This is a genomic window from Cupriavidus sp. 01L45 (assembly GCF_056399885.1).
This window is the reverse complement of record NZ_JBFTSG010000001.1, coordinates 53,427-109,263: the sequence shown is the minus strand read 5'-3', so window position 1 is coordinate 109,263 and position 55,837 is coordinate 53,427. Positions and strand designations below refer to the sequence as shown.

Genomic DNA, 55,837 nt, shown 5'->3' with positions numbered 1-55,837 from the left:
TGCCGCGCCAGCGCCGCTACTTGCTGCTCCGCGCCGCCAAGCTGCAGGCCGGTGCTCAGCAACAGGATGCGCATGGGGGCCGTGGCGCCCTGGGAGAGCGATGGCGTGTTCACCGAGCCCCGTATCCCGTCAACAATGTTCGCAGGGTCTTTACCGCGATCAGCAGGTCCAGCGCAAACGAACAGTGCTTCACGTAATACAGGTCGTAACTGAGCTTGGTCACCGTTTCTTCATGCGTGCCGACGTAGCCTTGCTGCACCTGCGCCCAGCCCGACAAGCCAGGCCGCACCAGGTGGCGGTAGGGATAGTAGGGGATGGTATGGGCGAATTCCTTGACCATGGGTACCTGTTCGGGGCGCGGGCCGATCAGGCTCATATCGCCTGCCAGCACGTTCCATAGCTGAGGGATTTCGTCGAGGCGGTATTTGCGGATCACGCGGCCTACGCGGGTGACGCGCGGGTCGCGGCGGGCGGCGAATTGCGCGGGCGCGGCGGCGTCGAATCCCATGCTGCGGAACTTGAACATGGTGAAGGATTTGCCGAAGAGTCCCACCCGCGCCTGGCGGAACAGCGCGGGCCCGGGCGATTCGAGGCGGATCGCGATGGCCACCGCCACGCCCAACGGCAGCGCGAGCGGCGCCAGGCAAACCACCGCGGCGAGATCGATCAGGCGCTTGGCGAAGCTATAGAAATAGTGCGCGGCATAGTCGTCGAGGAAGTTTTCGTCGATGTGTGCCAGGCCGACGCGGCCGGTCAGCATCTCGCCGATCCGGTCCACCGAATACATGCGCACGTGGCTGAGCTTGAACTGGGCGAGCACACGGGTGCGCTCGGGATCGGCGGTGGCGTTGCGGTCCAGCATCAGGCCGTCACAATGCACCGCTTCCTCGAGCGAGCTGATGGCCTGGAAGCGGGTGGGGCTGGCGGGCGCCGCGCCTGGCATGGCGAGGATCTTCTCTAGTTGTGCCAGCGTGGCGGCATCGGTGTAGCCAAATACCGGTACGTAATTGCGCACGAAGTGCCGGTAGCCGAACCAGATCCAGCCAAGCGTGGTGAGGTAGCTGAGCAGCAGCGCGCCGCGCGAGTATTCGAGGTGGAAGGCGGCAAAGGCGAAGAGCAGCGCCGCGAAGGGCAGGGTGGCGGCCAGTCCGACGAGGCTGTTGCCTTCCATGGCGGGCAGGTGCAGCGAGCGGTGCAGCAACACGAAGGAGAACAGGTAGGGTAGTGCCGACCACAGCAGCGTGCGGGTAAAGACGTAGGTGACAAGTCCGGCGTGATGCGCGAATTCGGCCAGTACGATATTGAGGCCGAACAAGAGCAGGCCGAGCAGCGCCCAGGCCAGCATGCGGCTGGCGCGGCGGATGGTTTCCGAGCCTTGGGCGCGGGTCAGCTGGGCGGGGCGGCCGACGATGTGTATCTTGTTCATTGTTCGCTTGCTCCAGTGCAGGCCGCCGCACGGGCGGCGGCGAGCCCGCCCGCCAGCGCTTGCAGGTAGATCGCCCAGGTCGCCTCGGCCATCGGCGCCAGGCCAAACTCCCTCGCCCATCGGGTCCGAGCAGCGCGCCCCAGATTCTCGCGCAAGGCGGTGTCGCCTGCCAGGCGTTCCAGCGCGCCTGACCACGCATGTTCGTCGTTGCCGGCGACCAGCAGGCCGCAGGCGCCGTCGTCGAGCTGCTCGCGGACGCCCGGCAGGTCGCTGGCGATGACCGGCAGCCCGGCCCGCATGGCCTCCAGGATCGACAACGGGAAGCCTTCGTGGTCCGATGCGAGCGCGAAGGCCTGGGCCGAGGCCAGCAGGGCGGGAACGTCTGCGACCGGGCCGGCAAACCGTACGCGCCCCGGTGCCATGGCGTCGGCGAGGGTCCGCAAGGCGGCCATTTGGGGGCCTCCGCCGGCCAGCACCAGTTCGCAATCGGGCAGCGCGGCGCGCGCGAAGGCGCGGATCAGCAGGTCGGCGCGCTTCGGTGCGGCCAGGCGCGCCACCATGACGATGCGCCGCAGCGGCGCCCCGGGCGTGGCGTGCGCGCTGCTGTCGGCAATGCCGTTGCGGATCACGCTGATCCGCGCGGCGGGAATTGGCAGTGCCGCGGCCAGCGACCGTTCAGCCTGGGCTACACAGATCAGGCGGGTCGTCAGCGGTGCCAGCAGCCATTCCATCACGCGCGAGACAAGGCGCTGGCGGATCGGGGCCGCGGCCTTGAAGGCGAAGCCGTGCACCGTATAGACCACCGGGATGCCGAGTAGCCAGCCGGCCACCCGGCCCAGCGCGCCGGCCTTTGCGCTGTGGGCGTGGATCAGGTCGGGCTGCGCGACACGCAGCGCCGCCAGCAGTTGCCTCAGCGTGGCCAGCGCGCGCAACGGCGACAGGGCATTGTCAAGCAGAGGCAGGCGTACGGTGCGGGCGCCGGCGGCCCGTGCGATGTCCAGCAGGGGGCCATCCCCCCCGGCCAGCAGCACGGGCTCGGTCCTGTCGCGCAGCGCCTGAAGCAGATCGGCGACGTGCGTCTGCGCCCCGCCGATCTCGGAGTTCGTGATCAGGTAGGCGATGCGCGGGCGGAGCGGGTGGTGGTGGGGCAGCGGCGAAGGCACTGGGCAAATCGCAAAGGGGGCTAGGGGAATGGGGCTGGGATTGATCGGTAGGGCCGTCGCTCCGGCAGAAGGTTCCATCAGGTGCCCAGGATGAAAAAAGGGCAAAAAATCCGAAAAATGCACTCAAACACGGCCCGGAGGTGCCGGTGGGCCGAAACCTGGACGAGTGACGCGAACCCGCCAACGGCCAACCGAAGCAGTTTGCGGCAGGTCTGGCCGGTCCCCGCGCGGCGGGTGTTCCTGGGGCCATGCAGGCCGGCTGGCCGCACCCTTTCGTGCGTAGCCGAACGATTATAACTGGCGTGCCCTCCGCAATCCGGCAAAATACGGCCTTTGACGCATTTGCCTGCCGCGCTGGCTCAGGCCGGAACGGGTGGCCGGCAAAGTCGACCGGTTCAACCGCAAATATTCAGGATGACCCATGCAAATTGATCCTTCCATTTTCAAGGCCTACGATATCCGCGGCATCGTCGGCAAGACCCTGACGCGCGACGTGGCGCGCGCGATTGGCCTGTCCTTTGGCACGGCCGCCGCCGAGCAAGGCGAGCGCGCAGTGGTGGTGGGGCGCGACGGACGCCTGTCGGGCCCGGACCTGCTGGGCGGGCTGGTCGAAGGCCTGCGCGCCGCTGGCATGGATGTGATCGATCTTGGCATGGTTGCTACGCCGATGGTCTATTTCGGCACCAACGTCGACCTGGCGGGGCGCCGAGCCACTTCCGGCATCATGGTGACGGGCAGCCACAATCCGCCCGACTACAACGGCTTCAAGATGGTGCTGGCCGGCAAGGCGATCTACGGCGAGCAGATCCAGGCGCTGCGCCAGCGGATCGAGGCTGGCCAGTTCGCCAGCGGTGCCGGCGGCTGCCAGCAGGTCGACATCCGCCAGCAGTACCTGGACCGCATCGTCGGCGACGTCAAGCTGGCACGCCCGATGAAGATCGCGCTCGATGCCGGCAATGGTGTGGCGGGTGCCTTTGTCGGGGACCTGTTCCGCGCGCTGGGCTGCGAGGTGACGGAGCTGTTCTGCGAGGTGGACGGCAACTTCCCCAACCACCATCCCGATCCCGCCCATGTGGAAAACCTGCAGGACCTGATGCGCTGCCTGAAGGACACCGACTGCGAACTGGGCCTGGCTTTCGACGGCGACGGCGATCGCCTGGGCGTGGTGACCAAGGACGGACAGGTGATCTTTCCCGACCGCCAGTTGATGCTGTTTGCCGAGGAGATCCTGTCGCGCAATCCCGGCCAGCAGATCATCTATGACGTCAAGTGCACCGGCAAGCTGGCGCCCTGGATCCGCCAGCACGGCGGCGAGCCGCTGATGTGGAAGACCGGCCATTCGCTGGTCAAGGCCAAGCTCAAGGAAACCGGCGCGCCGCTGGCCGGCGAGATGAGTGGCCACGTATTCTTCAAGGATCGCTGGTACGGTTTCGACGATGGCCTGTACACGGGCGCGCGCCTGCTGGAGATCCTGTCGAAGCACGCCGACCCGAGCGCATTGCTCAATGCCTTGCCGAACTCCAACTGCACGCCCGAGCTGCAGCTCAAGTGCGCCGAGGGCGAAGCCTTCACGCTGCTCGACAAGATCCGCGCCAATGCGAAGTTCGATGGCGCGCGCGAGGTCATCACCATCGACGGCGTGCGCGTGGAATACGCCGATGGCTTTGGCCTGGCACGTCCGTCCAACACCACCCCGGTGGTGGTGATGCGTTTCGAGGCCGACAACGACGCTGCGCTGGCACGCATCCAGGCCGAGTTCAAACGCGTGATCCTGGCGGAAAAGCCGGACGCGCAACTCCCGTTCTGAGCGGATGCCGTTGAATGGGCCCCAGGAGGGCAAATCGGGAAAATGGGGCATGCCGGGCCAATCCTTGACGCAGGATGCGCTGCCTGCGCGACCGCGCATCCTGGTGGTCAAGGTCTCGTCGCTGGGTGACGTGGTGCATAACATGCCGTTGATCCACGACCTGCGCGCGCGCTGGCCGGACTGCGAGATCGACTGGGTGGTCGAAGAAGGCTACGTCGATCTCGTGCGCTTGCTGCCGGAAGTGCGGCGGGTGATCCCGTTCGCCTTGCGCCGCTGGCGCAAGCGCTTCTACCAGGCCGCTACCTGGCGGGAGATCGGTGCGTTCAGGCGGGCTCTGCGCGAGGATGCCTACGACGCCGTGATCGAGACCCAGGGCTTGCTCAAGACCGCCGTGGTGGCCCGCGTGGCAAGCCGCCGCGCCGGTGCGCCGGTGATCGGGCTGGCCAATGCCACCCAGGGCTCCGGCTATGAGCCGGCCGCGCGGCTCTTCTATACCGATTCGGTGACGGTGCCGCGCCAGACCCATTCGGTACGGCGCTCGCGCCTGTTGGGCGCGGCCCTGACGGGACTCGCTCCGCCGGAGCCGCCGCGGTTTTTCGGTTCCGGCGCACGCACGCTGCATGTCGGCGATCCGCTATGGGCCGGCCTGCCGGCGCGTTACGCGGTGTGTTTCCATGCCACCGCGGGCGCGAAGAAGAAGTGGCCGCTGGCCAGCTGGCACGAGCTCGGCCGGCGGCTGGCTGACGAAGGCCAGACCATGCTGCTGCCCTGGGGCAACGAAGCGGAGCGCCGCGCGGCGCAAGAGATCGCCGCCGGCGTGCCGCAGGCGCAGGTGCTGCCACGTTTCTCCGTCATGCAGGGATTCGGCCTGATCAACCGCGCGGAAGTGGTGATCGGGGTCGATACGGGCCTGGTCCACATCGCCGCGGCGCTGTGCCGGCCGACCGTGGAGATCTATACCGCCACGTGGCGCTGGAAGACCGAAGGGTACTGGTCCGATTGCATCGCCAATGTGGGCGACGACGGCGTGGTGCCGACGGTCGATGAAGTCCACGCCGCCGCGCGGCGTGTGCGCGGGCAGGGGATCTGATGCTGCGCGTCTTGTATAACCTGCTATGGCTGCTGGCGCTGCCAGTGGCGCTGCTGCGCCTGGTGTGGCGCGCGCGCAAGGAGCCCGGCTATGTGCAGCACGTGGGCGAGCGTCTTGGCGCCTACGGCAAGCTGCCGGCCGCCGGGCCCTGGCTGTGGGTCCACGCGGTGTCGGTGGGCGAGACCCGCGCCGCGCAGCCGCTGATCGACGCGCTGCTGGCGCACTATCCGTCCCATCGCATCCTGCTCACGCATATGACGCCCACCGGGCGCCAGACCGGCGCCCAGTTGTATGGCGGGCAGCCGCGCGTGATGCAATGCTATCTGCCCTATGACTTGCCCTGGCTGGTGCGGCGTTTCTTGCGATATTTCCGTCCAGTGGCGGGCATGCTGATGGAAACCGAGGTGTGGCCCAGCCTTGTGCGAGGCGCCCGCGTGGCGGGCGTGCCGCTGTTGCTGGTCAATGCCAGGCTGTCGCCGCGCAGCTTCCGCCGCACTGCGCGCTTTGGGCGGGCCGCAACGGCGATGTATCGCGACTTCACGGCGGTGCTGGCGCAGACCCAGGGGGATGCCGAACGCTTTCGTGCCCTGGGTTTGCCTTCGGTGCAGGTAACCGGCAACCTCAAGTTCGATATGCGGCCGCCAGAGGATGGCTTGCGCCGTGGCCGCGTGTTGCGCCAGGGATTCGGCGCGCGCGCCGTGTTCGCTGCCACCAGCACCCGCGAAGGCGAGGAGGCGCTCTTGCTCGAAGCGTTCGCGCGCTGGCAGGCGCTGGCGTCGGACGTGCCCGGCGCCGTGCCGCGCCCGGCCTTGCTGCTGGTGCCCCGCCATCCGCAGCGGTTCGACGAAGTGGCTGGGCTGGTGACGCGTGCCGGATTCTCCGTGCAGCGCCGTAGCGCGCTCGGCGATGCCGCCGCATGGGAGCAATCGGGACTGCCGGAGCCGGTCACCGCGGATGTGTTGCTGGGTGATTCGATGGGGGAGATGGCGCTGTATTTTGCCGCAGCGGATATCGCCTTTATCGGCGGCAGCCTGCTGCCCCTGGGCGGCCAGAACCTGATCGAAGCCTGTGCCGCCGGAACGCCGGTGCTGATCGGGCCGCATACCTTCAACTTTGCGCAGGCCACCGAGGACGCGATTGCTGCGGGTGCCTGCGAGCGCGTGGCGGATGCCGGCGGGCTGATGCGTGCGGCCGCAGTGATATTAGGCGATCCGCCAGGGCTTGCCGCCATGCGCGAGAACGCGCGCGAATTCGCGGTACTTCACCGGGGCGCTACCGCGCGGACTGTGGCAGCGCTGGAGAAGGTACTCGGCAAGGCGCGCTAGGCGCCGCCAGCCAGGTGCAGACCCCTTCGCTGCAACCCGGGGCCTTGTAGGCCAGCGCCCGATGGGCTGCAAGCACACAGTTCGCTACACTCTCCGGAGTGAGGGCCAGACTCGCGCCCCCTTCAGGCCCGCAAAACCGCCCCGGAGCGGCGCGGGCCAGCCAGGCCGCGCCCCCTTTGAGGAGCTTTTCAGATGCAGAAAACCATTCGTCTTTCGCCCGGCGCGCTAGCTGCGCGCGCCGCCGCCGCCGCCGTCATGCTTGCCGCGGCCCTGGGCGCTTGCACCACATCGCCCGCGCCGGATTCGCCCGGCGCCGGGGTCAGCCTGAACCAGGCGCAGACCGGCGGCCCCAGCCGCTGGGAGCTGGTGCGCTGGCAGCAGGCCGACGGCACGCTCAAGCCCATCCCGCACGGCGATAACGGCGAGCCGATCATCTTTGAATTCAATAGCGGCATCGATTCGGCGCAAGGCACCGTCAGCGGGTACAGCGGCTGCAATCGCTTTACCGGCGGCTACGGCAAGACGGCAACGGGCATGCGTTTCGACCGGCTGGCTGGCACGCGCATGGCCTGCGTGCCGCCGCGCGGCGATCTGGAGTCCGCGCTGCTCAAGGCCATGCAGTCGCCGTTCACTACCGTGGGCACGCAGCCGTCGGCCGGGTCGACGGGACGCCAGATCATCTGGAAGACCGCCGACGGCGACCTGCTGCAATTCATCGAGCGCGAAGGCGTGGGCAAGCGCGGCGCCAGGCTGGATGCGCAGGCAGCGGCCGGCGGCGTCGAGAAGACGGTGTACGTGGATTCGCAGCGGGTGGAGTGCTCGGGCGTGGGCCGGCAGACGTGCTATCGCGTGCGCGACAACCCCAGTGCGCCGTGGACGCTCTGGTATGGCCCGATCGAGGGACTGGATTTCGAGCCGGGCATCGCATACACCTTGCGCGTGCGCGAGACGCGGGTGGAGAACCCGCCGGCGGACGCTTCGGCTATCCGATGGCAGTTGTTGAGCGTGGAGTCCCGTACGCGGGCCAACTGAGCGGCGCCAGGACGCTGGGCCAGCAAGCAAAACGCCGCGGTCGAAGCCGCGGCGTTTCTGTTTCGAGCGAATACCGGTTGGCCGGCGGCCGTCCACTATTCACATTCAGCTGCGCGGCGCTGGCGCTCCGGCGATGGCTTCCTTGCGCGTGGCAGTGCGCTTTGCCGCTGGCGGTGCACCGGCGGGCGATGCCGTGCCGAGCTTTACCTTGTCCGGCAACTTGTACATCGAGCCCGGCGCCGAGGTCAGCAGCGTGTTGATCTGCACGACATCGTCCTCGGTCAGCGCGCCCGTCGCGGCCTTGAGGCGCAGCCCGTTCATGATGGTGTCGTAGCGCGCCTTGGCCAGGTCGCGGCGGGTGGAGAACAGCTGCGCCTCGGCGTTCAGCACGTCGATATTGATGCGCACGCCCACTTCATAGCCGAGCTGGTTGGATTCCACCGCGCTCTGCGCCGAATGCTCGGCGGCTTCCAGTGCCTTGACCTGCGCCAGGCCGTTGGACACGCCCGAGTAGGTCTGCCGCGCGTTCTGGGCGGCGGTGCGGCGCGCGAACTCGAGGTCGCTGGCAGCCTTGTCGGCCAGTGCCGCGGTCTCGCGCACGCGCGACTGGATCTGGCCGCCGCTGTAAATCGGCACGTTCAGTTGCACGCCGATCTGGGCGCTGTTGTAGCGGCTGGAAATATTGACCTGCTGCGTGGCATTGCCGGTGGAGTTGACGAAGCCATAGGAGGCCACGAGGTCGACCGTGGGCAGGTGGCCGGCGCGCGCCTTGTTGTACTCGCGCTGCGCCGTGTCGAGGTTGTAGCGGGCCAGGCCCACTTGCGGATTGGTGTTCTCGGCCTGGCTGGCCCAGGTGTTCACATCGGCCGGCTGCGGACCGGGAAGGGGGGCGGCCGGGCGCAATCCCAGCAGTTCGTCGACCGGCTTGCTGGTGATCTGCTGCAGGTTGGCGCGCCGGATTTCGAGGTCGCTCTGCGCCGCGATTTCGGTCGAGGTGGCGAGATCGTAGCGGGCCTGCGCATCGTTGGCGTCGGTGATGGTGGCGGTGCCGACCTCGAAGTTGCGCTTGGCCTGCGCCAACTGCTCGCCGATTGCCTTCTTCTGCGCGCCGGCCAGGTAGAGGTTGTCCTGCGCGGCCAGCACGTCGAAGTAGGCTTGCGAAGTGCGGGTGATCAGGTCGAGCTGTGCCTGGCTGAAGGTGACCTCGCCTGCCAGCGCTGCCAGTTCGCCCTGCTTGTAGGTCTCCCAGCGATCCCAGCGGAACAACGGCTGGACCAGTTGCAGCGTCCAGTTATTGTTGTTGATGAAGCGGTCCGCCACGAACGGCACGGTCTGGTCGATGTTGGTGCGCGTGGCGCCGAGCGTGCCGTTGATCTGCGGCAGCAGGCCGGAGCGTCCCTGCGGGAGCTTTTCCAGGGTGGCCGTCAGTTGCGAACGCGCGCTGGCGAATTGCGCATCGTTGGCTTGCGCGTCGCGGTAGACCTGGAGCAGGTCGGCGCCATGCGCGGCCGGCAGTTGCAGCAGCGCAAGCAGGAAACCCGTCAGTGCCAGGCGCGTCTTGGGCACGCCCCGCGCAGGGAAAAGCGCAAACCTCATGACATCTCCAGTCTGCCGGGCACCGGGCGCGCGGCTAACGTTTCTAACGATCAGCGTTCTAGGGAATCGGCGCCGCGGGAAGCCGGCGCCCTGGGATTGATGCTTGTGCTGCTGCTAGTGCTGCTAGTGCTGGTGATGCTCAGTACTTCGGCATCGCCGGGTCGACCTGCTCGGACCAGGCGTGCACGCCGCCGGTCAGGTTGTAGACCTTGGCAAATCCTTGCCGCTCGAGGAAGCTGGCCACCTGCATGCTGCGCGCGCCGTGATGGCAGATGCAGACGATATCGGCATCCTCATCGAGCTCGGCGGCGCGTGCCGGGATCTGGCCCATCGGGATATGGGTGATGCCGGGCATGGCACAGGTCTGCACTTCCCAGCCTTCGCGTACGTCGAGCAGCACCGGCTGTGCGCGGCCGGTGTCGGCCAGCCAATGTGCCAGTTCGGGGGCGTTGATTAACTGCATGTCCTGGGTCCCGCTCAGAAGTGAAAGCGTGAAGGCTGCTCGCCGCCGATCAGCGGCGTGACGGCAGTCTCGAACAGGTTGACCGTCCTGTACTCGGTCTCGCTGACGCGCGTGATGATCTGGGCCTCCATGGCCGGCAGGGCGCCGACGAACGCGGCGATGCGCCCGCCAACCTTGACTTGCGACAGGATGAACGCCGGCACCGAGGGCAGCGCGCCCGAGATGCAGATCACGTCGTAAGGCGCGCTGGCGGCCCAGCCGGCGGCGGCATTGCCTTCGGCCACGTCGACATTGGTTACGCCGGCGTCGGCCAGGTTCTTGCGGGCCAGCGCGGCCAGTTCCGGCAGGATGTCCACGGTCAGCACGTGGCGCGCGCGGTGTGCCAGCAGGGCGGCCATGTAGCCGGAGGCGGCGCCGATCTCAAGCACTTGTTCGTGCTTGCGCACGGCCAGGTCTTGCAGGATGCGGGCTTCCACGCGCGGGGCCAGCATGTTCTGGCCGCCCGGCAGCGGGATTTCCATGTCGACGAAGGCCAGCGCGGCGTAGGCCTGCGGCACGAACTGTTCCCGCTTGACCACCGCCAGCAGGTCCAGGATTTCCTGATCCAGCACATCCCACGGGCGGATTTGCTGTTCGATCATGTTGAATCGGGCTTTCTCGAGATCCATCTTGCCATTCCTTCCAATGCCAACCGCTAATCAGTTCTGAATTCCGGCCGCGCGGTGCCAGGGCCGGGGAAATCCGTCAAACCCAATATTTTAACTCTTCGTCAAGACAGTTGCCCAAGCGCGTGGCCCCGGGGTGTGGCCTGCATGCCGCAGTCTGGCCAGGGCCACGGCATTCCGGGTATCCGCCGGCGCTGCCTCATTCCGCACTCGCCGGCCCGTGGGCGGGCGCATCGGCCGCCCGCGGCGCGGCGGCGCGGGCGGGAGCCGCCTCCTTGCCACGCCACAGCCGGCCCAGCCAGGCGCCGAAATCGTCCAGGTACGTATAGATCACCGGCACCACCACCAGGGTCAGGATCGACGAGGTGATGATGCCGCCGATCACCGTCTGGCCCATCGGCGCGCGCTGCTCCGCGCCTTCGCCCAGGCTGAAAGCGAGCGGCACCATGCCGAAGATCATGGCCAGCGTGGTCATCAGGATCGGCCGCAGCCGCACGCGTGCGGCGGCCACCAGCGCCGCCTCGCGTGACATCGGCGGCTGGCCGTCGGTGCCGCGCCGGGCCTGGTTGGCAAAGTCGATCAGCAGGATGGCGTTCTTGGTCACCAGCCCCATCAGCATGATGAAACCGATGATGGAGAACATGTTCAGCGTGGAGCGGAACAGCAGCAGCGCCGCGAACACGCCGATCAGCGTGAGCGGCAGCGAGGTCATGATGGCGATGGGCTGGAAGAAGCTGGCGAACTGCGAGGCCAGGATCATGTAGATAAAGATGACCGCCAGCGCCAGCGCCGATACCGCGAAGCCGAACGATTCGTTCATCGATTTGGTGGAACCGCCGAAGCGATACTTGTAGCCCGCCGGCCAGTTCATGCCGTCCAGCACCGTCTTGACCTCGCGCGCGACCTCGCCCTGCGAGCGCCCCGCAGTATTGGCGGTCAGTTCCACTTCGCGGTTGAGGTCGCGCCGGCTGATCTGGTTGGCGCCGGTGGTGGGCACCAGTTCGGCGATCTGGCGCAGCGGCACCATGCGCGGCGAGCCGTCGGTGTTGGTCTGGTTGCTGGCGATCATCAGCGCGCTGAGGTCGGCCATGCCGGTGCGCGCGTCCTTGGGCAGGCGCACGCGTACGTCGTAATTCTGATCGTCGGGAGCGCGCCAGGAACTGATGGCGTCGCCGGCCAGCAGCGGGCGCAGCGCGTTGCCGATCTGGACAATGCCCACGCCCAGGTCGGACGCCAGCTCGCGGCGGATGCGTACTTCCACCGTAGGGCGGTCGTCCTTCATGCTGGAATCCAGGTCGGTCAGGCCGCGCACCGCGGCCATGCGCCGGCTGGCCTCCACCGACAGGCGCCGCAGCGTTTCCAGGTCGTCGCCCTGGATTGACACCTGCAGCGCCTTCTGTCCGCCGGCGCCATCGGGCATGCCGACCATGGTCAGTGTGATGCCGGCGATGCCCGCCAGCCGCTCGCGGATCATCGGGTTGAGTTGCGTGGTGGTGAGCTTGCGCGCGCGGCGCTCGATCAGGCGTACCGAGACCAGCGCGTTGTTGCGCCCGGAGGTGTTGCCCGAGTTGATGGTGGCATAGGTGTAGGCCACTTCGGGGAAGGTCTTGAGCGCGGCTTCCACCTGCCTGACCTTGGCTTCGGTGACCGCCAGCGAGGTGCCCACCGGCGTGGTGAAGCCCACCTGCGTTTCGCCGAGGTCGGCGGCGGGCACGAACTCGGTGCCGATCAGCGGCACCAGCGCGAAGCTGCCGAAGAACGTCACCACGGCAATGATGGCCGTGGCGATCCGGTGCTTGAGCGCCCAGCCCAGCATCGACCCATAGCCGTGGCCGAGCGCATCCATGCGCGCCGAGAACCAGTCCAGCATGCGGCCCACGGTACGGCCGTACAGGCTCTTCTTGTTGCCGGTGCCGTGCAGGTCCGGGTCATGCCAGACCGAGGACAGCATCGGGTCCAGCGTGAAAGAGACAAACATGGAAATCAGCACCGCCGCCACCACGGTCACGCCGAACTGGTGGAAGAAGCGGCCGATGATGCCACCCATAAAGCCCACCGGCAGGAACACCGCGACGATGGAGAACGTGGTGGCCAGCACCGCCAGCCCGATCTCGTTGGTGCCGTCCAGCGCCGCTGTACGGTGGTCCTTGCCCATCAGGTTATGGCGCACGATGTTCTCGCGCACCACGATGGCATCGTCGATCAGCAGGCCCACGCACAGCGACAGCGCCATCAGCGTAATCACGTTGAGCGTGAAGCCGAACATGTACATCACGCCGAAGGTGCCGATCAGCGCGATCGGCAAGGTCAGCCCGGTAATCACCGTGCTGCGCCAGGAGCCGAGGAACAGGAACACGATCGCCACCGTCAGGAAGGCGCCTTCGAGCAGGGTGGAGCGGACTTCCTTGACACTGCTGCGGATGCCGCGCGCGGCGTCGTTGACCACGGTGAGCTGCACGCCGGCGGGCACCAGCTTGCGTACCTCGTCGGTCATCTTGATCAGGCCGTCGACGGTATCCACGGTGTTCTGGCCCTGCGCCTTCACCACCGCCAGGAACAGCGCGCGCTTGCCGTCCAGCATGGCCAGGCTCTCCTGCTCCTCCTCACCGTCGCGCACGTCGGCGACCTGTTCCAGCGTGACTGGCTGGCCGGCTCGCCGGGCCACGATGATGTGGCGGAAGTCGTCCGGCGAGATGACGCGCCCCTTGATCTGCACCACCGTCTCGGTGGAGGAGGAGCGCAACTCGCCGGCAGGCAGTTCCTGGTTTTCGTTGCGGATGGCGTCCATCACCTGGTTCACGCCAATGCCGAGCGCCTCCAGCTGGGCCGGCCGGATGCGGATCTCTACCTCGCGCTTGGTACCGCCAACCAGGCTGATGGCGCCCACGCCGCGCACCGTCTCCAGCCGCTTGCGCACGATCTGGTCGGCAATGGTGGTCAGCTCGCGCTGCGTGCGCTCGGCGCCCGGCGCATTCGACACCGACAGGTAGAACACCGGCGCCTCTGACGGGTCGTAGCGCAGCACGCGCGGGTCTTTCACCTCGTCGCGGAACTGCGGGCGGATCAGCGCGATCTTGTCGCGCACGTCCTGCGCGGCCTGGCCAACATCCACGGTCAGGTCGAACTTGATCACCACCACCGAGTTGCCCTGATAGGAGTGCGAGAAGATCTCGTCGATGCCGGAGATGGTGTTGACGATCTCCTCGATCTTGCGGGTGACATCCGATTCGACCGATTCCGGCGCGGCGCCAGGGTACTCGGTCTGCACCACCACGATCGGGAAGGTGATGTCCGGGAACTGGTCGACCGGCAGGCGCTGGTAGGAGAACAGGCCGATGACGACGAAGGCCATCATCATCATGGTGGCCAGCACGGGGTTATGGATGGACAGGCGGGTGAACCACATGGGGGGCTCCTACGCCTTGACCAGCTTGACGCGGCTGCCCGCGCGCAGGGTGCCGAGATTGTTGCGCACCACCTTGGCGCCGGCGGCCAGGCCGCTGGCGATCTCCACCAGCTCGTTCTCGTCGTCGCGGATGCCCAGCGTGACCTGGCGCTCTGCCAGCACGTCGTTTTCCACGCTGTAGACGAAGGCGCGCTCGCCATCGCTGCGCACCGCCGTGGCGGGCACCGCCACCACGCCGGCATGGCGGCCGAGCACCAGCGCGCCCTGGGCGAACATGCCCGCGCGCAGGCGCGCGTCCGGGTTGTCGACCCGCACATAGACCATGATGCTGCGCGTGCCCTGGCTGACCGCGGGGTTGATGCGCACCAGCTTGCCCTCGAAACGGCCGCTGCCTTCCACGTCAAGCTGCACGGCCTGGCCGATGGCGGCACGCGCCACGTCGGCCATCGGGATCGGCGCCTCCAGTTCCAGCGCGCGCAAGTCCACCACGTCGATCAGGCGGGTGTCGGGTGATACCTTCTCGCCCGGCTGCACCGCGCGCGCGGCCACCAGGCCGTCCAGCGGCGCCTTGACGATCGTATCGGCGAGCGCTTTTTGCGCCACTTCCAGGCCGCCCTGGGCAGCATCGAGGTTGGCGCGCGCCACGTCCAGGTTGCTCTGGAAATTGTCGAAGGCGGTCTTGGAGATAAAGCCCTTGGCCACCAGTTCGCGGTTGCGCTCGAAGGTCTGTTTCGAATTCTCGTACTGGCCGCGCGCCGCCAGCATCTGCCCGCGCGCCTGCGCTACCTTGGCCTGGTATTCGGTAGCATCGATGCGCACGATGACCTGGCCGGCACGCACGGCTTCACCCTCGCGCACCAGCACCTGCTGCACCTCGCCCGAGACCTTGGCCTTGACCGAAGCCTGGTTGAGCGCCCGCAAGCCACCGGACAGCGGCAGCGAAACGCGCAGGTCCTGCGTGGTGGCATCGACCAGGTCGGACTGCAGGAATTCCACCAGGCCGGGCGCGGCGGCCCCCTGGGCAGTGGCTTGCGCCGGGGCCGCGCCCGGCTTGCCGTTGCCTGCCTTGCGGACCGCGGCAGCGGCGCTCAGCACGCCGATCACGGCAATGGCGGCAATCGCAACGATCAGGATCTTCTTGCGTCGGGTCATGCGGTCTCCGGCGGCCGCGCCGGGGGATCCCGCGCGTCCTGCTGCCCCTGCGCTTGTGCAAGGGCTTCTTGTTGTTCTTTTCGTATCTGCTCCCAGACGTAGGGGCCAATCTGGGGCGGCAGCGGCGTATCGCGCGCCGCGCCGGTGGTCAGGCCGAACAGCAACATCTGGAGCAGGTTGTCGAGGAAAGCCTCGGGGTCGATCTCGATGCGCGACGACGCGCTGAACGCGCGCTGCCACAGCATCAGGAACATCAGCGGCGCGCAGATCAGCGTTGTGGTCGGGTTGGCCGGCGTCTCGCGCAACTCCCCACGCTCCACGCCGCGTTTGAGCACGCGCGCGAACAGTTCGTCACCCGGCAGCACCACTTCCTCATGGTAGAACTGCGCGATGTCGGGGAAGTTGCTGGACTCGGCCATGATCAGTTTGGTCAGGCCGGCTACCGGCGTGGCCCCGATCAGGCCCCACCAGCCGCGCAGCAACTCGCGGAGCAACGCCGGCGTGGAACCCTGGTAGTTCTCCACCAGGTCGATGCCCCTGGTCAGTGTTGGCACCAGGTTCTCGCGCACCACGGTCTTGAACAGCTCTTCCTTATTGGCGAAATACAGATACACCGTGCCCTTGGACACGCCTGCCGCGGCGGCAACATCCTCCAGCCGCGTGGCCGCATAGCCGCGCTGGACGAAAAGCTCGAGCGCGGCGGCCACCAGTTCCTGCGGGCGTGCGGCTTTGCGGCGAGCCCAACGTTTGGTGTTTGCCGCTTCCTGATTCTGGTCTGGAGACTTTTTCACTGTGCCGCTGCGCACCGATGCCGGCGCGTTCCGCGAGAATTGCAGATAAATAACTCTTGGGTCAGTAATGTAGTAGACGCGATTCCGGCGGTCAAGCGTGCCGGCAATCCATGGCACTGCCGGTGCCAAAGCGTGAAGGAGGGGGCTCGGGTTGGGGCACAATACGGGGCTGCCGGGCGATGCCTGCCCTGAACCTTTGCCATGCCCCTTCAGTCTGAACTTTCCTGCCGGCCAAATTGTGGCGCTTGTTGCACCGCGCCCTCGATCACTTCGCCCATCCCCGGCATGCCATACGGCAAGCCGGCCGGCGTACCCTGCGTGCAGCTGCTGCCAGACCGGCGCTGCGCGATTTTCGGCAAACCCACGCGGCCGGCATTTTGCGCCGGACTGAAGCCCGCGGCCGACATGTGCGGCGACTCGCGTGTGCATGCGCTGGCTTGGTTGTCGCAGCTAGAGGCCGCTACCGCGCCCGGCCATGCCGGTTAAACCCGCAAGGATCAAACAGATGTTCAAAATGACTCGCCGGCGTTGGCTGGCAGCAAGCGGTGCCGCCGCGCTCCTCGCGGGACTCGCCGCTTGCGGTGTGATGAGCAACGACTACACCTTCTCGCAGAGCCAGTTGCAATCGGCGCTGGAGCGCAAGTTTCCTTTCAACAAGCGTTATATGGAGCTGTTCGACATCCAGCTCGCCAACCCGCAGCTCACGCTGGATCCCGGCCGCAACCGCGTCAACGTACAGTTCGATGCCACCGTGGACAACCGGCTGTTCTTCCGCCAGCCGCTGACCGGGCGTTTCGCGCTGGACAGCGGCCTGCGCTACGATCCGGCCAGCCGTGCGGTCGTGCTGCAGGATCCGCAGGTCCAGCAGTTCGACGTCAATGGCCTGCCGCCGCAGTTCTCGCGCCAGCTCAATGCGCTCGGCGGCATCCTCGCGGAACAATTGCTGCAGGACTACCCGCTCTATACCTTCCGCCCCGACGAGCTGCGCCTTGCCGGCGCGAGTGTCGAGCCCGGTACAATTACCGTTTTGCCCAATGGGATCAACGTCAAGATCAATCGGCCGTAAGGAAAAGCGGCGCGCTGCGTGAGAGGTATTTGCCTTGCACACGGTAGCGTCATGCTCGTGGTTGATAGTGGTGGTTCCCAATGTGTGAGACCGTAAGGGTACTCATTTTCTTTTCTTCGCCTCGCCTTCGTTTTCCTTCGCTCTCCCAATAAGAATGGATATTGCTCTCGCCTTGAAAGCCGTGATCCTCGGCATCGTCGAAGGACTGACCGAGTTCCTGCCTATCTCCAGTACCGGCCACCTGATCCTGGCCGGCCAGTTGCTCGACTTCAACGATGAAAAGGGCAAGATTTTCGAGATCGTGATCCAGTTCGGCGCCATCCTGGCGGTGTGCTGGGAGTTCCGTCGCCGTATCACCACCGTGGTGGGCGGACTGGCCACCGATGAAAAAGCGCGGCGCTTCGCCATCAACGTCATCGTCGCCACCGTGCCGGCGATCGTGCTGGCGCTGGTGTTCGGCAAGTGGATCAAGGCTCACCTGTTCAACCCGATCACCGTGGCGACCGCGTTTATCGTTGGCGGCGTGGTGATTCTGTGGGCCGAGTGGCGTGAAAGCCACCGGGGCCGGGTATCCCATCCGCAAGGCAACGCCTTGCTGAAGGCTGCCCAGGCCGGGGCGCCGCGCATCGAATCCGTCGATGACCTGAACTGGCGCGATGCGATCAAGGTCGGGCTGGCGCAATGCTTCGCCCTGATCCCCGGCACCTCGCGTTCCGGCGCGACCATCATTGGCGGCATGCTGTTCGGGCTGTCGCGCCAGGTGGCTACCGAGTTCTCCTTCTTCCTGGCGATCCCGGTGATCTTCGGGGCCACCGTGTACGAGCTGTACAAGTCACGCGCGCTGCTCTCCGCCGACGACCTCGGCATCTTCGGCATCGGCTTCGTTTTCGCCTTCCTGTCCGCTTTCCTGTGCGTGCGCTGGCTGTTGCGCTTTGTTGCCACCCATGATTTCAAGCCGTTCGCCTGGTACCGCATCATCTTCGGCATCATCGTGCTGGTGACGGCTTACTCGGGCCTGATCGCCTGGCATGCCTGATACGGGCTGCCGCAAATAAAAAAGCGTGGCTCGTGGCCACGCCTCAGATTGCTGACGAACCCCACATTTTTCGGAGTGTGGGGTTTTTTGTGGGTGACGGGACGGCGTTCAGGCGAAGTTGAGGCTGGCTGGAGCGATCGCGGCTAGATGGGACAGAATGGCGTGACGATGCCGCTGTAGGCCTGGGATGAGTCCCCTTCATGAACAAATAGCCTCCCGAGTTGGGGAGTACGAAGGGTTGTCTGACAGTACGAAAATAAGCGGTGAATCGCGTTGACCTTTCCGTCACCAGTCTCGTGTGCCCGGAAATAGTAGCTAGGTAGTCTGTTCTAGCGTACTTCGCGCACCGCTGTCACGAAATACCCAAGTGGGTCTTCCCGTGACCCTAGGCCGAGCCTGTCGGATATATGTGCGGCAAATAGCATGCACGCCGCGGTTAGGCCGGTGGGAATTGAGAGTGGAAGGGTCCAGATCAAAGATGTCTTGCGAGCAGGCTTGAGCAGCCGGATGGTTAGAACAATCAACTTGCTGGCGATGGCTCCGACGTCGTTTCCTCGCTCGATAATCCTTATGGCAGCGAATCCATGTGAACTCAGGAGCTTTTCCAGTCGTTCTCTTGTGAAGCGGTGATAGTCGTGCGGGATGTGGTGGCGACGTGCAGACCAAGGAACGGACAGTAGCAGAGTAGATCCATCCTTCAATATGCGGGCCATTTCCTCGACTACCAGCTCTGGCTCTTCCGCGTGCTCCAGCACCTCAATGCACATTACCCCATCAAATGACGAATCAATGAATGGCATCGTTTTGCCATCATAGTAAGTGATGTCGGGGCGGTTGGCTCGCATGCCGAATGTCGCCGATTCTCCGACGTCGAGTCCGCGATAACGGCAGTCGTTCGGCAGCCATTCCCGCCACGGTGACTCCCCGGCACCAACATCCAGCACGTCACCATGCAGGCGGGATATTGATGGGCGGAGATACTTGACTATGGAGCCAAGCTGGAGATCGACAAGGCAGCGCACGGCAAAGAGGAATCGATTGCTCGATGGAGGCTTTACCGAAATCGGCTGAAAAACTTCCGTGGTCATCGCTCTGTCGTTTGTGTGTCGCAAATCGCGATTCTATCGTAACTCACCAGAATCGCTCGGGAGGTTTCCGCAGCCTCGAGTCACTCAGGCCCGCTTGCGGAACACCACGTCCCACACGCCATGCCCAAGGCGCACGCCACGACGCTCGAACTTGGTCACCGGGCGGTAGTCCGGCCGCGGCGCGAAGCCGCCGGCTGTATCCGAGGTATTGACCAGGCCTGGCTCGCCGGAGAGCACTTCCACCATCTGGTGAGCGTACTCCTCCCAGTCGGTCGCGCAGTGCAGGTAGCCGCCCGGCTTGAGGCGGCTGGCCAGCAGCTTGACCAGCGGCGGCTGCACCAGGCGCCGCTTGTTGTGGCGCTTCTTGTGCCAGGGGTCGGGAAAGAAGATGTGCACGCCGTCCAGGCAGGATTCCGTCAGCATGTGCGCGATGACTTCGACCGCGTCGTGCGGCATGATCCGCACATTGCCGATCTCGCGCTCGCCAATCAGCTTGAGCAGGGCGCCCACGCCGGGCTCGTGCACCTCGCAGCCCAGGAAGTTGTCCTGCGGGCGCAATTGCGCGATATGCGCGGTGGTCTCGCCCATGCCGAAGCCGATTTCCAGGATCGCCGGGGCAGCGCGGCCAAAAGCAGCCTCCCAGTCGAGCGGCTGCGGGGCATACGGCAGGATGAAGCGCGGCCCCAGGTCATCGATGGCGCGCTGCTGGCCGGTGGAGGTGCGCCCGGCGCGGCGCACGAAGGAACGGATGCGGCGCGGATGCGCGACGTCCGTGCCGGTGTCGGCCGGGATGGGCGCGTTGTCAGCGTCGTCGGCTGGCGTCGGATCGGAGCTGGGGTCTTGGGGGAGCATGGCAACAAAAAAGCCGCCGGGCGGGTCCTGATCGGGCATGCGACCAGGTGGCGAAGGCGGCTCGTCTCAATCTGATGTGGAGCGGGCGATGGGAATCGAACCCACGTCTTTAGCTTGGGAAGCTAAGGTAATGGCCATTATACGACGCCCGCAAGAAGCGCGATTCTACGCGGGATGTCCCGGCGAGCGCAAGGTGCCAGCGTGCCACAGCCGATGAAAAGTGCGTTATTTTCCGCTCCGCCGTGCGGCAGGGGCACCTGCGCTATCGGTCCAGCCGCAGCTGGCAGATCGCCGCCTCTTCCTGGCCCGGCGCGAGCCAGCGCAACCCCATGCCATGGTGGATCGCGTTTGGCAGGCCGAGCCAGGGCTCCACGCAGTAGTAGTCGGCGTCGACGTGCTCGGACCATGTGGTGACGGCGAACCACGGTACGCTGCCAGGCGGGTCCAGGTCGATCACCAGCTTGCGGCCCTGAGGGGCGGCGGCGTTGGGCGGCATCGCCAGCGTACACGCGCGCGGCGCGGTAAGCCGCGGCTGAAGGACGTGGAAGGTGTCTTGCAGGCGCAGGTCATCAAGCCGATACGCTGCGGCGCCTGCGCCGCTGGATGCCGGCGAGCCATCCGCGCGCTGATGCATCAGGATCGCGGCCGGCATGGCCAGCCCGGATGCCCCGCGCCCCTGGTGGGCAAGCGCGAAATAGAAATGATGGCCGGCGTAATAGGGCAGCGGCTGTGCACCGGCATTGCGCGTGCGCAGCCTGGCTTCGAGCCCGTCCTCCAGCAGGCGGTAAGTGACCTCGAAACTGAAATCGAACGGGTAGGAAGCGCGCGTCGCATCCGAGGCTTGCAGCTCCATGGCAATGCTGCGTCCCGGCTCGTGCCGCGTGACCGCGAAGGGCAGGTCGCGCGCAAAACCGTGGTTCGGCATGGCGCGCACGGCGCCGCTGGCGTCTTTCCAGGCGCCCTGCGCACCGTCGGCGAAGTGCCTGGCGATGAAGGGAAATAGCAGGGGATTTCCACCGCGAACGCGGGCGGGCTGGGACCAGTCGGCGTTGTCCGGCCAGTAGAGCATGTCCTCGCCGCGATGTACCCAGCGCACCAGGCGGCCGCCGAACTGCGGGGCGAGCAGAAGGAAACTATCTTCGTTTCCGACCCGGATCAATGCCTGGCCCTGGAAGCGGGTATGGGAAAGGGGTTGCATGCAGAGGTTCCGGCGAATGCATATCGCTGCATCATAGCCGCCATTGCGTTGTCCGCGTGGGCGTGCCGCCGGCCGGGCGTCCGGGATGCATAATCATATGGCACCGGCCCGGTGCCGGGCTGGTACACAGCGCCCCCGGCAAGTGCATGCGTGGCATGCCAGGTCCCCGGCGCATGCCACGCGCAGCGGACGGTGCTCCACATTCAACTGGCCCGCTGCTGGCGTGAATGTTGCGTCGCAGCGCAGTGCTTTTCCCCCCAGCGAAAGGAGCTTGTCATGGCCGAGTCCCTCAACAAGTCCAGCGCGCCCGCCGGCGATCCCGCCGCGGACTCCACCCCGACGAAGTTTTCCCACGTGCGCCCGCAAGACACCGCCTTTGTCGACCAGGGTTTGCGCGATTTTTTCCTCTATCGCGATCTTGGCATTGCCGAGGCCACCGGCGGCAAGCTGCTGGTGCAACTGGTCAAGGCCAACCAGCCGCCCGAGCAGGGCACAGGCTGGCATCGCCATGAGGCGCAGTTCCATGTGGTGCTGATGCTCAACGGATGGGCGCGCTTCATGTACGAGGACAAGGAGACGCTGGTGGCGACCGGCGATTGCGTCCATCAGCGCCCCGGCATCACCCACTACCTGTTCGATTACTCGCCGGACATGGAGTACCTGGAGATCGTGGGGCCGGCCGACTTCGGTACGGTCGAGGTGGAAGGCCCATGCGCGGTGCCCGCGGTGACACCGTGGCCGAAGGACCGCGACGCCGCCTAGCCGGGCTGCCCTGGAAGCGCGGGGTGCGCTCACGGGCTCGCGCGTTTCATGCGCTCATGTGTACGGCGTTGCGCACCAGCGGATAGACCTGCGTTTCCCAGCGCTTGCCGTTGAATACGCCGTAGTGGCCAACTCCGGTTTGCACATGGTGCATGCGCATATAGGGACGCAGGCTGCCGCACAGTTCCTGCGCGGCCATGGTCTGCCCGATGGCGCAGATATCGTCGCGCTCGCCTTCCACTGTGAGTAGCGCCGTGCGGTGGATCGCGTTCGTGTCCACGCGGCGCCCGCCCACTTCAAGCAGGCCCTGCGCCAGCAAGAAGCGCTGGAACACCATGCTCACGGTTTCGAGATAGAACTCCGCGCTCAGGTCCATGGTGGCGAAGTATTCCTCGTAGAACACCTGGATCGCATCGGCGCGGGCGTGATCGCCGTGGGCGCGAAGGTCGTAAAGATCGCGAAACGCCTGCTGGTGGCGTTCGTGGTTCATGCTCATGAAGGCGATCAGCTGCATGAAGCCGGGATAGACGCGGCGCATCGCGCCGGCGAAACGCAGCGGCACGTAGCCGGTGAGCGAATTCTCGAACCATTCGATGGGCTGGCTGGTGGCGAGCTCGTTGACCTTGGTCGGGTTGATGCGCGCGTCGATGGGGCCGGCCATCAGGATCAGGCTGGGCGGCTGGGCAGCGTCATTGTCTTCCGCCATCAGGGCCACCGCGGCCAGCGCCGCCACGGTGGGTTGGCAAACGGCCATCAAGTGCGTGCCGCCGCCGAGGACGTGGAGAAAATCGATCAGGTGATAGACGAACTCGTCAAAGCCGAAGCGCCCGTGCAGCAACGAGACGTCGCGCGGGTTGTGCCAGTCGGTGATGTAGACGTCGTGGTCGCGCAACATGGTCTGCACGGTGCCCCGCAGCAGCGTGGCAAAGTGGCCCGACATCGGCGCCACCAGCAACACGCGCGGCTGGCCGGAGACGCCATGCTTGCGAAAGCGCAGCAGCGAGCAGAAAGGCGTGCTCGCGACCACTTCCTCGGTCACCTGTAACGGCGTGCCGTTTACGGCGACGCTATCAATGCCAAAGGCCGGGCGATGATGCGTCAGCCGGCTCAGCGCGAGCACTTCGCAGGCGGCGCGCGTGGCGCGCATCGGCTCGCATCCCGAGAGCCGCGAGTTCACTGCCAGCGCCGACGCCACGAGGTCGGCGACGCTGCAGGCAGGGTGCATAAGGTCCGCATAGCTCTGGTACACCTGGTACAGCATGGCTCACCCCTTTTTATGCGTTGACCTCATTAGCCGCAATATGCGTGCCACGGCGATGTGGCTGGCATGAGGCTTGCGGGCTTGCCCGTATGGTGCAACGGGGTGACCTGTTCTGGTTCGTTTGCGGCGCGAGCGCCGCGCATGGGCGACGCTTGCTGGCCTATGCCAAGATCGCCGCCTCTTGCTGGTGCGGCGCGTTGCACCGTGCCAGTGCGGCGCCGGCTGGAGCGCGTCGGGGCATGAACAGCCGCTTGCGATGTGCGTGTGCGTCACGTGGGTCGACTACCCCCGGAGCCTGGCGAAGTACGTAGGCGCAATACAAATGTCATCGCCATGATGTAGTACAAACTCATAGTAGAAGCAGCGAGCGCAAAGCACATAGCACGACACTGCACCGAGAGATACGGGCGCACCGTTCACTGGCACACACAACGGCATTCGCCCGCCATGCAACGGCTTTTCCAGGTGGCAAGGAGGCGGGATGGCAAGGACGACACTGACCATCAGCAGCAAAACGTATTCTTCATGGTCCCTGCGGGGCTGGCTGCTGGCCCGGTTCGCGGGACTGGAGTTCGAAGAGGTGCTGGTACCGCCCGACGATGCTGCGGCGCGCGCGGAAATCCTGCTGCTGTCGCCCTCCATCCTCGTCCCGCGGTTGCTGCATCAGGGCGTGACGGTGTGGGATACGCTGGCCATTGCCGAGTATCTCAACGAGGTCAGTCCCAAAGCTGGCCTGCTGCCCGAGGAACGCGCGGCGCGCGCGCATTGCCGCGCCATCTGCGGAGAAATGCACTCGGGCTTCGCGGCCATGCGCGCGGCGCTGCCGATGAACCTGAAGGGGCACTTTCCCGGCTTCAAGGTGTGGTCGCGCGCGCAAGCCGACATCGACCGCATTACACAGATCTGGACCGAGTGCCTGACACAGTATGGCGGCCCCTACCTGTTCGGCGAGAAACGCACCATGGCCGATGCGATGTATGCGCCGGTGGTAACGCGCTTTGTGACCTATGGCGTAATGCTGGATCCCGCGCCGGTGGAATACTGCAAGCAGATCCTGGCAATGCCGGAGTTGCAGGAATGGATCGCGGACGCCAAGAAAGAGCCAGATGAAATCAGCGAGCTGGAAGTGGAGTTCTGATTCGCCGGCGCAGGGGATGAAAAGGGGAAAAAGGCGATGGGCAATTAAGAAGAGGGTGCGCCGCGGCGCACCCTCTTTGCTTTACACCGGCGCGGATTCGCTCGCACGCGCCGAGAGGAAATGCCCGGCGTAGGCAAAGTACCAGTCCAGCGTCTCCGGGTTGGCCATGGCATCGCGATTGGCGATCTTGTCCGGGGCGTGGCCCAGCAGCAGTTTCTTGACTGGCACTTCCATCTTCTTGCCCGACAGCGTGCGCGGCACGCCTGGCACCTGCAGGATTTCGTTCGGCACATGGCGCGAAGACAGCGCGCTGCGGATGCGCGCGCGCATGATGTCACGCAGCGCATCGTCGAGCACCACGCCTTCGCGCAGCACCACGAACAGCGGCATGTAGGAGTCGCGGCCGAGGTACTCGAGATCCACCACCATGCTGTCGAGCACTTCCGGCAGATCTTCCACCACCCTGTACAACTCGCTGGTGCCCATGCGGATGCCGTGGCGGTTGATGGTCGCGTCCGAGCGGCCGTAGATGATGGCGCCGCCATGCGCGGTGATCTTGATCCAGTCGCCGTGGCGCCAGACGCCGGGATAGGTGTCGAAGTAACTGTCGTGGTAGCGCTTTCCGTCGGCATCGCCCCACAGGAACAGCGGCATCGACGGCATCGGCGCCGTGCAGACCAGTTCGCCCACTTCTTCGGTCAGCGCTTGGCCGGCTTCGTCGAAGGCTTCCACTTTTGCGCCCAGGCAGCGGCACTGCATCTCGCCCGAGTAGACGGGCAGGATCGGGCAGCCCGCCACGAAGGAGCCGGCGAAGTCGGTGCCGCCGCTCATGGGCGCCAGCCAGATGTCGGTGCCCACGTGGCGGTAGATCCAGTCGTAGGCCTCTGCAGGTAGCGGCGAACCGGTGGAGCCAAGCGCGCGCAGCCGGGACAGGTCGGCCACGCGGGCCGGCTCGATGCCTGCCTTCATGCAACTGGTGAAGAATGCCGCGCCGGCGCCAAAGGCGGTGACGCCGGCGGCATCCACGAAGCGCCACAACACACCGGCGTCGGGCCAGGCGGGGTTGCCATCGTAGAGCGCGATGGTGGTGCCTAGCAAAAGCCCCGCCACCTGGGCATTCCACATGATCCAGCCGCTGCTGCTGTACCAGTGGAAAACGTCGTCCGGCCCGAGGTTGTTGTGAAAGGCCATGAGCTTGAGTTGCTCGATGACGATGCCGCCGTGGCCGTGCACGATGGGCTTGGGCATGCCCGTGGTGCCCGAGGAGTAGACGATCCACAGCGGGTGGTCGAATGGTACGGGCTCAATCGCCAGCGGCACGCGATGGGCCAGCACGTCTTGCCATGCGTGGCGGCGCAGGCCGGGCGGAAGCGGGATCGTGCCTTCGCAGGGATTTTCCGCCTGCACCAGCACCAGGTCCGTGAGCGAGGGCAGGGCGGCGGCCAGGTCGGACAGTACCGGTGCGCGGTCGTAAGCCTTGCCGCCGTATCGGTATCCGTCCACGGCGATCAGCACCTTGGGCTCGATCTGGCGGAAGCGGTCGATCACCGCCACCTGCCCCATGTCGGGCGCGCAGCCCGACCAGATCGCGCCCAGGCTGGCGGTGGCCAGGAAGGCGACGACGGTGGCGGGGATGTTCGGCAGGTAGCCTGCCACGCGATCGCCGCGGGTGATGCCCATTTCGCGCAGGGCGTGCGCCAGCGAGGCTACCTGTTGTTCGAGTGCGTCCCAGCCAAGGTCCGTGACTTCAACGGATTCGCCGGCGTAGCGGATGGCGGCGCGCTGGCGCGCCGCGCCGCCGCCGGCATGGCGGAATACCTGCTGCACATAGTTCAGGCTGGCGCCTTCGAACCACCGCGCGCCGGGCATGCCGGCATCGCCGAGCACGCGCGAGGGCGGAGTGTCGAAGCGCAGGTCGAAGTAGGCGCGGATGGCGTCCCAGAAACCTTCCAGGTCGGTCACAGACCACTGCCATAGCGTGGCGTAGTCCGTGAAGGCGAGGCCTCGCTCGCTTTCCAGCCAGCGCATGAAGTGCGCAATGCGGCTGCCGTCGCGGAACGCCGGCGACGGCGTCCACATCAGTTTCCCTTCTTCAAGGGTGGTCATGTCTCCTCCTCGGGTCCGTCTGCGCGGACGTGCGGATGGGTTGCGATACGATGTAATGCGGTGCGATGCCTCGCGATACCGTTTGGGGTCGGGAGCGGCTTCGCTCGCCGCCGACCCGGAAAACGTGATCTTACATGCAGTCCGCCATCATGCCTTGGACCGGGCCTCGAACAGCGAGTCCCAAAGGCCATCGACGCGTGCCTTGACGGCGGCATCCATCTGGATCGGGCGGCCCCATTCGCGGGTGGTTTCGCCGGGCCATTTGTCGGTGGCGTCGATGCCCATCTTCGAGCCCAGCCCGGATACCGGCGAGGCGAAGTCGAGATAGTCGATCGGCGTGTTCTCCACCAGCACGGTATCGCGCGCGGGATCGACGCGCGTGGTGATGGCCCAGATCACTTCCTTCCAGTCGCGCACGTCGACGTCGTCGTCCACCACCACGATGAACTTCGTATACATGAACTGGCGCAGGAAGCTCCAGACGCCGAACATCACGCGCTTGGCGTGGCCGGCGTATTGCTTCTTCATGCGCACCACGGCCATGCGGTAGCTGCAGCCCTCGGGCGGCAGGTAGAAATCCGTGATTTCCGGGAACTGCTTTTGCAGCAGGGGCACGAAGACTTCGTTAAGCGCCACGCCAAGCACGGCCGGCTCGTCGGGCGGCTTGCCAGTGTAGGTGGAGTGGTAGATCGGATCGCGCCGCATGGTGATGCGGTCGATGGTGAAGACCGGGAACCAGTCCTGCTCGTTGTAATAGCCGGTGTGGTCGCCGTACGGACCTTCCAGCGCGTGCTGGTAGCCGGAAGGGTGGTTCGGGTCGGGCTGGATATGGCCTTCCAGTACGATCTCGGCCGAAGCCGGCACGCTCAGTTCGGACAGCGTGGGCGTGATGCAGCCGGCCAGCGCGGTGCGGCTGCCACGCAGCAGTCCAGCGAACTGGTATTCCGACAAGGTGTCCGGCACGGGCGTGACGGCGCCAAGGATGGTGGCCGGGTCCGCACCAAGCGCCACCGCGATCGGGAATGGCTTGCCGGGGTTGGTCAGCGCATGCTCGCGGAAGTCCAGCGCGCCGCCGCGATGCGCCAGCCAGCGCATGATGACCTGGTTGCGGCTGATGACCTGCTGGCGGTAGATGCCCAGGTTCTGCCGCTTCTTGTGCGGGCCCTTGGTGATCACCAGGCCCCAGGTGATCAGCGGCGCCGCGTCTTCCGGCCAGCATGTCTGGATGGGCAGGCGCGCCAGGTCCACGTCATTGCCTTCCCAGACCACCTCCTGGCAGGCCGGGCTACCGACACGCTTGGGCGCCATGTCCCATACGGACTTGGCCAGCGTGAACAGCTTGCCGGCTTCGCGCAGGCCGCGGGGCGGTTCGGGCTCCTTGAGCGCCGACAGGACACGGCCGATATCACGTAGATCGGCCAGGCTTTCGGCGCCCATGCCCAGCGCCACCCTGCGTGTCGTACCGAACAGATTGGCCAGTACGGGGACGCTATAACTCTGTCCAGGCCTCCGGGGATCGCTCGGGTTTTTGAACACGACTGCCGGTCCGCTTGCCCGCAACAGTCTGTCGCAGATTTCGGTCATTTCGAGGTTGGGCGACACCGGCGCATCGATCCGTTTCAGTTCGCCAAGGCCTTCCAGCTGGCCGATGAAATCGCGCAAGTCGTTGTATTTCATAGTGAATTCTAGTGGTGTACAGGCGACGGAGCGCGCCTGTCCTGGCAAGTCATATGCTTCTATCTACACATTGGTGCGATGAGGCGCAAAAAAATCATCCTCATTTGCATCTCCAAATTGTAAATTTTTTGACACCGCCGCGGTCGGCCGCGATGGCCTCCATGCATTGCCAGTGCTGACTTTCCCAGAATCGGGGGGTGGTGAAAGTGCGTCAAAGAGCCTTGTTACATATAACCAAAAGATTGGTTAATTGAAATCGTTATTCTTGACGATGTATAAAAGGGTTTCTACAATCCGTTTCTGCTCGTTGGAGTGTTGCGGTGCAGCACATTTTTTTGCGCCCTGTCAAGGGGTTAGTGAAGAATCATCCATATCCGATCATATGAGCGGATCCGTCAGAGCAGGACGGGTCCGGTCGATCGCCCCGGCGCTGGCCGGGTGCTTTGAGTAGTTCGCGGCAGGGCAGGCTCCCCCAAGAGCCTACCTTGTTTCTCGTTGGGCGCATGGGGAGCGCTCACCAACAGGTGCTGGACGTCATTGCTAGGCGGCGCGGCATCCTTACTTGAATACGCGGTCAACGGACGTGCGGCGCAACAACGCGGCGCGAAGCGGACGGCGGATGGAGGTAAGTATGAGTGGTTGGAAAACCCTTCATCTTCCCGGAGTCGGGCGGGCATTGCAGGTCCGTTTCAGACAACCGGTACCCGGAGTGAATCGGGCATTGCAGGTCCGTCTCGCGCATCCGGTCGCTGGCCGCGCCTTACGGCGCGGTCGCGCAACATTGAAATATGCCCTGAACAGTCTCGGGGTGTTGTCTGCAGTCGCAGCTGTATCGCTATCGGTCAGCCAGGAGTGGCGTACGGCCCTCGCTGGCGCGCTGGCCGGCGAGGAAGCGCCCGCGGTACTGATGGAAGCGGCGGTGCCTGCCAGTACGGCCGACGTGGCCGCGGCCAAGATCGGTCTGGCACCGGCCAAGCCCGTGGGTCTGCCCACGGTGTCCGGCACCGACGACTGGAGCCAGCCGGCCGGCAAGGTGCCCTCCGTGGCCCACCTGGCCGCGCAGATCCCGGCGCAGCGCGTGGCGCTGGATGCGCGCAACCCGGCGACGCTGGGCAGCGCGCGCGAGCAGGCAGTCGTGGCTGAGTACATCGCACGCAAGTACCGCGTGGCGGCGCAGGCAACCGCGCAACTGGTGAAGGCCGCGTACCTGACCGGGCGTGAGGTTGGCATTGATCCGCTGCTGATCCTGGGCGTGATCGCCATCGAGTCCAGCTTCAACCCGTACGCCGAGAGCGGCGTGGGCGCGCAGGGCCTGATGCAGGTGATGACCAAGGTCCACCAGGACAAGTACGAGGCCGTGGGCGGCGTGGCAGCCGCGCTCAACCCGTACGCCAATATCAAGATCGGCGCGCTGGTGCTGAAGGACTGCATCGCCCGCGCGGGTTCGCTGGAAGGCGGCCTGAAGTACTACGTCGGCGCAGCGACCACCAACACCGACGGCGGCTATGGCGCCAAGGTGCTGGCAGAGCGTGCCCGCCTGCGTCAGCTGCCGGGCGTACGCAGCGTCACGGCCGAGCCCGTGGCTGCCAAGCCGGAAGTGACTACCGACGCCAAGTCGCAGGCAGAGCACCATCAAGGTACGGCCAGCGACAAGTTGGAAGCCGCCGGGAACGTGCCGAGAAGCGCCTGATACGCACCGGCGGCGGCCTGGACGGCTGCTGCTTGCCGGCACGCGCGAGAAGGCGCCTCCGGGCCCGCCAGGACAAGACGGAGCCGGCAAGCAGAAAAAAAGCACCCACAGGGGTGCTTTTTTTCGTTTGGGTCTCGTTTGTGCATCCCTCAGGCGAAGAACTTGCCCAGTCGCGCCATGGCTTCCTCGATGTTCTCCATGGAGGTCGCGTACGAGATCCGGATATAGTCGCTGGCCGTATAGGGACCAAAATCCTGACCCGGTACCATGACCACGCCCGCATCGCGCAGCATGGCCTGGGTCAGGGTGTCGGCGTCGCCCGCGGCGGGGTGGTTGACGCCCCGGCAGTCCGCATACACGTAGAAAGCGCCATCCGGCTTGACCGGCACCCGCAGGCCGAGCGATTCCAGCGCCGGCACGATGGCGTCGCGGCGGCGATGGAATTCGGCCTTGCGTGCGTCATATATGGCCAGCGCTTCGGGGGAGAAACAGGCCAGCGCCGCGTGCTGGGCCACCGCCGAGGCGCAGATAAACAGATTCTGCGCCACTTTCTCGAAGGCATTCACCAGTTCGTCCGGCACCACCAGCCAGCCTAGGCGCCAGCCGGTCATATTGAAGTACTTGGAGAAGCTGTTGACGGTGATCACATCGTCGTCCAGGCTCAGCGCCGATACCGGCGACGCGTCGTACGACAGGCCCTGGTAAATCTCGTCGACGATGGCGAAGCCCTGGCGGGCGCGTACGGCCCTAAGGATGCGCGCCAGCTCATCCGGCAAGATCGAGGTGCCGGTGGGGTTGGAGGGGGAGGCCAGTAGCACGCCACGGGTCTGCTCGCCCCAGTGTGCTTCCACCTGCGCGGCCGTGAGCTGGAAGCGCTGGGCCGGGCCGCTCGGGATCATCCTGGCACGGCCGTCGAAGGCTGCGACGAAATGGCGGTTGCAGGGATAGCTGGGGTCCGGCATCAGCACCTCGGCGCCGATCTCCACCATCACGGCGCACGCCAGCAGCAGCGCGCCCGAGGCGCCGGCGGTGACTATCACGCGGCGCGCCGGGATGTCGATCCCGTACATGGTCTTGTAATAGCCGGCGATGGCCTCGCGCAGCGGCGCGATGCCCAGCGCGCCGGTGTACTGGGTGACGCCCCGGCGCATGGCCGCCTCGGCCGCCCGCACGACTGGCTCGGCGGCGGTGAAGTCGGGCTCGCCAATGCCCATGTGGATGATGTGGCGCCCGGCACGCTCGAGTTCGGCGGCCTGCTTGGCCAGCTCCATCACGTGGAAGGCATCGATATTGGCAAGTCGGGAGGCGGTGGCGAGGCGCTGCATGTCCATGGCGGGAATAGGCTTGGTGGGCTGGGTTGGGGGAGGAGGTGCGAAGTTAAAGCGGAATTAAGCCGAGTTGATCGGCGTAGAAGTAAAAACACCCGCCGGAGCGGGTGTCTGAACGGCAAGCCTGGCGCCGTGAACGGCGCAGGTTGCCGTCGCTCAGCGTCGGGCGGCCAGTTCGGGCGCGCGCACCTTGGCGGCCAGCTTGTCCAGCACGCCGTTGACGTATTTATAGCCTTCCACGCCGCCGAAGGTCTTGGTCAGTTCCACGGCTTCGTTGATGACAACCTTGTACGGGATGTCGACGCAGTGGATCAGCTCGTAGCTGCCGATCAGCAGGGCAGCGCGCTCCACCGGCGACAGCTCGGCCACCGGGCGGTCCAGGAAAGGCTCGAACGCACCGGTCAGCCTGGTTTCTTCGCGGATGGCGCCATTGAGCAGGGCGTCGAAGTGCTCGCGGTCAGCCTTGTTGAAGCCTTGGGCGTCGTGCAGATGGGCCTGGATCGCATCGGTATCGTTGCGATTCAGCAGCCACTGGTACAGGCCCTGCAGTGCGAGTTCGCGCGAGCGGCGGCGCGCGCTCTTGGGCGCTGCCTTGGGCTCGGACTTGGCGGCGGGCTTGGCGCCGGCGTCGTCCGCCGGCTTGCCGGCGGGGTTGCTGCTATCGGGCGCGTCACTCATCGTCGTCCTCGTCTTCATCCTCTTCCTGGCCGCGCAGCGAATCCAGCGCGGAGACCAGGTTTGCCATTTCCACCGCGGCGCGGGCGCAATCGCGGCCCTTCTCGCGGGTGCGGGCGTGAGCCTGGGCGTCGGTGTCGACGGTCAGGATGCCGTTGGAGATGGGCACGTTGAAGTCCAGCCCGACGCGGGTGATGCCGGCGCCGGATTCGTTCGAGACCAGCTCGAAGTGGTAGGTCTCGCCGCGGACCACCGCGCCAAGCGCGATCAGTGCGTCGAACTGGCCGCTTTCGGCCATCTTTTGCAGTGCCAGCGGAATCTCGAGGGCGCCGGGCACGGTCACCACCAGGGTGTCCTCGCCTTCGATGCCCAGCTTTTCCAGTTCGGCCACGCAGGCTTCGCGCAGTTCGTCGCAAACCGGCTCGTTGAAGCGCGCTTGCACGATGCCGATGCGCAGGCCTTCACCTTCGAGGTTGCTGGGATAGAAACCGTGATCCATCTTGTGTTCTCCTGGGTTCGGGGTGGCGGCCGGCGATAGGATTGCGGCCGCCGGATATCCGGTAGTTCAGTTTGCCTGGCCGCCGCTCATGGGCTGGTAGCCAGTCACTTCAAGGTCATAGCCGGTCATGCTCGGCATTTTCAGCGGGGAAGCCAGCACACGCATCTTGCCCACGCCGAGATCCTTGAGGATCTGGGCGCCGGTGCCATAGGTGCGCAGGTCCGGCTTCACACGGGGGCGATTCTGCGGGGCATCAAGGGCCGAGAACTGCGTGAACAGCTGCTCCGCCGTGTCCCCGCAGTTCAGCAGCACCATCACGCCGTGATCGGCCTGGGCGATGGCCTCGAGCGCGGCGGGCACGCTCCACGAATGCGTGGTGCGCGACACTTCGAGCAGGTCCAGGGTGGACAGCGGCTCGTGCACCCGCACCAGCGTTTCGCGGTCGGGCTGCGGCGCACCCTTGACCAGCGCCAGGTGCGCGCGGCCGCTCGGCTTGTCGCGATAGATGATGCTGTTGAAGGTGCCGTAGGGCGTTTGCATGGTGCGCTCGCCGGCGCGCTCGATAATGCTCTCGGTGCGGCTGCGGTAGTGAATCAGGTCGGCAATGGTGCCGATCTTGATGTCATGCTCCTGCGCGAACTCGACCAGGTCGGGCAGGCGCGCCATGGTGCCGTCGTCCTTCATGATCTCGCAGATCACGGCAGCCGGCGTAAGGCCGGCCAGGGCGCCCAGGTCGCAGCCGGCCTCGGTATGGCCCGCGCGGATCAGCACGCCACCGGGCTGGGCCGTCAGCGGGAAGATATGGCCGGGCTGGACCAGGTCTGTGGCGCGGGCGTCCTTTGCCACGGCGGCCTGCACGGTACGGGCCCGGTCGGCTGCCGAAATGCCGGTAGTGACGCCCTCGGCCGCTTCGATCGATACCGTGAAGTTGGTGCCGTGGACGGTGCCGTTGCGGCTGACCATGGGTTGCAGCTCAAGCTGGCGGCAGCGCTCGGCGGTCAGCGTCAGGCAGATCAGGCCGCGGCCATACTTGGCCATGAAGTTGATCGCCTCCGGTGTGACGAAATCGGCAGCCAGCACCAGGTCGCCCTCGTTCTCGCGGTCTTCCTCGTCAACCAGGATAACCATGCGGCCGGCACGGATTTCGGCAATGATTTCTTCTGTACGGGCGATTGTCATGGCATGCAGGCTGGAAAGCGGGCTGAGGTTGGGGCTGGAATTCTGGCTGAATTTCGGGCGGGATGGCTTGCTGGCCGGCTGTCGGCACCGGCTCGCCGGGACCCGCCTTGGGGGAAACCGGCCGGCCGCGGCAGCGGTCTGGCCCAATATTGTACGTCAACCGCGCGCCGCAAGGCGCGCGCTGCCCGCCGGGGACTTCCCTGTGGCGGTTGGTGCTTGGGGTGCGTGGCAATGGCGGCCGGCTAGCGGCGCCTGGAAGAGCGCATATCAGGCGGCTTTCGGCGCGCTCAGCATGCGTTCCACGTACCGTGCGATCAGATCGATCTCCAGGTTCACGCGCGCGCCGGGCTTGAGATCCTGCAGCGTGGTGACCTCGATCGTGTGGGGGATCAGGTTGATCGAGAAGGTGCAGCTGTCCTGCTCGTCAATGACCTTGTTGACCGTGAGCGATACGCCGTTGACTACCACCGACCCCTTGTAGGCCAGGTAGCGTCCGAGCTCGCGCGGGGCGCGCACGCGCAACTCGTGGGATTCGCCCACCGGAGCGAAGTGCGTGACTTCGCCTAGCCCGTCGACATGGCCGGATACCAGATGGCCACCGAGACGGTCGGCCAGGGTCAGCGCCTTTTCCAGGTTGACGCGGCCTGGCTTGTCGAGGCCGGCGGTCTTGTCGAGTGACTCACGCGATACATCCACGTCGAAGGCGTCTCCGTCCAGCGCGATCACCGTCATGCAAGCGCCCTGGATGGCGATGCTGTCACCCAGGATGACATCGGACAGGTCAAGCCCGGGAGCGCGGATGCGCAGGCGCACGCCGGCGTCGGCTGCGGCTTCGCTGGCACCCAGCGGGGAAACGGATTCGATGCGGCCGACGGCCGCGACAATGCCAGTGAACATGGTCGGTGCGAAATGCGATGGGAAAACACGCATGCTAGCAGGTGCGGCGCCAGTTCGTATTTGCCCGCGGCTTCCTGTCGGGGGGGGCGGCAGGCGGTCAGGCGTGGTCGGCGCGGCGTGCGATCAGCCGCAGGTCTTCCCCGATCATGCGTACGTCGTGCCAGCGGAAGGCCGCGGCGTCCTGCAGCCGTGCTAGGGGCGGCAACTGGAACATGCCTTGCGCATCTCCCAGCAGCTTGGGCGCCAGGTAGACCAGCAGTTCGTCGGCGCAATGCTCGCGGATCAGCGAGCCGTTCAGCTTGAACCCGGCTTCCACATGCAGCTCGTTGACGCCGCGCCGCCCAAGTTCTTCCAGCATGTGGCGCAGTTCCACCTTGCCGTGCGGATTGGGCAGCACCACCACCTCGGCGCCGCGAGCCTCCAGCGCGCGCCGGCGCGCGCCGTCGTCGAATGCGCAGAACACCAGCACCGGCTTGGCAAAATCGCCGGTGTCCGGTGTCAGCAGGCGTGCGTCCAGCGGGATCTCCAGCCGGGAGTCCACCACCACGCGCTGTGGCTGGCGTGGCGTGTCCACGGCGCGCACATTCAGCTGTGGGTTGTCGTCGCGCACGGTGCCGATGCCGGTGAGGATGGCGCTTGCGCGCGCGCGCCAGGCATGGCCATCGTCGCGTGCCGCCTGGCCGGTAATCCACTGGCTGGTGCCATCGTGCAGCGCGGTACCGCCGTCGAGCGAGGCGGCAACCTTGATCCGCACCCAGGGCAGTCCGCGCGTCATGCGGTTGACAAATCCGATATTGAGTTCGCGGGCTTCTTTTTCCAGGAGCCCGCAGCGCACGTCCACGCCGGCTTCGCGCAGCCGTTGCAAGCCGCGGCCGGAAACGGTGGGATTCGGGTCTTCCATGGCCGCTACGACGCGCGCGATGCCGGCGCGCACCAGCGCATCCGCGCAGGGCGGCGTCCGGCCAAAATGGCTGCAAGGCTCCAGCGTGACGAAGGCCGTGGCGCCGGCCGGATCGTTGCCGCGCGCGGCGGCGTCCTTGAGCGCCTGTATCTCGGCGTGATCCTGTCCGGCGGGTTGCGTGAAGCCCTGGCCGATGATCTTGCCGTCCTTGGACAAAACGCAGCCAACGCGCGGATTGGGCGTGGTGGTGTACATGCCTCGCGCCGCTAGCGCGAGAGCTTGTGCCATGGCTGCGTGGTCGGTATCGGAGAACATGAGGCCTGGTGCTTCCTGCCGCGCGGGCGGCGAGTTGAGGTTGGTTTCAGTCTTCAAGTGTCAGGGCGGCGGGGGGCTGGTCGGGACCACCGCAATCGGTATCCTGGCCCGGCGTGCACAGGCGGATGCGACCGTGGGCACCGAGCCTTAGTTGCCGCTGTTCACCCTGGCAGGTCACGGTGAAGGTGGCGGCGAGGAAACCGCCTTGCTCTGAGCGAGAGTATCCCACAGCTGCCATGTGCAGCGTATGGTTGCCTTGCGTGGTCGAACGCAGTGCGATGCGCAGGCAGGCGCTGTGCAGTTCGACCATGGCCAGCAAGTCGCCATCGTGCCGGTCAGGCCCGTCGGTGCCGGAGGGCGGCAGTGTCAGGCGCCAGCCCTGGTCCAGCGTTGCCGCGCCGGGCAAGGGCGCCAGCAATACGTCCGCGCGCCGGGCAACGGCGGTGGCGCGCGCGAGTGCCAGCGAGCCGGCGAGCCGGTCGGCCGCCAGTACCACCTGCTGCCGCGCCAGCAAGCGCTGCCAGGACGGGTAGGCGAATGCCACGAGCATGGACAGCACGGCCAGGCAGGTCAGCAGTTCGGCGAGTGTTGCGCCGCCGCTTCGATGCCGGCGGCCATGCGAAGGCCGATGCCCCGGCATGTCAGCAAGCCCGCGGCAGCGGCACCGGCTTTGCCGCCAACGCGGGCTGCGCAAGCCACTCGCCGGTACTACGCAGAATCAGCGTGCCGCATGACGCGTCCGGCGCCTGGGGCACGGCGCGCAATTCGACGCAGCGCTCCAGCCCGCCGCTCGGGCAGGCGCTGGCGTTGATCCAGTGACGCGGGCGCGCCGGCGGCGCTGGCACGGGCAGTGGCCATTTGCCGGCTACCACCGCGCCGCCGGGTTCACTCGCGAAGCTCACGGTGGCCAGCGCGTGGCGCTCCAGTTCCAGCATCGCGCCAAGCATGGCGCTGCGCGCCTCGGCGCGCCAGCCTCGCTCCATATGCCGATGCCAGGCAGGCACGACCATCGCCGTGAGGATGGTCATCACCGTCAGCGTGACCAGCATTTCGAGCAGGGTGAATCCGGGCGGGCGAGGGTGGTGCGTCATGCGCATTCTCCATGGCGGCCGCCGGCCGATGCGTGGGAGCGCACCCGGTTTCCGGCGATTGATTGGGGGCACGTACCTGGCCACGTGCCGGGTGGCGGTTTTGGCAAGGGGTGGCTCATGGCGAGCCGGAGCGGATCAGTTCGCGCCAGCTAAGGCGGCCGGTGCGGCGGCTGGCGACAGTGCGGTTATGCGGGACGGCACGCCCATGCTCCAGGGACCAGAGCGTGAGCGCCACGGCCTCGCGTGAGGCGATCCCGGGCTGTGGGGATCGTTCGGGTGGTAGCGGCACGCGGCCAAGAACGACCGCCGCATGGGCACCCGCGTCCAGCCCGGTCGTTGCATAAATTAGGGGGCCTCCGGCATGCTCGCTGATGGTGGACTCGCCGCTCAACGCATGAATCAGGTAAATGCGCTGATGTGCATCGGGCGTGCGCGTCACCACGCCGAGGTAGCCCGGATCGGCGGGAATGAGCCGGTCCAGCCGTTCGCCGGGGTTGGGAAAGGTCAGGTGCCAGCCTGCCGTCGCTGGCTGACCGGGGCGGTCTGCTTCGCGGGGCTGGCGGCGCAGCACGACGCCGTCTCCGCGGGAGTGGGCCGCGACGCGCGCAGCCCCGGCCCCGGCGTCTCCCGCCTCCGCGAGGGCGGCGCTGTCGAAGACAGCGGCAATGTGAATGCCGCTGCCGTACACCGCGAGGTGGCCTCCGGGAGCGGCGATCAGGACGGGTGCCGCTGCCGTTGCCGTGCCGCTCGGCCATGGCAAGGAATTCTCCACGCGGTGGATGCAGCGAACGCGCTGGCCGCTATCGTGCCATGGCGCCGCGCCGCGCAGGTCGTAGCGCCAGAGCCTGCCGATGGCATCCACGGCATAGGCTGCCACGGCCATGCCGGAAGCGTCCGGCAAGACGCTCGCCGCCAGCAAGGCGGGGCGGGCGCCGGCGATCCCGCAACCGTGGTCAGGCAGGTGTAGCCGCGGTATCGCATACCGCCCATGCCACGGGGCGCGGGTGGGTTTGTCCAGCGGCAGCAGGGCGAGGCCTGCCTGCCGCGCGGATGGATTGCGATGTGGCCCGCCGGACGGGAGTTTGCCGTCCGGCGCGGCGGCCAGCGTAGCCATGGCATACCAGCGCCTACCTTCAGGCGTGGCTAGCGCCAAGGCGCGGACAGGCCCGGCAGGCGCCAGCGGCAGCGTGCCGGAAGCCGTGGTTTCCCAGAGCAGCGCCGGCGGAGGCTGGGCGGCATGGTCGGAGATGCTGGTGATGTCGAGGGCGAACACGCTTGCCCGCGCTTCCTCGCCGGGCGGGTTGGCCGGCACGCCACATAGCAGGACGGTGCGCCAGCGCCCGGGTTCCAGCGCCACGTCCGCCGCTTCAGGGTAAGGGCACGGCGCAACGGGCGCGGTGACGGCCCGAGCCGGGCTTGCCGTCCGCGATGCCCAGCCGGCGGCCTGGCTCAGCAAGCTGCGCGGCAGGAATGCGAGCACTTCCTTGCCGGATCTCGCCTCGAACGCGTGCAGCAAGCCGTCGCGCGTGCCCAGCCAGACCAGCGCCGGGCGCGCGCTGTGCAACGCGGCGAAATCCGCGTGGCCGGGCCGGCCGGGCAGCCAGGAGGGAGGCGGAACCATTACCGGTGGCGTGCCGGCCGGGCGTCCCAGTCGTCCGGTCCCGGACACCGGTGACTTCGGCACTGCCGGGTCCGGCGCCTGGCGTGCGCCACGCAAGCGTGCCAGCCGGTCCCGGCCCTCGCCGTCGTGAGGCCCTTCGGAGCCGGCTCGATCGAGCAGAGCGCGCGTCGAGGTATCCAGTGCTTCCCATTGCAGCGGAGCTAGTCGCGTCGGCGTTTCGTCGGAGCCGGCGAGCGCCGTCAACAAGCGGCGCGACTCGGGATCGCGCATGTCGAGCAGTGCGCCCGCCTCCCAGGCCGGCGGCGGCAACGCTTGCGCTACCTCGTGCTCGCCCGATGGAAGTGCCAGGCTGCGCAGGCGGCCGCTCCAGGCATGGATGCCAGGCTCCGCGACGTAAGCGTCCGCGCCCCGCGCCGCGCCGGCACACGGCAGCCACGCGGGGAGGGCAATCAGCGCGATGCAACACCGGGCGAAGAGGGTCATGGCTGGAACTCGCTTTGCAGCAAGCTGCGTACCGCGATGTCTCTTCCCCTGCCGAGCGCCGTAATGCGAAAGCGCAGCCGCGGTCCCGCGCCAGCCGCATAGTCCGCTCCCAGCCATTCGCCGGGCGGGCGCTCGTGCAGTAATTCCACGACATAGCGTGGCAAGCTGTCGACGCCTGCCGTTCCGGCCGGCAAGCCGGGCAAGGTGGTGCCGCTGAAGGTGCCCAGCGCAATGCCGGTGGCCTCATCCGGCCGGCGCGCCGCGAGCCATTCCTCCCACGGCGGCGGAGAGTTCGCCGCAGGCCGGCACAGCCCCAGTTGCGCTCCGATGCCGCACCGGCCAGGCGGCGGCCACGCGGCAAGGCGCGCGTCGGCCCCGGCAGCGCCGGCGCGCAGCGCCTCCAGCAGTTCCGCTTCCGCATCGAGCAACGCCGTCTCCGCCGCGCGAAAGGCGATTTCGCGTTCCAACTGGTATGTGGTCACTTGACGGCTGGAGAGCAGGAAATGCAGGCCGGCCAGGGTGGTGGCAACCACAAGCAGCAGCATCGTGGCTGTCAGCAGCAGTGTGGTGCTTCCGCCGGCACGCTTGCGGTGCACTGTGGCCACGCGCTGCATTGGCACGCCTGGCGTCCACGCCGGATTCAACATAGCGTTTCCACGCAAGGGCTTGCATTGCGCAGCCGCACGGATGTCGAGAACACGCGGCGCATCAAGGTGGACCCGGGAGGGGGATCGAAGACGAGGTCGCCGCCATGCGCGCCCGGCCCCGGCGGCGGAAACAAGACAAGCGCGGCGGCCGCGGCAGCCCGGGGCAACGGGCGTTCGCCACGCAGCACCAGTGCCACCTGGACTACCCGCACCTCGTGCCAGGCCGCTTCACCCCTGGCGCGGATCTCCTCGGCCCGCAGGAACATATCGGCCTTGCCGTCGCCATCGGTATCGATGCCGTAGCGCAACTGCATTGTCTCCAGGCCGCGCACCAGCGCGCCGGAAGTCCAGTTGCCCTGCTGCACCCGTCCGTCGCGCCGGCTGGAATAGCGGCACAACAGTTGCGGCTCGCCATCGGCACCGTTGGCTACATAGAGCAAGTTCGCGCCAGCATAAGTACCGCTGCTTCCGATGGCATCGCCGCCGGCGCTGGCAGCCGGGAGCGCATAGCCGCTGCAGTCGGTCATGGTCTGGTCGGGCAGCGTGGGATCTTGCGCGCGCCCACTGCCGCTGAAGCGCACCAGCAGCGCGTCGCTGCCATTGACACCGCGGCGCGCGCAGGTGGGTTGCGCGGCAATGCCGGGCTGGCCGCAATCGTCGCGCCCGGACAGCGCCGGTGGCGTGTCGGGCAGCGCGGTTGCACCAGGCGGCCGCCAGCCGCCGTGCCGGATCAGGTGGGAGACCACGGCAATGGCACGTTGGCCCCGCTCCTCCAGCAGCACAAGGTCGACCGCGGCGCGGTAGGCGACTTGTACCGCGTGGAAAGCCGACGCAGCCAGCGCGCCTGCGAGCATGCCAAGCGCAAGTCCGATCATCAGTTCGATCAGCGAGAAGCCTCGCGGGCGCTTGGGACGCGTGTCGCCCCAGATGCGGATGCCGTGCCTGCAAAGGCGTCTCATGGCCTGATCCACAGCGCGACGGCGCGCAATGCAGCTTCGTCGTCCGGGCTAGCGGAACGAGGCAGCGGCCCCACGACCGCCAGCCTCCGCCCGGGTGCGCAACCCGGCAGGCCATGCTCCGTGCCCGCCGGAGCGAGCGACCGGCACAGTTGCAGATGAGGCGCGCCGATGCCGCGGGCGTGCAGCGGCGACAGCGCCAGGCGGGGATCCTCCAACTCCGCCAGTTCAGCGGCGGCACGCGTCGCGTGCCCGATGTCTTCATAGTGGCGCAGCGCGCCGAGCGCGACAGGTGCGAGCGTGGCAAGCGGAAGCATGCCGATCGCGAGGAGCGCCAGGGCGGTGAGGGACTCGACCAGGAGGTAGCCGCCTGTCGGGCGGCGCACGGCAACGCGTCGCCTGGCCCGCGTGTTGCGCGGAACCGGCATGGCGGTCAGGGCAGCATGGAGGATCGGCACGGCACGCTCGCAAGTTGGGCAGAGGTGCCGACGATAACGTCAAACAACGGGGTGAAACGTTGCGGATTGTGCTGACTACGGTGCGTATGAGCGGACTGGCGAGAATCATCCGCTTGCGCGCCTTCGTACTACGCCTTGCAAGCCGTCGGCTGGGCTGTATCGGGAGTGCAGACGCGGACCCGGCCTAGCTGGCTGACGTCGATGAGGCGAGTCTGACTGTCGCTGCCGAGCGTCACCAGGATCTGCGCCGACATCATGGCGTCGGTCAGTGTGCGGGTGTAGCCCACGGGGGAATAGGAGAGCACGCTGACCTGCGGCGTTCCGGTGAAACTGATGGTGAGGTTGCGTGGCAGCTGGGCATGTTGCAGCAGGATGGTCTGGCCCGACGAGCAGTCGGCGCTGCGGGCGGGGTTCAGGCATACCGTCCAGCCGTTCTGCCAGTCGTTGTTGACGGGCGCGACCGTGACCCAGGTATTGTGCGAGATGGCATTGGCGCGTGCGGTGCCCAGCGCGGACGCGAGCGCCCCTGCCTCGGCATTCAGCGCGTTGCGCTGCATGAAACCCGTAAAGCTGGGCATGGCATAGCCAACCAGGATGGTCATCACGACTATGGTGGTCAACAGCTCGATCAGGGTGAAGCCGCGCGATGGGCGGGCGGGGCGGACGCGCGTCATTGGCAAGCCTGTGGCAGGTTGGTGAAGCTCGATACATTGCTGACCAGGATGCCCTGTTCGCCAGTGCTACGCAGCAGCAGCGTGCCGCATGTGGCGTCAGTCAGCCTGGGGACGGCATTGACCTGCACGCATTCATTGAAACTGAGCGCGCCGCACGCCAGGGCGGATAACGTATAGAGATTGCTGTTGGACTGCAGGGGGAAGCCCTGCCATCCCTTGGTCGGATCGGCGGAATCCGCATACGTGTTGAATTGCCCGTAATGGCGCTCGAGCGCCTGCATGGCATTGAGCATCGCCGCCTTGGCTTCCGCACGCCGGCCGCGTGCAACGTACTCGGTGTAGTTCGGATACGCAATCGCCGCCAGGATGCCGATGATGGTGACGATGATGAGCAGCTCCATCAGCGTGAAGCCGCGTACCGCACGCCTGCGCCAGTTCATTTCGTCGCTCCGAAGTTGCGGATCTCGCGCCAGCCCAACCGGCCCGTGATGGGCAGGCCGCCCGGAGTCAAGCCAGGCGTTGCGGTCGTGTCGGCATATGGGTTGCTGGACAACTTGGCGCCCCCCGTGCGGCCGCCGCCGCTGGCGCCGAAGGAGTAGACATCAATGGTCTTGTTCGTGGTCACCTGGCCGACGGAATTGCGCTGGCTGTCGACAGTGGTCAAGGTCTGGATCAGCACCGGCGCGCCGAGCATACCGAGGGTCGACGTCGTCCCTGAGCTGGGCGCCGTGACCGGCGTGCCCGTGCTGGTGCCCGAGATCGGCATGCCCGTCAGCGCGGACAGCTGATAGCTATGGCTGCCGCTGCCGGCACCGCACAGATCGGCCCCCGTCATCAACGAATTGAACCAGATCTGGCTGTACGCGGAGACGAGCGAAGTGACCTGGCGCTCGCCACTGTCGACGAAATCGAAGTACCAGCCGGCCCTCGGGGCGGGTTTGTCCTTGGTGGGGAAACCGAGGCTGTAGGCACTGCTGCTGAAGTCGTAGCCGCCATTCGAGTTGGCCTTCAGCGTGACCCGGTTGAGCACGGAGCGCCCGCTCACAGCCTGGGCGCCGCCGCTGTCGTAGACCCCGTACATCGAGTTCTGGGGCTGCGAGGAGCCTGTGCCGGTGTCGGCCGATTCGTAATACTTGCCCGTGCCGAAGACCACCATATAGCCGCCCGGGGCATAGACCCACTGCGGCTGGATCGTGATGGCCTGCGGATTTCCGCTCGCATCGCGGGCCCGGAACAGCGGCTGGCCCAGGTTGCCCCCGCCGTAGTAGGGCAGCGCCCCACTGGCGTTCCAGGTGGAAGGGCCGCCGCCAAGCACGAATTTCCACAGCCGCCCTTGCAGGTCGCCGGCATAGGCGGCCACGGTCTGGCGCGAGGCCAGGGTCACCAGGGACGGTGAGCCCAGTCCGTTGGCGACGGTGCTGTTGCTGTCCGCCGCCATCGAAATCTTCCAGTAGTTCGAATTCAACCGCCACGGTGTGCCCGGTGCCTTGTCGAGTGACAGGATGAACAGGGCGGAAGGCGCTGCCGCATTGCTCGATCCGTCGTTCAGGTTGTTGTTGATGCCGTTGCCGGTGATCACGAACCACTGGTATTGCGGGACCTTGTTCGCGTCCACGCCGACATAGAGCTTGGCGAGTTGCGGCGTCGACATGATGTTGCCCATGTCGGCATCGTCCTTGTCGGTGAACTCCCACAGCACATTGCCGGCTCCCACGTTTGACGGGTCGGTCACGTCGAGTGCGAACAGCCCCTGCGCGCCACCGCCGAGTCCGGATGCCAGCACCGTTTTCCAGTTGCCGCCGATCCGGGCTTCCGCTACCACGGGCGTGGCGTCCACATAGGGCCGATGGACGTAGCTGGACGACGTCAGCTGGATCAGGTTCCCCATCACGGCATTGGGTACATAGGCAAAGAGTTCAGCCCCGGTCAGTGCGTTGAATCCATGCAACATGCCATCGTTCGCACCGATGTAGACCACCGGGGTGCGATTCTGGTACCGCTTGTAGAAGGCACCGTAGTCGGACTCGTTGATCGCCGTTGAGGGGGCCGCAACGTAGGCCGGGCCGGAGTTGATGATGTCGCCCAGGATGGAGTTGCGCGCGCGCAGGCTGCCGGTGCCACCGGTCGATTCCTCGTTGCTGCGGTCGCCTCGCAAGTAGTTCAGGCGCGCGGTTCCGGCGCTGTCGCTTTCGTTGGCATTGAGCTTTAGAGAGAGCTTCTGCGCGCTGTTGATGGATGGCCAGTCGAATGGCGCGCCGCTGCCAGCACCCGCGCCGCTGCTGGCGGGCACCCACGTGAGAATGTTGCGTGAGCCGGCGCCGCCGCTGCGCGCGGTGAGCAAGGCGCCGGCTTCCCAGCTTTCCTTGCTTGCGATCTGGATGCCGTTGTCATTGCTCAGCGCGAAGGCGGAGAGCTTGCCCGTCCAGTTCTGGTCAAAACCCGGCGCGAAGATGAAGGTGCCGCTGGAAACGCGTGACGAGGTGAGCGCGACGCCGGAGATGGTGCCGCCATAGCTGACGATCTTGGAGAAGATATCGCGGATCGCCTTGATCATGGCGGTCGGCTGACCCGCCAGGAACCACGTCGCAGGCACATTGGATCCGGTCGGGGTCGCTTCCCATTCGCTGTCGTTTTTAGCGACGGTATTGTTGGCGCCCGACGTGGTGAAGGGGCTGCCGTCGCCGTTGACATCGTTGAAACCGCCGTATTTTGCCGCCAGGTACAACTGGCTCTGGCGCTGCGCGGTGCCGACGGTCCCATCGCCGTTCTCGTTGACGTCGATGGTGTAGGTGGTCACGCGCAACGACGGCATATCCGCCCGGAAGCCGTAGGTGTGCGCCCAGTAGGCAACACCCGCCATGTAGTACGTACCGTGGCCGCTGGAGCCCGTGTCGGCCGTACTCATATTGGCCAGCGAGGAGTTGGGCTTGCTATTGCCGTAGGTTGTCGTGCTCTCCATGTCCGCGACCTTCCTGGTCCAGGCCATGGCGTCGAAGCCGTCGGCCTCGATCGCGCGCACGGGGTCGTTTGCGGTTACCGCCTTGCCGCCCGATATATAGGTCGTGCGGGTGTTGCCAGGAACATAGCGATCCCAGTGCGTATTGATGTCGGCGATACTCAGCACGTAGTTGCGCTGGCACTTCGCGACGACCGGATCAGACCAGCTGGTATAGACGGGGTAGCCGTCTTTGTGGGCGGTCTGGAGGTCAGTGATCGCTTCCGGTGTGGGCTGCTTGCCTTGCAGGTAGCGGATGCTCTCGTAGTACAGCTCGCTGACCGGGTCCAGGCCCTTGTACTTGCCCGAGCGGCCGAACTGGTTCAGGTAGTTGACCACGCCGCTGATGCCTTCGCCGGCATTTTCCGGGTTGCCAGCGAAGACGCCCGTGCTGGGATCCCACTCGGTCTTCGGATTGCTGACCTGGCTGAAGTTGCCGTCGATCATCTTGGGGCCGACATACTTCATCGGGGCCCGCAGCACGCCGCCGTACCGCGTGGCCGAACTGTCGTTCAGGTAGCCGAAGGCGCCGAAGCGCACGCGGTCGGCGTTTTTCTGCATTTCGCCGACTGGCTTGTAGTTGGTGCCGTAGAGCTTGCAGAGGTCGGTGCGGGAACTGCCTTCGCTCGCATCGCACACCTTGACGCGGGCATACATGGTGCCGAGGTTGGCATAGCTGCCCGGGCTGCCGCACGAAGCGCCGCTGCCGGTCTTGGTGCCGAAGAACACCTTGTTGCTGCACGACGTGATGTAAAGCGTATCGGTGGTGAACGGCGTCACCGCGGAAGGTACGCTGGAACTGGACTTGGTCAGCGTCTTGGCGGGAAAGTAGGAACCGCTGTTGAAAAAATCATCCTGCAGCACGGCGCGCTGAAGCACGGTGTCCGTGGGGGTATCCACCACCCGGTCGCCACCGGTGAGCGCGAAGCGCAGCATGTCGATGGCGGAGGCCGTGGCCCAGTTCATGAAGTTGCCGCTGTACTGGCCCGAGCATTCGTGATTGGCGCTGGCATTGCCAGCGATCTCGAAGTACCCGCTGGATGAATAGTTGTAGCACTTGGCCGGGTTGAAATAGCCGACATATTCCGTGCTGCGGGTGTAGGTGCCGGTCCGGTACGCCGCGCCCACCGTCGGGAACTCCACCGACAGCGACAGCAGCAGGTTCGGGTTGACATTCTGGTTGCGTCCGTAGAGCGGCGACTGCGCAATGTCCACCGTGGACGGTGTCAAGGCGGTGGCCGCCCGCGTTGGCACGGGAAGCAAGCTTGCACCGGCGACAACGAGGGCCAGCGCGATCCGGCATAAGCGTGTCATCAGAGAATCTCCGCGTAGGTCAGGAGCGAGGTCATTCATTCGGCCTTCCGGTAGTACGACTGCAGCATGGCGCGGGTGGCGGTGTTGGCACCGAAGCCCATCGCGGTGACGCGAAAGATGTAGACGACCGGAGCGTCGGGGCTCCCGGAAGCACCGGGCGATGTGTCCTGGATCGGCTCGATGATGTAGCGGGGAAGGGCGGCGGGCAGCAGGCCCGTGGGCGCGGTCGGGAACTGGCGTCCGGTGAAGGTGCCGTAGGCCACCGCGCGGGCATTCGCCCCGGTCTGCGCAAAGTCCACGGCTTCCCAGTTCGGGGTGCCGCTGTCGACGGCCGCGCACAGGCCCTGGAAGGCTGCGCCAGGCGTGCTCCCCGTGTTGCAGCCGGCGACGAAGGGCAGCAGGTTCGGATTGCTGCCAGAGAACAGGGCGGAGCGGCTGTTGACGGCAACGACACCCTGGATGTCCATCTCGGCATCCTGTAGCGCCATTTCGGCCGCTTGCACTGCAAGGTCGCGGTCGCGCTGGTTGGATGCCATGCGTTTGCTGTTGATCGCCAGGCGCGCGCCGGCCACGGCCATGATGCTGATCATCAGGAGCATGACCAGGCCGGTGATCAGGGCAATGCCGCGCTGGGCGGCTGGCTTGAGAGGGGCGCTCATGATGGGGAGCAAGTGCGGCACGTTGCGACGTTGCGCAGTTGGACGGTGACCGAGTATTGGCGGCGCAAGCGCTGTAGCTGCGTGGTCGGCTTGTAGGTCGCGTCGTTGACGGTGCTGTCGCCGCCATAGAGCGTGCCGAAGAGCTGGAAAGTGGGGACCTCCGGCACCGGGCTGGTCGCGGTGTCGCCGGCCAGTATCAGGGCAATTTTCAGCGACACGACGGTTTGCCATTTGGTGGCCAGAGCCAGCACATCCGTGGCCGGCAGGTAACGGTCCGGGATGTAGTCATTGTTGGTGTCGACCCCGTACAGCACCTGGAACACCTCAACACCGGAGATGATTGGCACGGAGGTGATCGCGGTGTTCGAGATTTCCTTGTTGGATGCATCGCGAGCGCGATAGCCGCACATCAGTTGCGGGTTGCCGCTCGGGTCGTTGGGGTCTGGCGCCACGAAGAAGCGCGCAAAGCCGCGCGCAAGGTCCGCGTCCTCCCATGCTTGTGGTTCCGCGACGCCATTGCCGGAGCAATCGATCATGCTGTTGTCGGGCACGGTGCGATCCGACGGCGTGCCCGAACCGAAAAAGCGCACCTGCAGCACGTCGCTCTTGTTCACGGGGTTGGTGGTGCCCGGCAGGCACGACAGGTTGAGGCTCGCGTCCTGGCCCGGGCTGGCGCAGTTGTCGACGCCGCTGATCGTGGGTGACAACGCGACGGTGGTCGGCATGATGCCGCCAGGCGCCTGGGCGATGGGCCCGCTGGCCGGGTTTGTTGCCGGCGCGCTGTTGCCGGCGTAGTTGGTCCATGCGGACTGCCGCACGATGCGGACGATGGTGTCCAGGGCAAAACGGCCCTTCTCGTCGAGCGCGGTGGTGTCGTCGATGGTGCTGTAGTTGGTGCGGCTGCCCAAATAAACGGCGGTCGCTGCCAGTGTCAGCAACAGGCCGAGGACCATCGCGACCATCAGTTCGACCAGCGACATGCCCGACTGGGCATGCCGGTACGGCTTGCGGAGCGTACGCATCAGTTCACCGTGCCGGGCGTGGCGACGATGACGATCTGCGGCCGCGTGTTCATGTCGGCGAGATCGGCGCCGGTGCCCAGCGTCTTGCTGCTCAGGCGCGATATCCACCCGACCTTGATGACGATCGGCGCATCGTCGACACGGCCGCTTGCAGCGGCCGTGCAGCCCCAGGAAAAGCCGGACGTCTGGTTATAGGCAACGGTATCGCGGCAGATCACCGCCCGGCCGCCGGGCAGGGCGGCGGCTACCCGGTTCCACCACTCGATCACATCGAAGCGGGCTGTGTCCTGCGCGCAGGAGAGCAGCGTGCTGGCGCAGGCCGTCGTATAGGGATTACGCGTCAGCGCGGGCAGCTGGCTGGTCTGGGTGTCGATGAAATACAGGTTGGGCGCGAGGGCCTCGGCGGCCGCGCCCACGCCGGAGACGGCAGTGTTCGCACGCATGCGCTCGGCCATTTCGGTGGCCAGCTGCATGGCAACGGTATCGTAGGAGGCTTGCTGGGAAAAACGCGAGGAATTGAGGAGCAGGCTGGCGACCCCGAGCACGCCAATCGCCAATACGACCATTGCCACCAATGCTTCGAGCATGGCAAAGCCGGCCGTCCCCCGACAGCTTGACTGACCCATTCTGACCCTCGTCCGAAAAGACTACTTTCTTTTGGCTTCGTTCTATTGTTTTGTCACTACTACCCAGGCGGAAGTATAGATATAGGAATGAAGCCTAGGGCACAGTTTGGAAAGAATTAAACAACGTTCCCGTTACTTTTTCTACTGCTTCCGTGGGGTAGACGTTGAAAACTCATCCAGCATGTCGCGGAATTCCGACACGTCTTCAAAGCTCCGGTACACCGAGGCAAAGCGGATGTAGGCGATTTTGTCGAGCCGGCGCAGTTCGCGCATGACCAGTTCCCCGACCTGGCTGCTGGGGATTTCCTTCTCGCCGAGCGCGAGCAGCTTTTCTTCGATGCGGGTGATGGAGGCGTCGATGGCTTCAGCGGAGACCGGGCGCTTGCGCAGCGCCAGGCGCATGGAGTCCTTCAGCTTGTCGCGGGTGTAGTCCGCGCGGGAGCCGTTTTTCTTGACGATGGCGGGGAAGAACAGCTCGATCCGCTCATAGGTGGTGAAGCGGCGGTCGCAGGATTCGCAGCGGCGGCGACGGCGGACTGTATCGCCTTCCTCGGACATGCGCGTGTCCAGGACCTGGGTATTGGAATGAGCGCAAAAGGGGCATTTCATGCCTGACCACCTCGAAGTTTGAACCGGGGCGCGTGCTGCGCGCGCAGCGTCTTGTCATTCTGTGTCGCGCTGGGCTGGGTTGGCAAGGCCCGCCGGCAGCGCTGGCGCGCCGCGGCGGACTGCCGGCCACCCGCGCGTGGGCGGGTGGCGCAGGGGGATCAGCCGTAGACCGGGAAACGCTTGGTCAGGGCTGCCACTTGCTCGCGCACGCTGGCGATATTGGCCAGGTCGTGCGGATTCTCCAGCACGTCGGCGACAAGGTTGGCCACCACGCGGGCTTCTTCTTCCTTGAAGCCGCGGGTGGTCATGGCCGGCGAACCCAGGCGGATACCCGAGGTGACGAAGGGCTTTTCCGGGTCGTTGGGGATGGCGTTCTTGTTGACGGTGATGTGCGCTTCGCCCAGGACCTTTTCGGCTTCCTTGCCGGTGATCTGCATGGCGCGCAGGTCGACCAGCATCACGTGGCTCTCGGTGCGGCCCGAGACGATGCGCAGGCCGCGCTCGGTCAGGGTTTCGGCCATGACGCGGGCGTTCTTGACCACTTGCTGCTGGTAGGTCTTGAACTCGGGCGACAGGGCTTCCTTGAAGGCCACGGCCTTGCCGGCAATCACGTGCATCAGGGGGCCGCCCTGGATGCCGGGGAAGATGGCCGAGTTGATGGCCTTCTCGTGCTCGGCCTTCATCAGGATCACGCCACCGCGCGGGCCGCGCAGGCTCTTGTGGGTGGTGGTGGTGACAAAGTCGGCGTGCGGAACCGGGTTCGGGTACTCGCCGGCGGCGATCAGGCCGGCGTAGTGGGCCATGTCGACCATGAACAGGGCGCCGATCGATTTGGCAACCTTGGCGATGCGTTCGAAGTCGATGCGCAGGGCGAAGGCCGAGGCGCCGGCGATGATCAGCTTGGGCTTCTTTTCCTGTGCCAGCTTTTCCAGCGCGACGTAGTCGATGTCTTCGTTGGCGTCCAGACCGTAGCTCACCACGTTGAACCACTTGCCGCTCATGTTGAGCGCCATGCCGTGGGTCAGGTGGCCGCCTTCGGCCAGGCTCATGCCCATGATGGTGTCGCCCGGCTTCAGGGTGGCGAAAAACACGCCCTGGTTGGCCTGCGAGCCGGAGTTGGGCTGCACATTGGCTGCTTCGGCGCCGAACAGTTGCTTGACCCGGTCGATGGCGAGCTGCTCGACGACGTCGACATACTCGCAGCCACCGTAGTAGCGCTTGCCGGGATAGCCCTCAGCGTACTTGTTGGTCAGTTGCGAACCCTGGGCGGCCATCACGGCCGGCGAGGTGTAGTTTTCCGAGGCGATCAGCTCGATGTGCTCTTCCTGGCGCTGGTCTTCCTTCTGGATAGCGGCAAAAAGCTCGGGGTCGATCTGGTCGATCGTATAGCGGCTGCGTTCGAACATGGCGAAAACTCGTCTGAAAAAAAGGAGATCCGAATCGGCTTCGGGGTAGGGCGCGCGGGGAAGGCACATGCGACCAGCGCCGGAAAGCGTGGCTAGTCCGGCGCAGGGCGCACCCTGCTTCCCATTCGCTGCCCAGGCGAGCGGCAGGCGCTTGATACATCGCGCCAGAGAAACTTGCGCTTCCTCGTGGTAGTGCCCACTGACTTCGCCAGTCGCGCAAGATGGAATGGTTGGCGGCAGTTTAACGCGAGGCGCCGGCTCGCTGCAAGAAGGCGGAGAGGGCTCGCCGCCCGAAAGTCAACGGCTAGTCTGTCAGGTAATGTAATTGTTGTAATGTCGGGTGAGGGTATACACCGGGTCGGGCCGGCTGTCCGTTACAATCGCGGCCATGAGCAACAATGTGTGGGCCTTGCGGGTGTACTGGGAAGACACCGACGCGGGCGGCGTGGTGTTCTACGCCAATTACCTGAAGTTCTTCGAGCGCGCCCGGACCGAGTGGTTGCGCTCGCTTGGCGTCGAACAGCAAGCGCTGGCCGATGAGACCGGTGTCGTCTTCATCGTCAGAAGCACGGCGGTGGACTACAATGCCCCCGCCCGTCTGGACGACATGCTTGAGATCCGGACCCGGATTGAACGGGTTGGTCCAGCGTCTGTCCAATTCGCCCAGGAAGCCTGGCGTGATGAGCAATTGCTGGCTACCGGCGCCATCCGGGTTGGATGTGTCGATCGCACCACATTTCGCCCGACGCCCATTCCCGCTCCCGTCCTAGCAACCATCAAGACCGCTCGATGAATCCCGTGACCGTCACGCAAGACCTGTCGATCATTTCGCTGGTGCTGCACGCCAGTGTGCTGGCGCAGGCCGTCATGGCCCTGCTGCTGGTGATGTCCCTATTCTCGTGGACATATATCTTCCGCAAGCATTTCTCGCTGCGCTCGGCGCGCACCCAGACCGAGGGCTTCGAGCGCGACTTCTGGGCTGGCGGCGACCTGCAGGCGCTGTACCAGAGCGCGGCCAACAATCGCCACAGCACGGGCGCGCTGGAACGGATCTTCGAGTCCGGCATGGGCGAGTACCTGAAGGCGCGTGAACGCAACCATGACGCCGGGGCGCTGCTCGACGCAGCCCGGCGTGCCATGCGCGCGGCCTACCAGCGCGAGATGGATGTGATGGAATCGCATCTTCCATTCCTGGCCTCGGTGGGCTCTGTCAGTCCTTATATCGGCCTGTTCGGCACGGTGTGGGGCATCATGAACGCCTTCCGCGGATTGTCCAACGTGCAGCAAGCAACGCTTGCCGCGGTTGCGCCCGGCATTGCCGAGGCGCTGGTCGCCACCGCCATCGGTCTGTTCGCGGCGATTCCTGCCGTGATCGCGTACAACCGCTACGCCACCGAGGTGGATCGCCTGGCCATCCGTTTCGAGAGCTTCATGGAAGAATTCCTGAATATCCTGCAACGGCAGACCCGCTAAAGCGCCGAAACCACCAACGTCATCGGTCAAGGAGATACCTGCAATGGCAGCGATACAGCGCCGCGGCGGCTCGCGCCGCCGGGCCAGCGCCGACATCAATGTCGTGCCCTACATCGACGTGATGCTGGTGCTGCTCGTCATTTTCATGGTGGCCGCACCGATCGTGAACCCCGCCGTGGTCGATCTGCCCAGCGTGGCCAATGCCACGCAGCAGCAGAAAGCGCCGCCCATCGTCGTTACCGTGCATGAAGACGGCGCGCTCACCGCGCGCGGCAAGGATGGCGCCGGCAATGCCTTCGAGCGCAAGCTCGACAAGCAGGGCCTGATCGATTTCGTGCACCAGCGCCAGAACGAGAATCCCGACCAGCCGGTGGTGATCGCTGCCGACCGCTCGGTCAAGTACGAGGCCGTGCTCGACGTGATGTCGGTGCTCAAGGCCGATGGCGTGAAGCGCGTCGGCCTGATGGTCAAGCCCAAGTAAGCACCGCCGCCCGCCATGAAGACCGCCGCCTATCCTTACCAGCCGGCCCCGGAGCGGGGAACCCTGCGTTCCTTCCTGCTCGCGGTTTTCATGCACCTGCTGCTTGGCATCGTGCTGTATTTTGGCGTGCACTGGCAGAGCAGCACGCCCGTCGGCGCCGAAGCCGAACTCTGGGACGAGATCCCCGCAACCCCCGCGCCGACGCCGCTTCCCGCTCCGCTGCCCGCACCTGTGGCGGTCGAGCAGGCGCGCCCCGTGCCGCCCGCGCCGGCAGTGAAGTCGCGCGCCGAAGAGGACGCCGAGATCGCCCTCCAGCAGCAAAAGCGCCGCCAGGCCGAAGCCGCCGCCCGCGAGGAGGCGCGCAAGCAGGCCGACCTGCGCGCGCGCCAGGAAACCGAGCGCCAGGAGGCGGCCCGCAAGGAAGCCCAGCATAAGGAAGACCTGCGCCGCGAAGAACAACGCCGCGAGGAGCAGAAGAAGGAAGATCAGAAGAAGGAGGCCCAGCGCAAGGACGACGCGCGCAAGCAGGCCGCCATCCAGCACGATCTACAGCGCAAGGAACAGGCTGAGCGCGAGCGCAAGGAAGCCGAAGCGAAGGCCCGCGCCGATGCCAAGGCGAAGGCGAATGCCGATGCCAAGGCCGCCGCCACCGCCAAGGCAAACGCGGAAGCCAAGGCCGCCGCCAACGCGAAGGCCAAGGCGGATGCCGACGCCAAGGCCAAGCGCGACGCTGCCGCCAATGCCCAGCGCCATGGCGAACTGGCACGCCTGCAGGCCCTGGCCGGTGGCTCGGGTACCGCCGGTGGCGCCGGCGGCGTCGGCAGCAGTGCGGGCAGCGGCGCCGGCTCGGGCGGCAAGGCTTCGCCCGGCTACCCGGACCGCGTGCGTCGCCGCGTCAAGCCGAATATCGTATTTACTGAAGACGTGCCCGGCAATCCGGCCGCGGTGGTGTCCGTCCAGCTCGCGCCGGATGGCTCCCTGATGTCGTCGCGGCTGGCGAAGTCCAGCGGCAATGCCGCCTGGGACAGCGCGGTGCTGCGCGCCGTCGAGCGCTCGGACCCGCTGCCCCGCGACGAGAATGGCAAGGCGCCGGCCAGCCTTACCATCACGTTCAAGCCGAACGACTAAGGCGAGGGAGCGCGGCGATAGCGATGGCACGGGTGTTTTCGAATTGCAACAGATTGCAACCTGCGTCGAAGCCGGGCTATCCCGGCGCTAGGATGACAGGTTGCCTGACGCGGCCGGCAAATGTGCCCGGTGCACGCGATACGGGCATGCGACATGCTTGCCCGTACCACGGCTTCCAGTTTGCCGGCCGCGCTCGATGAATATTGATCTCGACTGAGGAGCAGCATGCGAAAGCTTTGGGCCCCCCTTTGGCTAGCCGCACGGCGGCACAACACCCCCGCGCACGCCCTGTTTGCCTGGCTGGCCGTGGCGCTGGCCCTTTCGGCCGGCAGCGCACAGGCGCAACTGAATGTTGAAATCACCGGCGTAGGCGCCAGCCAGTTCCCGATCGCCACCGCCAACTTCCAGGGCGAAGCACAGGCCCCGCAAAATGTCACCGCCATCATTCGCGGCGACCTGCAGCGCAGCGGGCGCTTCCGCAATATCGATCCGGCTGGCGCCACCGTGGCCGAATCCGCCAATGCCGACCTTGGCAACTGGAAGTCGCGCGGCGCCGATGCCTTCGTGGCAGGCAGCGTGACCCCGACCGGCAACGGCCAGTACGACGTGCGCTTCCGCCTCTACGATACCGTCAAGGGCCAGAGCCTTGGCGGACTGGCCTTCACCGTCGGGCCGAACCAGTTGCGCGTCGCCGGGCACAAGATCGCCGACTACATCTACGAGAAGCTGCTGGGCGAGCGTGGCGTGTTCGCCACTCGCCTGTCCTATGTCTCACGCGTGGGTGGGCGCTTCCAGCTGCTGATCTCGGACTCCGACGGCCAGAATTCCCAGGTGGCGCTGACCAGCAACGAGCCGATCATCTCGCCTTCGTGGTCGCCGGATGGCAGCAAGGTCGCCTACGTGTCCTTCGAGGCCAAGAAGCCCGTGGTTTACGTGCACGACCTGGCAAGTGGCCGCCGTACGCTGGTGTCCAACCAGAAGGGCAACAACAGCGCGCCTTCGTGGTCGCCCGACGGGCACCACCTGGCGGTCGCGCTGTCGCGCGACGGCAATACCCAGATCTACCAGGTCAACGCCGATGGCTCCGGCCTCAAGCGCCTCACGCGCAGCAGCGCCATCGACACCGAGCCGCAATACGCGCCGGACGGCCGCGGCATTTACTTCACCAGCGATCGCGGCGGCGCGCCGCAGATCTACCGCATGCCGGCCGGCGGGGAAGAAGGCGGTGCAGCCCAGCGTGTGACCTTCAAGGGCAGCTACAACGTGAGCCCGCGCATTTCGCCTGACGGCAAGCAGCTGGCCTATATCACCCGCAGCGGCGGCTTCAAGCTGCAGCTGATGGATCTCGGCAACGGCGATGTCACGTCGCTGACCGACACCGCCAACGACGAGGCGCCAAGCTTCGCCGCCAATGGCAAGTACATTCTTTATGCCACCCGGGTGGGAGGTCGCTCGGTGCTGGCGGCAGTGTCCACTGACGGGCGTACCCGGCAGGTTTTGTCGCTCCAGTCCGGCGAGGTTCGCGAGCCGTCCTGGGGCCCATTCATGCAATAAACGAGGAGTTCCTAGCCATGACCCAAATGATGACCAAAACCCTTGCCGTCGCTGCCCTGCTGGCCCTCGGCGCTTGCAGCTCCGGCGTCAAGCTGGACGACACCGCCAACGCCGGTGCCGGTGGCAAGGGCACGCCTTCGAACGACGCTCGCGCCGTGGCGCCGGTGGACGTCTCGCGCGATCCGCTGAACGACCCGAACAGCCCGCTGGCCAAGCGCAGCGTGTACTTCGACTTCGACAGCTACAGCGTCAAGTCCGACTACCAGGGCATGCTGTCCGAGCACGCCAAGTACCTGGCCGCCAACAAGGGCCGCCGCATCCTGATCCAGGGCAACACCGACGAGCGCGGTACCAGCGAGTACAACCTGGCGCTGGGCCAGAAGCGTGCCGAGGCCGTGCGCCGCTCCATGTCCTCGCTGGGCGTGCCGGAAAGCCAGATGGAAGCCGTCAGCCTGGGCAAGGAAAAGCCCAAGGCAACCGGCCATGACGAAGCCTCGTGGGCGGAAAACCGCCGCGCGGACATCACGTACTAATCCGCGGATAGCCAACTCATGAAAGCACGCGTCTCCAAGTTGGTATTGCTTACTGCGATGTCCTGCGCCAGCCTGCTGCATGTTGCGCAGGCGCGGGCCGGCGTGTTCGACGATGACGAGGCGCGCAAAGCCATCGTGACCATGCGGGACCAGTTCAACGGTTTCCAGGCGACGGCATCGCAGCGCATCGACCAGAACAGCCGCGCCCAGCTCGACATGCAGAACCAGCTCGAGGGCCTGCGCCAGGAAGTGGCGCGGCTGCGCGGCCAGAACGAGATGCTGCAGAACGAAGTGACCACGCTGCAGAAACAGCAGAAGGACTACTACGCCGACCTCGATGCGCGCCTGAAGAAATTCGAGCCGCAGCAGGTCACCGTGGATGGCCGGGAAGGCCTGTCGCAACCCGGCGAGAAGACTGAATACGATGCCGCGCTCAAGCAGTTCCAGACCGGGGACTTCAAGGGTGCCGGCAACGTGTTCTCGGCCTTCATCAAGAAGTACCCGCAGAGCCCGTATGTGCCGC

Annotated in this window: 52 protein-coding genes, 1 tRNA gene and 1 riboswitch (2 of these 54 only partly in view); of the genes, 17 read left to right on the top strand and 36 right to left on the bottom strand. The window is 66.1% G+C overall.

Going from position 1 to position 55,837, the window contains the following annotated elements; all coding sequences use genetic code 11:
- The 3 genes in view from AC1DT6_RS00550 to AC1DT6_RS00540 are tightly spaced (at most 35 nt apart) and all read right to left on the bottom strand, a layout consistent with a single transcriptional unit that may run on beyond the window.
- Window positions 1-74, bottom strand: partial view of a glycosyltransferase gene (locus tag AC1DT6_RS00550; protein WP_441625012.1) — the 5' end (the start) only. 1,051 nt of this gene lie to the left of the window's left edge; 74 of the gene's 1,125 nt are visible here — the first part of the coding sequence; the start codon lies at window positions 72-74; its stop codon lies off the left edge, out of view.
- Window positions 75-109: 35 nt separating this feature from the next.
- Window positions 110-1,426, bottom strand: coding sequence for an exopolysaccharide biosynthesis polyprenyl glycosylphosphotransferase (locus tag AC1DT6_RS00545; protein ID WP_441624907.1), 1,317 nt, complete (start codon window positions 1,424-1,426; stop codon window positions 110-112).
- Window positions 1,423-2,589: a glycosyltransferase family 4 protein gene (locus AC1DT6_RS00540; protein WP_441624905.1), complete on the bottom strand. Its 1,167-nt coding sequence runs from the start codon at window positions 2,587-2,589 to the stop codon at window positions 1,423-1,425. The genes AC1DT6_RS00545 and AC1DT6_RS00540 overlap by 4 nt, the downstream gene beginning before the upstream one ends.
- Window positions 2,590-3,010: 421 nt before the next feature.
- Here AC1DT6_RS00540 and AC1DT6_RS00535 point away from each other — a divergent pair, with 421 nt between their 5' ends.
- The 4 genes from AC1DT6_RS00535 (at window position 3,011) to AC1DT6_RS00520 (ending at window position 7,843) form a co-directional block, all read left to right on the top strand.
- Window positions 3,011-4,396 carry a phosphomannomutase/phosphoglucomutase gene (locus tag AC1DT6_RS00535; RefSeq protein ID WP_441624903.1) on the top strand — a complete coding sequence of 462 codons (1,386 nt, stop codon included), beginning with the start codon at window positions 3,011-3,013 and terminating at the stop codon, window positions 4,394-4,396.
- Window positions 4,397-4,445: 49 nt separating this feature from the next.
- Window positions 4,446-5,486, top strand: coding sequence for a lipopolysaccharide heptosyltransferase I (gene waaC, locus AC1DT6_RS00530; RefSeq protein WP_441624901.1), 1,041 nt, complete (start codon window positions 4,446-4,448; stop codon window positions 5,484-5,486).
- Window positions 5,486-6,811: a lipid IV(A) 3-deoxy-D-manno-octulosonic acid transferase gene (gene waaA / locus AC1DT6_RS00525; RefSeq protein WP_441624899.1), complete on the top strand. Its 1,326-nt coding sequence runs from the start codon at window positions 5,486-5,488 to the stop codon at window positions 6,809-6,811. The genes waaC and waaA overlap by 1 nt, the downstream gene beginning before the upstream one ends.
- A 192-nt stretch (window positions 6,812-7,003) precedes the next feature.
- Window positions 7,004-7,843: an META and DUF4377 domain-containing protein gene (locus tag AC1DT6_RS00520; RefSeq protein WP_441624897.1), complete on the top strand. Its 840-nt coding sequence runs from the start codon at window positions 7,004-7,006 to the stop codon at window positions 7,841-7,843.
- Between the two features lie 105 nt (window positions 7,844-7,948).
- On the opposite strand, the gene AC1DT6_RS00515 is transcribed toward AC1DT6_RS00520, so the two are convergent.
- From AC1DT6_RS00515 to AC1DT6_RS00490, 6 genes are all read right to left on the bottom strand, one after another.
- Complete coding sequence (locus AC1DT6_RS00515) at window positions 7,949-9,439, bottom strand: TolC family outer membrane protein (RefSeq protein ID WP_441624895.1); 1,491 nt, start codon at window positions 9,437-9,439, stop codon at window positions 7,949-7,951.
- A 139-nt stretch (window positions 9,440-9,578) separates the two neighbouring features.
- Window positions 9,579-9,902: a rhodanese-like domain-containing protein gene (locus AC1DT6_RS00510; RefSeq protein ID WP_045235998.1), complete on the bottom strand. Its 324-nt coding sequence runs from the start codon at window positions 9,900-9,902 to the stop codon at window positions 9,579-9,581.
- 14 nt (window positions 9,903-9,916) lie between these two features.
- Complete coding sequence (locus tag AC1DT6_RS00505; protein ID WP_441624893.1) at window positions 9,917-10,570, bottom strand: protein-L-isoaspartate O-methyltransferase family protein; 654 nt, start codon at window positions 10,568-10,570, stop codon at window positions 9,917-9,919.
- A 196-nt stretch (window positions 10,571-10,766) separates the two neighbouring features.
- Window positions 10,767-13,973 carry an efflux RND transporter permease subunit gene (locus tag AC1DT6_RS00500; protein WP_441624891.1) on the bottom strand — a complete coding sequence of 1,069 codons (3,207 nt, stop codon included), beginning with the start codon at window positions 13,971-13,973 and terminating at the stop codon, window positions 10,767-10,769.
- A 9-nt stretch (window positions 13,974-13,982) separates the two neighbouring features.
- Window positions 13,983-15,125 (bottom strand): efflux RND transporter periplasmic adaptor subunit, encoded by a 1,143-nt coding sequence (locus AC1DT6_RS00495; RefSeq protein WP_441624889.1) that lies wholly within the window; start codon window positions 15,123-15,125, stop codon window positions 13,983-13,985.
- Entirely contained in the window at window positions 15,122-15,916 is a 795-nt protein-coding gene (locus AC1DT6_RS00490) for a TetR/AcrR family transcriptional regulator (protein ID WP_441624887.1), read from the bottom strand. The genes AC1DT6_RS00495 and AC1DT6_RS00490 overlap by 4 nt, the downstream gene beginning before the upstream one ends.
- A gap of 201 nt (window positions 15,917-16,117) precedes the next feature.
- Between AC1DT6_RS00490 and AC1DT6_RS00485 the strand changes: the two genes are divergently transcribed.
- From AC1DT6_RS00485 to AC1DT6_RS00475, 3 genes are all read left to right on the top strand, one after another.
- Window positions 16,118-16,402, top strand: coding sequence for a YkgJ family cysteine cluster protein (locus AC1DT6_RS00485; protein WP_441624885.1), 285 nt, complete (start codon window positions 16,118-16,120; stop codon window positions 16,400-16,402).
- A gap of 19 nt (window positions 16,403-16,421) precedes the next feature.
- Window positions 16,422-16,982, top strand: a complete 561-nt coding sequence (locus AC1DT6_RS00480; protein ID WP_035863875.1) for a DUF1439 domain-containing protein — start codon at window positions 16,422-16,424, stop codon at window positions 16,980-16,982.
- Window positions 16,983-17,136: 154 nt separating this feature from the next.
- Entirely contained in the window at window positions 17,137-18,018 is an 882-nt protein-coding gene (locus AC1DT6_RS00475) for an undecaprenyl-diphosphate phosphatase (RefSeq protein ID WP_441624883.1), read from the top strand.
- A gap of 329 nt (window positions 18,019-18,347) precedes the next feature.
- Here the strand turns inward: AC1DT6_RS00475 and AC1DT6_RS00470 are convergent, their stop codons facing one another.
- From AC1DT6_RS00470 to AC1DT6_RS00455, 4 genes are all read right to left on the bottom strand, one after another.
- Window positions 18,348-19,106 (bottom strand): class I SAM-dependent methyltransferase, encoded by a 759-nt coding sequence (locus AC1DT6_RS00470; RefSeq protein ID WP_441624881.1) that lies wholly within the window; start codon window positions 19,104-19,106, stop codon window positions 18,348-18,350.
- An 84-nt stretch (window positions 19,107-19,190) separates the two neighbouring features.
- On the bottom strand, window positions 19,191-19,958 hold the full coding sequence (trmB, locus tag AC1DT6_RS00465) for a tRNA (guanosine(46)-N7)-methyltransferase TrmB (RefSeq protein WP_035863881.1): 768 nt from the start codon (window positions 19,956-19,958) through the stop codon (window positions 19,191-19,193).
- 77 nt (window positions 19,959-20,035) lie between these two features.
- A tRNA-Gly gene (locus AC1DT6_RS00460) sits at window positions 20,036-20,110 on the bottom strand.
- A 110-nt stretch (window positions 20,111-20,220) separates the two neighbouring features.
- A complete protein-coding gene (locus AC1DT6_RS00455; protein ID WP_441624879.1) occupies window positions 20,221-21,156 on the bottom strand; it encodes an aldose epimerase family protein in 936 nt (311 codons plus the stop codon).
- Window positions 21,157-21,432: 276 nt separating this feature from the next.
- Between AC1DT6_RS00455 and AC1DT6_RS00450 the strand changes: the two genes are divergently transcribed.
- Window positions 21,433-21,918, top strand: a complete 486-nt coding sequence (locus AC1DT6_RS00450) for a cupin domain-containing protein (RefSeq protein ID WP_441624877.1) — start codon at window positions 21,433-21,435, stop codon at window positions 21,916-21,918.
- Window positions 21,919-21,964: 46 nt separating this feature from the next.
- On the opposite strand, the gene AC1DT6_RS00445 is transcribed toward AC1DT6_RS00450, so the two are convergent.
- Complete coding sequence (locus AC1DT6_RS00445) at window positions 21,965-23,179, bottom strand: polyhydroxyalkanoate depolymerase (RefSeq protein WP_441624875.1); 1,215 nt, start codon at window positions 23,177-23,179, stop codon at window positions 21,965-21,967.
- A 481-nt stretch (window positions 23,180-23,660) separates the two neighbouring features.
- Between AC1DT6_RS00445 and AC1DT6_RS00440 the strand changes: the two genes are divergently transcribed.
- Window positions 23,661-24,317: a glutathione S-transferase family protein gene (locus AC1DT6_RS00440; RefSeq protein ID WP_441624873.1), complete on the top strand. Its 657-nt coding sequence runs from the start codon at window positions 23,661-23,663 to the stop codon at window positions 24,315-24,317.
- An 81-nt stretch (window positions 24,318-24,398) separates the two neighbouring features.
- Here AC1DT6_RS00440 and AC1DT6_RS00435 read toward each other — a convergent pair whose 3' ends face one another.
- Window positions 24,399-26,423: an acetoacetate--CoA ligase gene (locus AC1DT6_RS00435; protein ID WP_441624871.1), complete on the bottom strand. Its 2,025-nt coding sequence runs from the start codon at window positions 26,421-26,423 to the stop codon at window positions 24,399-24,401.
- Window positions 26,424-26,570: 147 nt separating this feature from the next.
- Window positions 26,571-28,100 (bottom strand): 4-hydroxy-3-polyprenylbenzoate decarboxylase, encoded by a 1,530-nt coding sequence (ubiD, locus tag AC1DT6_RS00430; RefSeq protein WP_441624869.1) that lies wholly within the window; start codon window positions 28,098-28,100, stop codon window positions 26,571-26,573.
- A 631-nt stretch (window positions 28,101-28,731) separates the two neighbouring features.
- Between ubiD and AC1DT6_RS00425 the strand changes: the two genes are divergently transcribed.
- The gene (locus AC1DT6_RS00425; protein ID WP_441624867.1) at window positions 28,732-29,790 is read left to right on the top strand and encodes a transglycosylase SLT domain-containing protein; all 1,059 of its coding nucleotides are present in this window, start codon (window positions 28,732-28,734) and stop codon (window positions 29,788-29,790) included.
- 149 nt (window positions 29,791-29,939) lie between these two features.
- On the opposite strand, the gene AC1DT6_RS00420 is transcribed toward AC1DT6_RS00425, so the two are convergent.
- The 20 genes from AC1DT6_RS00420 to glyA all read right to left on the bottom strand — a co-directional run bounded on the left by AC1DT6_RS00420 (window position 29,940) and on the right by glyA (window position 50,145).
- A complete protein-coding gene (locus tag AC1DT6_RS00420) occupies window positions 29,940-31,121 on the bottom strand; it encodes a pyridoxal phosphate-dependent aminotransferase (protein WP_441624865.1) in 1,182 nt (393 codons plus the stop codon).
- Between the two features lie 153 nt (window positions 31,122-31,274).
- Entirely contained in the window at window positions 31,275-31,796 is a 522-nt protein-coding gene (gene nusB, locus AC1DT6_RS00415) for a transcription antitermination factor NusB (protein WP_441624863.1), read from the bottom strand.
- Window positions 31,789-32,292 carry a 6,7-dimethyl-8-ribityllumazine synthase gene (gene ribH, locus AC1DT6_RS00410; protein WP_035863901.1) on the bottom strand — a complete coding sequence of 168 codons (504 nt, stop codon included), beginning with the start codon at window positions 32,290-32,292 and terminating at the stop codon, window positions 31,789-31,791. Before ribH ends, nusB begins: the two co-directional genes overlap by 8 nt.
- A 66-nt stretch (window positions 32,293-32,358) precedes the next feature.
- The gene (gene ribBA, locus AC1DT6_RS00405) at window positions 32,359-33,471 is read right to left on the bottom strand and encodes a bifunctional 3,4-dihydroxy-2-butanone-4-phosphate synthase/GTP cyclohydrolase II (RefSeq protein WP_441624861.1); all 1,113 of its coding nucleotides are present in this window, start codon (window positions 33,469-33,471) and stop codon (window positions 32,359-32,361) included.
- Window positions 33,472-33,738: 267 nt separating this feature from the next.
- Window positions 33,739-34,368: a riboflavin synthase gene (locus tag AC1DT6_RS00400; protein ID WP_441624859.1), complete on the bottom strand. Its 630-nt coding sequence runs from the start codon at window positions 34,366-34,368 to the stop codon at window positions 33,739-33,741.
- Between the two features lie 97 nt (window positions 34,369-34,465).
- Complete coding sequence (ribD, locus tag AC1DT6_RS00395; protein WP_441624857.1) at window positions 34,466-35,584, bottom strand: bifunctional diaminohydroxyphosphoribosylaminopyrimidine deaminase/5-amino-6-(5-phosphoribosylamino)uracil reductase RibD; 1,119 nt, start codon at window positions 35,582-35,584, stop codon at window positions 34,466-34,468.
- A gap of 46 nt (window positions 35,585-35,630) precedes the next feature.
- Window positions 35,631-36,224 (bottom strand): pilus assembly FimT family protein, encoded by a 594-nt coding sequence (locus AC1DT6_RS00390; protein ID WP_441624855.1) that lies wholly within the window; start codon window positions 36,222-36,224, stop codon window positions 35,631-35,633.
- Window position 36,225: 1 nt separating this feature from the next.
- A complete protein-coding gene (locus tag AC1DT6_RS00385; protein ID WP_035863912.1) occupies window positions 36,226-36,675 on the bottom strand; it encodes a type IV pilin protein in 450 nt (149 codons plus the stop codon).
- A 115-nt stretch (window positions 36,676-36,790) separates the two neighbouring features.
- Window positions 36,791-38,779, bottom strand: a complete 1,989-nt coding sequence (locus AC1DT6_RS00380) for a pilus assembly protein (RefSeq protein ID WP_441624853.1) — start codon at window positions 38,777-38,779, stop codon at window positions 36,791-36,793.
- Complete coding sequence (locus AC1DT6_RS00375; RefSeq protein WP_441624851.1) at window positions 38,776-39,426, bottom strand: pilus assembly protein; 651 nt, start codon at window positions 39,424-39,426, stop codon at window positions 38,776-38,778. Before AC1DT6_RS00375 ends, AC1DT6_RS00380 begins: the two co-directional genes overlap by 4 nt.
- Window positions 39,420-40,385: a PilW family protein gene (locus tag AC1DT6_RS00370; protein ID WP_441624849.1), complete on the bottom strand. Its 966-nt coding sequence runs from the start codon at window positions 40,383-40,385 to the stop codon at window positions 39,420-39,422. Before AC1DT6_RS00370 ends, AC1DT6_RS00375 begins: the two co-directional genes overlap by 7 nt.
- Window positions 40,382-40,840, bottom strand: coding sequence for a type IV pilus modification PilV family protein (locus tag AC1DT6_RS00365; protein ID WP_441624847.1), 459 nt, complete (start codon window positions 40,838-40,840; stop codon window positions 40,382-40,384). Before AC1DT6_RS00365 ends, AC1DT6_RS00370 begins: the two co-directional genes overlap by 4 nt.
- Window positions 40,841-40,968: 128 nt before the next feature.
- On the bottom strand, window positions 40,969-41,514 hold the full coding sequence (locus AC1DT6_RS00360) for a GspH/FimT family pseudopilin (RefSeq protein ID WP_441624845.1): 546 nt from the start codon (window positions 41,512-41,514) through the stop codon (window positions 40,969-40,971).
- Window positions 41,511-41,954 (bottom strand): type IV pilin protein, encoded by a 444-nt coding sequence (locus AC1DT6_RS00355; protein WP_441624843.1) that lies wholly within the window; start codon window positions 41,952-41,954, stop codon window positions 41,511-41,513. The genes AC1DT6_RS00360 and AC1DT6_RS00355 overlap by 4 nt, the downstream gene beginning before the upstream one ends.
- Window positions 41,951-45,823, bottom strand: coding sequence for a pilus assembly protein (locus AC1DT6_RS00350; protein WP_441624841.1), 3,873 nt, complete (start codon window positions 45,821-45,823; stop codon window positions 41,951-41,953). The genes AC1DT6_RS00355 and AC1DT6_RS00350 overlap by 4 nt, the downstream gene beginning before the upstream one ends.
- Before the next feature lie 35 nt (window positions 45,824-45,858).
- Window positions 45,859-46,482: a pilus assembly PilX family protein gene (locus AC1DT6_RS00345; protein ID WP_441624839.1), complete on the bottom strand. Its 624-nt coding sequence runs from the start codon at window positions 46,480-46,482 to the stop codon at window positions 45,859-45,861.
- The gene (locus AC1DT6_RS00340; protein ID WP_441624837.1) at window positions 46,479-47,504 is read right to left on the bottom strand and encodes a PilW family protein; all 1,026 of its coding nucleotides are present in this window, start codon (window positions 47,502-47,504) and stop codon (window positions 46,479-46,481) included. Before AC1DT6_RS00340 ends, AC1DT6_RS00345 begins: the two co-directional genes overlap by 4 nt.
- Window positions 47,504-48,091, bottom strand: a complete 588-nt coding sequence (gene pilV / locus AC1DT6_RS00335) for a type IV pilus modification protein PilV (RefSeq protein WP_441624835.1) — start codon at window positions 48,089-48,091, stop codon at window positions 47,504-47,506. The genes AC1DT6_RS00340 and pilV overlap by 1 nt, the downstream gene beginning before the upstream one ends.
- Before the next feature lie 180 nt (window positions 48,092-48,271).
- The gene (nrdR, locus tag AC1DT6_RS00330) at window positions 48,272-48,739 is read right to left on the bottom strand and encodes a transcriptional regulator NrdR (RefSeq protein ID WP_035863927.1); all 468 of its coding nucleotides are present in this window, start codon (window positions 48,737-48,739) and stop codon (window positions 48,272-48,274) included.
- A 158-nt stretch (window positions 48,740-48,897) separates the two neighbouring features.
- Window positions 48,898-50,145 carry a serine hydroxymethyltransferase gene (glyA, locus tag AC1DT6_RS00325; RefSeq protein ID WP_276287961.1) on the bottom strand — a complete coding sequence of 416 codons (1,248 nt, stop codon included), beginning with the start codon at window positions 50,143-50,145 and terminating at the stop codon, window positions 48,898-48,900.
- A gap of 123 nt (window positions 50,146-50,268) precedes the next feature.
- Window positions 50,269-50,371: riboswitch (ZMP/ZTP riboswitch) on the bottom strand.
- Window positions 50,372-50,533: 162 nt separating this feature from the next.
- On the opposite strand from glyA, the gene ybgC reads away from it, so the two are divergent.
- The 7 genes from ybgC to ybgF form a co-directional block, all read left to right on the top strand.
- Complete coding sequence (ybgC, locus tag AC1DT6_RS00320; protein ID WP_441624832.1) at window positions 50,534-50,938, top strand: tol-pal system-associated acyl-CoA thioesterase; 405 nt, start codon at window positions 50,534-50,536, stop codon at window positions 50,936-50,938.
- On the top strand, window positions 50,935-51,618 hold the full coding sequence (gene tolQ / locus AC1DT6_RS00315) for a protein TolQ (RefSeq protein WP_035863933.1): 684 nt from the start codon (window positions 50,935-50,937) through the stop codon (window positions 51,616-51,618). Before ybgC ends, tolQ begins: the two co-directional genes overlap by 4 nt.
- Before the next feature lie 43 nt (window positions 51,619-51,661).
- Window positions 51,662-52,099 (top strand): protein TolR, encoded by a 438-nt coding sequence (gene tolR, locus AC1DT6_RS00310; protein ID WP_035863937.1) that lies wholly within the window; start codon window positions 51,662-51,664, stop codon window positions 52,097-52,099.
- 15 nt (window positions 52,100-52,114) lie between these two features.
- The gene (gene tolA, locus AC1DT6_RS00305; protein ID WP_441624830.1) at window positions 52,115-53,227 is read left to right on the top strand and encodes a cell envelope integrity protein TolA; all 1,113 of its coding nucleotides are present in this window, start codon (window positions 52,115-52,117) and stop codon (window positions 53,225-53,227) included.
- 225 nt (window positions 53,228-53,452) lie between these two features.
- A complete protein-coding gene (gene tolB, locus AC1DT6_RS00300; RefSeq protein WP_441624828.1) occupies window positions 53,453-54,781 on the top strand; it encodes a Tol-Pal system beta propeller repeat protein TolB in 1,329 nt (442 codons plus the stop codon).
- A gap of 17 nt (window positions 54,782-54,798) precedes the next feature.
- On the top strand, window positions 54,799-55,314 hold the full coding sequence (gene pal, locus AC1DT6_RS00295; RefSeq protein WP_441624826.1) for a peptidoglycan-associated lipoprotein Pal: 516 nt from the start codon (window positions 54,799-54,801) through the stop codon (window positions 55,312-55,314).
- 18 nt (window positions 55,315-55,332) lie between these two features.
- Window positions 55,333-55,837, top strand: partial view of a tol-pal system protein YbgF gene (gene ybgF, locus AC1DT6_RS00290; protein WP_035863945.1) — the 5' portion only. It continues 254 nt past the right edge of the window; the window shows 505 of its 759 coding nt (coding positions 1-505); its start codon is at window positions 55,333-55,335; its stop codon lies off the right edge, out of view.

Coding starts and splice junctions, on each gene's coding strand:
- AC1DT6_RS00545 (WP_441624907.1), bottom strand. CDS start 1,426: ATGAACAAGATACACATCGTCGGCCGCCCCGCCCAGCTGACCCGCGCC.
- AC1DT6_RS00535 (WP_441624903.1), top strand. CDS start 3,011: ATGCAAATTGATCCTTCCATTTTCAAGGCCTACGATATCCGCGGCATC.
- waaC (WP_441624901.1), top strand. CDS start 4,446: ATGCCGGGCCAATCCTTGACGCAGGATGCGCTGCCTGCGCGACCGCGC.
- waaA (WP_441624899.1), top strand. CDS start 5,486: ATGCTGCGCGTCTTGTATAACCTGCTATGGCTGCTGGCGCTGCCAGTG.
- AC1DT6_RS00520 (WP_441624897.1), top strand. CDS start 7,004: ATGCAGAAAACCATTCGTCTTTCGCCCGGCGCGCTAGCTGCGCGCGCC.
- AC1DT6_RS00515 (WP_441624895.1), bottom strand. CDS start 9,439: ATGAGGTTTGCGCTTTTCCCTGCGCGGGGCGTGCCCAAGACGCGCCTG.
- AC1DT6_RS00510 (WP_045235998.1), bottom strand. CDS start 9,902: ATGCAGTTAATCAACGCCCCCGAACTGGCACATTGGCTGGCCGACACC.
- AC1DT6_RS00505 (WP_441624893.1), bottom strand. CDS start 10,570: ATGGATCTCGAGAAAGCCCGATTCAACATGATCGAACAGCAAATCCGC.
- AC1DT6_RS00500 (WP_441624891.1), bottom strand. CDS start 13,973: ATGTGGTTCACCCGCCTGTCCATCCATAACCCCGTGCTGGCCACCATG.
- AC1DT6_RS00495 (WP_441624889.1), bottom strand. CDS start 15,125: ATGACCCGACGCAAGAAGATCCTGATCGTTGCGATTGCCGCCATTGCC.
- AC1DT6_RS00485 (WP_441624885.1), top strand. CDS start 16,118: ATGCCCCTTCAGTCTGAACTTTCCTGCCGGCCAAATTGTGGCGCTTGT.
- AC1DT6_RS00480 (WP_035863875.1), top strand. CDS start 16,422: ATGTTCAAAATGACTCGCCGGCGTTGGCTGGCAGCAAGCGGTGCCGCC.
- AC1DT6_RS00475 (WP_441624883.1), top strand. CDS start 17,137: ATGGATATTGCTCTCGCCTTGAAAGCCGTGATCCTCGGCATCGTCGAA.
- AC1DT6_RS00470 (WP_441624881.1), bottom strand. CDS start 19,106: ATGACCACGGAAGTTTTTCAGCCGATTTCGGTAAAGCCTCCATCGAGC.
- trmB (WP_035863881.1), bottom strand. CDS start 19,958: ATGCTCCCCCAAGACCCCAGCTCCGATCCGACGCCAGCCGACGACGCT.
- AC1DT6_RS00455 (WP_441624879.1), bottom strand. CDS start 21,156: ATGCAACCCCTTTCCCATACCCGCTTCCAGGGCCAGGCATTGATCCGG.
- AC1DT6_RS00450 (WP_441624877.1), top strand. CDS start 21,433: ATGGCCGAGTCCCTCAACAAGTCCAGCGCGCCCGCCGGCGATCCCGCC.
- AC1DT6_RS00445 (WP_441624875.1), bottom strand. CDS start 23,179: ATGCTGTACCAGGTGTACCAGAGCTATGCGGACCTTATGCACCCTGCC.
- AC1DT6_RS00440 (WP_441624873.1), top strand. CDS start 23,661: ATGGCAAGGACGACACTGACCATCAGCAGCAAAACGTATTCTTCATGG.
- AC1DT6_RS00435 (WP_441624871.1), bottom strand. CDS start 26,423: ATGACCACCCTTGAAGAAGGGAAACTGATGTGGACGCCGTCGCCGGCG.
- ubiD (WP_441624869.1), bottom strand. CDS start 28,100: ATGAAATACAACGACTTGCGCGATTTCATCGGCCAGCTGGAAGGCCTT.
- AC1DT6_RS00425 (WP_441624867.1), top strand. CDS start 28,732: ATGAGTGGTTGGAAAACCCTTCATCTTCCCGGAGTCGGGCGGGCATTG.
- AC1DT6_RS00420 (WP_441624865.1), bottom strand. CDS start 31,121: ATGGACATGCAGCGCCTCGCCACCGCCTCCCGACTTGCCAATATCGAT.
- nusB (WP_441624863.1), bottom strand. CDS start 31,796: ATGAGTGACGCGCCCGATAGCAGCAACCCCGCCGGCAAGCCGGCGGAC.
- ribH (WP_035863901.1), bottom strand. CDS start 32,292: ATGGATCACGGTTTCTATCCCAGCAACCTCGAAGGTGAAGGCCTGCGC.
- ribBA (WP_441624861.1), bottom strand. CDS start 33,471: ATGACAATCGCCCGTACAGAAGAAATCATTGCCGAAATCCGTGCCGGC.
- AC1DT6_RS00400 (WP_441624859.1), bottom strand. CDS start 34,368: ATGTTCACTGGCATTGTCGCGGCCGTCGGCCGCATCGAATCCGTTTCC.
- ribD (WP_441624857.1), bottom strand. CDS start 35,584: ATGTTCTCCGATACCGACCACGCAGCCATGGCACAAGCTCTCGCGCTA.
- AC1DT6_RS00390 (WP_441624855.1), bottom strand. CDS start 36,224: ATGCCGGGGCATCGGCCTTCGCATGGCCGCCGGCATCGAAGCGGCGGC.
- AC1DT6_RS00385 (WP_035863912.1), bottom strand. CDS start 36,675: ATGACGCACCACCCTCGCCCGCCCGGATTCACCCTGCTCGAAATGCTG.
- AC1DT6_RS00380 (WP_441624853.1), bottom strand. CDS start 38,779: ATGACCCTCTTCGCCCGGTGTTGCATCGCGCTGATTGCCCTCCCCGCG.
- AC1DT6_RS00375 (WP_441624851.1), bottom strand. CDS start 39,426: ATGTTGAATCCGGCGTGGACGCCAGGCGTGCCAATGCAGCGCGTGGCC.
- AC1DT6_RS00370 (WP_441624849.1), bottom strand. CDS start 40,385: ATGAGACGCCTTTGCAGGCACGGCATCCGCATCTGGGGCGACACGCGT.
- AC1DT6_RS00360 (WP_441624845.1), bottom strand. CDS start 41,514: ATGACGCGCGTCCGCCCCGCCCGCCCATCGCGCGGCTTCACCCTGATC.
- AC1DT6_RS00355 (WP_441624843.1), bottom strand. CDS start 41,954: ATGAACTGGCGCAGGCGTGCGGTACGCGGCTTCACGCTGATGGAGCTG.
- AC1DT6_RS00350 (WP_441624841.1), bottom strand. CDS start 45,823: ATGACACGCTTATGCCGGATCGCGCTGGCCCTCGTTGTCGCCGGTGCA.
- AC1DT6_RS00345 (WP_441624839.1), bottom strand. CDS start 46,482: ATGAGCGCCCCTCTCAAGCCAGCCGCCCAGCGCGGCATTGCCCTGATC.
- AC1DT6_RS00340 (WP_441624837.1), bottom strand. CDS start 47,504: ATGCGTACGCTCCGCAAGCCGTACCGGCATGCCCAGTCGGGCATGTCG.
- pilV (WP_441624835.1), bottom strand. CDS start 48,091: ATGCTCGAAGCATTGGTGGCAATGGTCGTATTGGCGATTGGCGTGCTC.
- nrdR (WP_035863927.1), bottom strand. CDS start 48,739: ATGAAATGCCCCTTTTGCGCTCATTCCAATACCCAGGTCCTGGACACG.
- glyA (WP_276287961.1), bottom strand. CDS start 50,145: ATGTTCGAACGCAGCCGCTATACGATCGACCAGATCGACCCCGAGCTT.
- ybgC (WP_441624832.1), top strand. CDS start 50,534: ATGAGCAACAATGTGTGGGCCTTGCGGGTGTACTGGGAAGACACCGAC.
- tolQ (WP_035863933.1), top strand. CDS start 50,935: ATGAATCCCGTGACCGTCACGCAAGACCTGTCGATCATTTCGCTGGTG.
- tolR (WP_035863937.1), top strand. CDS start 51,662: ATGGCAGCGATACAGCGCCGCGGCGGCTCGCGCCGCCGGGCCAGCGCC.
- tolA (WP_441624830.1), top strand. CDS start 52,115: ATGAAGACCGCCGCCTATCCTTACCAGCCGGCCCCGGAGCGGGGAACC.
- tolB (WP_441624828.1), top strand. CDS start 53,453: ATGCGAAAGCTTTGGGCCCCCCTTTGGCTAGCCGCACGGCGGCACAAC.
- pal (WP_441624826.1), top strand. CDS start 54,799: ATGACCCAAATGATGACCAAAACCCTTGCCGTCGCTGCCCTGCTGGCC.